The organism is Mycobacterium sp. 852013-51886_SCH5428379 (genome assembly GCF_001665575.1).
Classification (GTDB): Bacteria; Actinomycetota; Actinomycetes; order Mycobacteriales; family Mycobacteriaceae; genus Mycobacterium.
Window position 1 is genome coordinate 1 of record NZ_LZSU01000005.1, and the last position, 55,300, is coordinate 55,300.

The following is a 55,300-nucleotide window of genomic DNA, read 5'->3' on the forward strand; positions in this document are numbered from 1 at the left end:
CAGCGACCCTACGAGCCAGACACCAGGTGATCAGGAATCCAACCACCGCAATACGCGGCACCCCACCCTGACACTGAGGCGATCCTAAACGCACGGCGGCCCTGTGACGTGCAGGAACGCGCCGGTCCGCACCCTGCGACACACCGTGTCGTCGTCAACTCTTGACTAATTCCAGAAAAGGGGGTTTGGTGGAATGCATGCCCACGACAGCCGACTACGCCGATCAGCTGCGTGCAGCTGACCTGCGTGTGACGCGGCCCCGGGTCGCGGTGCTCGAGGCTGTGCACGCCCATCCGCACGCCGATACCGACACCATCTTCGGAGCCGTCCGAACCGCACTGCCCGAAGTCTCCCGGCAGGCCGTCTATGACGTCCTGCACGCTCTGACCGGGGCACGCCTCCTGCGCCGCATCCAGCCGTCCGGTTCCGTGGCCCGATACGAATCACGCGTCGGCGACAACCACCACCACGTGGTGTGCCGCGGCTGCGGCGTCATCGCCGACATCGACTGCGCGGTCGGCGAAGCGCCGTGTCTGATCCCGTCCGACCCGAACGGGTCTCTCGAGGGCTTCGTCCTCGACGAGGCCGAGGTCATCTACTGGGGCCTGTGCCCCGACTGTGCGCCGGCCGACGCCACCCCGGCGCACCCTTGATTTCAGCTCAGCCCAACCACCTATCCGAAAGGAACGCCGCTGTGTCATCCGATACATCCGACGCCCGCCCGCCCCACTCCGACGAGAAGACCTCCAGCCACAGCGAGTCCGAGAACCCGGTCATCGAGTCTCCGCACCCCAAGTCGAGTGCGCCGAAGAAGAACCAGGATTGGTGGCCCGAGCAGGTCGACGTGTCGGTTCTGCACAAGCAGAACGAGAAGGGCAACCCGCTCGGCGAGGACTTCAGCTACGCCGACGCCTTCGCCCAGATCGACGTCGAGGCGTTCAAGCGCGACGTCATCGAGGTCATCCAGACTTCGCAGGACTGGTGGCCCGCCGACTACGGCAACTACGCCGGCCTGTTCATCCGCATGAGCTGGCACGCCGCGGGCACCTACCGCATCTTCGACGGCCGCGGCGGCGCCGGGCAGGGTGCGCAGCGCTTCGCCCCGCTCAACAGCTGGCCGGACAACGCCAACCTCGACAAGGCCCGCCGGCTGCTGTGGCCCATCAAGCAGAAGTACGGCAACAAGATCTCCTGGGCCGACCTGATCGCCTACGCCGGTAACGCCGCGCTCGAGCAGTCGGGGTTCGAGACCGCCGGCTTCGCGTTCGGCCGCGAGGACATCTGGGAGCCCGAGGAGATGCTGTGGGGCCAGGAGGACACCTGGCTGGGCACCGATCAGCGCTACGGCGGCACCAACGACGACAAGCGTGAACTCGCAGAGCCGTTCGGCGCCACCACCATGGGCCTGATCTACGTCAACCCGGAAGGCCCCGAGGGCAAGCCGGATCCGCTGGCCGCCGCGCAGGACATCCGCGAGACGTTCGGCCGGATGGCGATGAACGACGAGGAGACCGCCGCGCTGATCGTCGGCGGCCACACCCTGGGCAAGACCCACGGCGCCGCCGACGCGAACGTCGGACCGGAGCCCGAGGGCGCGCCGATGGAGCAGCAGGGCCTGGGCTGGAAGTGCCCGTTCGGTACCGGCAACGCCAACGACACCGTCACCAGCGGTCTCGAGGTCATCTGGACCGGCACCAACAGCGAGTGGAGCAACAAGTTCCTGGAGAACCTGTACGGCAACGAGTGGGAGCTGACCAAGAGCCCCGCCGGTGCCTGGCAGTTCGAGGCCAAGAACGCCGAGGCCACCACGCCCGACCCGTTCGGCGGCCCGCCGCGCAAGCCCACCATGCTGGTGACCGACGTCGCGCTGCGCGAGGACCCGATCTACGGGAAGATCACGCGTCGCTGGCTCGATCATCCCGAGGAGATGGACGAGGCCTTCCGCAAGGCCTGGTACAAGCTGATGCACCGCGACATGGGGCCGATCAGCCGCTACCTCGGCCCGTGGATCGCCGAGCCGCAGCTGTGGCAGGACCCGGTTCCCGCGGTGGAGGGTGAGCTCATCGGTGAGGCGGAGATCGCCGAGCTGAAGAGCAAGCTGCTCGATTCGGGTCTCTCGCTTCAGCAGCTGATCAAGACGGCCTGGTCGTCGGCGGCCAGCTTCCGCGGCACCGACAAGCGCGGCGGCGCCAACGGGGCGCGAATCCGTCTCGAGCCGCAGAAGAACTGGGAGGCCAACGAGCCGGCCGAGCTGGCCAAGGTGCTGCCGGTTCTCGAGCAGATCCAGCAGGACTTCAACGGTTCGGGCAAGAACGTCTCGCTGGCCGACCTGATCGTGCTGGGCGGCACCGCGGCGGTCGAGAAGGCCGCCAAGGACGCCGGTCACGACATCACGGTGCCCTTCACCCCGGGCCGCACCGACGCCTCGCAGGAGCAGACGGACGTGGAGTCCTTCGAGGTGCTCGAACCGCGGGTCGACGGCTTCCGGAACTACTTCAGCCCCGAGGAGAAGAACCCGCTGGAGCAGCAGCTGATCGAGAAGGCCTACATGCTCGATCTGACCGCTCCGGAGCTGACCGTCCTGGTCGGTGGCCTGCGCGTGCTGAACGTCAATCACGGCGGCAGCAAGCACGGCGTGTTCACCGACAAGCCGGGCGTGCTGACCAACGACTTCTTCACCAACCTGCTCGATATGCGCACGCAGTGGAAGCCGTCGGAGAACAGCGCCAACGTCTTCGACGGCCGCGACCGCGCGTCCGGTGAGGCCAAGTGGACCGCCACCGCCAACGACCTGGTGTTCGGGTCGAACTCGGTGCTGCGCGGTATCGCCGAGGTCTACGCCCAGGAAGACAGCAAGGAGAAGTTCGTCAAGGACTTCGCCAAGGCGTGGGCCAAGGTCATGGACAACGACCGCTTCGACGTGAAGAAGAAGTAGGTCCGACCGATTCCGGGACACCCCGCGAGCCGCATGCCGGCTCGCGGGGTGTCTCGTTTCGAGCTGACATGATCGAACTTCCTTCCGGTGTCCAGGCGATGGCGCACCGTGGCCCCGAGTGGCGGCAGTGGGTCGACGGGTTGGCGGCGCGCGTTCAGACGCAGGTGCGCGAGTGGGGGCTGCAGCTCGACGGCGCCCCGATGCACGGGGCGACTTCGGTTGTCCTGCCCGTACTTTCAGCCCAGGGTCGGCCCGCGGTGCTCAAACTGAGCTTTCCGGACGCCGAATCCGACCACGAACATCTGGCGCTGCGCCGGTGGGGCGGACAGGGTGCGGTGCGCTTGCTGAGCGCGGATCCGCACCGGCGCGCGGTGCTGTTGGAGCGGTTGACCGGCCGTGATCTCACCGCGCTCCCCGACGACGACGCCTGCCGGGTGATCGCCGCGCTCTACCGCCGCATCCACGTGCCCGCGCTCCCCCAGGTGCGCTCGCTGCGCGCCCTGTTGGAGCGGTGGACCGCCGAGCTGGCGAGCCTGCCGCGCGACGCAGCCGTTCCGCACCGACTGGTCGAACAGGCCGTCGCGCACAGTCGGGACCTCCTCGGCGACGGGGCCACCACCGGCACGCTCATCCACACCGATCTGCACTATGCGAACGTCCTCGGCGCCGACCGCGAGCCGTGGCTGGTGATCGATCCGAAACCCCTCGACGGCGACCCGCACTACGAGGTGGCGCCGTTGCTCTGGAACCGCTGGGACGAGTTGGCCGGGGACGTCAGAAGCGGTGTGCAGCGGCGGTTCTGGACGACGGTCGACGCGGCGGAGTTCGACGAGGACCGGGCCCGGGCCTGGGTCGTCATCCGGATGATGCTCAACGCGATGTGGGAGCTGACCGAAACCGCCCGGCCCGATGCGGACTGGCTCACCGTGTGCGTGGCGGTGGCCAAAGCCGTGCAGAATTGAGGCGCTATGGATGCCCCAATCGATGTGGTGAGGACGCCCGACCACTGTTTCGTCGGTCTGCCCGACTACGACTTCGCGCCCAACTATCACCTCGTCCAGACGCGTGGAACGCCGCCGCTGCGAATGCATTTCGTCGATACCGGGCCACGCGACGCGCCGGTGGTCGTGCTGTTGCACGGCCAGCCGACGTGGTCGTATCTGTACCGCCACACGATCAGGGTGCTCGTCGAGGCCGGGCTGCGGGTGATCGCCCCCGACCACATCGGATTCGGCCGCTCGGACAAACCCACCGATCCCACCCAGTACACCTTCGCGCGCCACGTCGCCTGGATGCAGGCACTGGTGGAGGGACTCGAACTGCGGGAGATCACGCTGGTCGCGCAGGACTGGGGTGGGCCGATCGGGCTCAGCGTGTTGGCGCGGCAACCGGATCGGTTCGCCGGCGTGGTGGTCACCAACACCATCCTGCACACCTGCGATCCCGCTCTCGCCGATCGGCTGACCTGGGCGCACCACGGCGTCGGCGACAGCCGTGTCCTGCACGAAGAGACACTGCTCGACTACATCGCGTTCTACCAGCGCTCCCCCGACATCACGCCGAGCATGTTCCTCGACGCGGTCGCCGGCCCGCTGCCCGCACCGGTGCTCGCCGCCTACGACGCCCCGTTCCCCGACCGCACCCACAAGGCCGGGCTGCGCCAGCTCACCGCCCTGGTTCCGCTGACCCGCAACGACCCCGGTGCGGCGATCGGTCGCGCCACCATGGCCGTCCTGGAGGAGTGGGACCGGCCATTCCTCACGGCATACTCCGACAGCGATCCGGCCACCCGCGGTTGGGAGCGGGTGTTCCAGGAGCGGGTGCCCGGCGCCCGGGGGCGCGAACATCCGACGATCGCGGGGGCGGGTCACTTCGTGCAGGAGCAACGTGGCGAGCAGCTCGGAGCGATCGTGGCCGGTTTTGTGCGGGACTTCGCCTGATTCAGACGTGCCGCAGGAGCCGCGCCGCGATCAGCGGGGCGATCTTGTCCGCCATGTAGACGTGGCCCTCGTCGGTCGGGTGCACCCCGTCCGCGCCGATGAGGTGCGGTTGGTCCACGAACCACCGTTCGGCGATCGGGTCGACGAACTCGGCCTTGGCCAGCTTGGCCTGGTAGGCCAGCGTGTCGCGGATACGCAGGATGGGGGGCGGCGGATCGGCCGTCGGCCACGCCGGCCCGATGACGAGGAACCGCGCAGCCGGAGCCATTCGGCGGGCCATCTGGAAGAGGCCGTAGACCATGAACGTCAGCGCCGTGGGTTCGACCCGCTCGTCGTTGCGGGATCCGAAGAACACCACGAGGTCGTCGTCGCGGTTGATCGCGCGGGCCGCCAGATCCTCGAACACGTTCCCGCGGTTGCCGCGGGTGGCGTAGCCGGCGCCGCCTTCGGCCGCGACATCGGCGGCCACCGGGACGCCGTTGCGGGCCAACGTCTGCCAGGCCCGGGTGGTCCAGCCGCGGTCGCCCTCACCGCCCTCGCTGCTGCCGGTGGTGTAGGAGTCGCTGATCACCGCGACGCGACTCACCGAGACCTGCAGGGTGACGGTCTCGTCGGTCCGGGGCCGCGCGGTGTGCCCACCCACGGCGCCGACCACGAGCGCGATCGACAGCAACAGCGTGCACAGGCGACTCACTGCTACCTCCACTGTCGACATTGCCGATGGCACTGAGACGCCGAATCCGCGATGGCCGAAATCTTAGGGCAGTCTCCGCCAACACATATCGTGACGCGCGTATCGGATGTTTCAGCCGACGCGGCCCGCGACGGCCTCGACCCGCTCCCCGCGGGCATCGGCCGGGGTATCGGTGCTGGTTCCCGCCAGGACGGCGTTCGCGTGGGTGTCGATCGCGTTGGCCGGGGTGTCGCGGACGTCGACCATCCGGCGCATCCACAGCCGCGCGGGCTCCTCGACGAGGTGGTACAGCGCGACCGCCGCGAGCAGTGAGCCCGCGAGGAGCCCGCCGACCACCAGCTTCGCCGCCGGGCCGGGCGTCAGGGTGATCTCGAACTGCAGGACGGCCCAGTTCCACACCGTGTGCACGATCTCGTGAATCATGTACAGCCCGAACGAGATGTGCCCGCAGTAGACCATCACGCGGGTCGACAGCAGCTTGGGCAGGCTGCCCGCGCCGATCGCCAGGGTCACCACCAGCGGTACGAACAGCACGTCGACCAGACCGCTCGCGTCGCGGATCGAGGCCGGCGGATGGGCGTCGAGGTAGTAGATGCCGCCGACGATGGCTGCGGCGATCGCCAGCGACAGCAGGCCGGCGTGGTTGCGCGCCCGGTCGGTGAGGCGCAGTTTGCGCACCGCCGCACACGCCAGGGCGCCCGCGGTGAACTGCATGACGATGCGTGGCAGCCAACTCCACGGCGTGTAGAACTCGCCGGTCGCCATCAGCAGCAGGGTCGGCGGGAGCGACGCGGCCACCGCCAGCCAGATCAGCGCCCGCGCCCGCGTCACCCGCGCCACCCGGAACACCACCAGCACCAGCGCCCCGAACAGCAGATAGGCCAGCCATTCGGCGCTGATCGACCAGGCCGGGCCGTCCCAGCTGGTGCCGTCGAAGAACGGCTCGAACCACAGCTGCACCAGCAGGAGCTGCCGCAGGTAGCTGACGGCGGTGAGGTCCTGCGCAGCCTCCGACGGCACGTGCCCGACGTTGAGCGTGAAGATGATCCACACCGCGGCCAGATGCATGGTCACCAGGTACACCGGCCACACCCGCGCCAGGCGCAGCCACAGGAACCGCAGCGTGGTCCGCGTCGACCACCGGTGCCCCATCCGGTCCAGGTAGGTCCACGTCAGCACGAAGCCGCTGAGGATGAAGAAAAGGTCGACACCCTGGGCGCCGCAGTCGAGCACCGGCGACAGGACGTCGGTGAGATCCGGGGCGGCCTGGTGCAACAGCGGCCGGAAGTGGAACAGCACGACCCAGACGGCGGCGACGATACGCAGACCCGACAGGGCCTTGATCTCTCCGCTGCGCACAACGCTCTTTTCGTGAGGGAATCTGCTGTGTGAGTTAGGTCCGGTTCCGTAGTGCCGCTTCGACGACGGAGCGGCGATGGGCAGATTACCAGCGGCGCCCTCATCCGGGCGGTTGCGAAACCCGGGCGCGGGTCCCCGGCAGCGCCGTCAGGGCCGCTCGAAGTGCTGGTAGTCCTTCGGGGTGCGCCAGTCTCCGCCCCAGCGCCAGCCGCGCGAGAGGAAGACCTGAACCGCAGGGTCGCCGGGGTGGAGCATGCCGGGTTCGGTCCGCGACCGGTCGACGTACGGACCGGCGTTCGCCGGCTCGATCCGGCCGGCGCGGTCGATGTAGGGGTTGAGCAACGGGTTGAGGTCGATCGCCCGGCCGAAGGCGTGCTCCGACCAGCTGTCCGATCCGGGGATTCCCCGGCAGTTGAACGCCGAGGTGTTGTTGTCGGCCATCGAGAGTTCGTCCTCGGCGTTCGGATACGCGTCGACCGTGCGCATCGAGGTGAGCGGATACCGCAGGGCGTAGAGCTCCTCGAGGATGTCGACCACCTCGGCCACCAGATCCTTATGCACCACCAGCGCCCCCCGGTGGGGGCGGTCGTCGAAGCCGAGATAGGTGCTCTCGACGCGCCGCAGCTCGTCGGGCCCGACGGGACAGCCGGGCCGCCACGTCGCCCCGAGGTCCGCGGCGGTCACCCAGGTGACCCGGGCGCCGCTGACGGCCGGTTGCGGGGTCTGCGGCGGCGGGACCGGTGCCGGTGTGGTCACCGGCGGGGAGGCTGCCGGCGACGGCGCGGACGGCGGAGACGGCGGGGCCACGGGCGGAGGGGACGGCTGGGCGCATCCTCCGAGGGTCACGGTTGCCACTGCGGCGGCGACGAGGGATGCCGCGCAGCGTCGGATGTGCCCCGGCAGCAGAGGCGGAGAGGACGTCGGCATGGGAACCGGACGCGACCCTACCTGTTTGCGGGCTCGGGCCGCGTACGCACGGCCGCGTTGACGCACCCGACAGGGCGGTTGGGTATTGTCAGGAAACGATCACTGAAGCAGAGGTCAGTCGCGGCCGCGGTGAGGATACGAGAAGGACGTGATTGTCAGTGCTCGCGCCGCATGATTCGGAATTGGGGCAGGTGCCGGTTCCCGGCGTTGCTCCCGGTATGCCGTTGACACCCTTGAGGGTGCTCCTTGTCGAAGATGACCGCGGTGATGCTTTGCTGGTCGAGGAACTCATCGCCGATGGAGTGGCCGATATCCGGCTGGAGTGGGCCGATTCGATGGCCGCCGCGGAGCGCGGAATCCGCCAGGCGCGGCCTGATTGCGTGCTGCTCGACCTGAATTTGCCCGACGCCAACGGGACCGAGGCCGTCGATCGCGTGTGCCGGATGGACGCCACCCTGCCGATCGTGGTGCTCACCGGCCATATCGACGAACAGTACGGCGTGTCCGCGGTCGCGTCCGGCGCGCAGGACTACCTCATCAAGAGCCGCGTCGAACCGGAGATGCTGCGCCGGTCCCTGCTGTACGCCATCGAACGCAAACGGTCCGAATTGACCGCGGTCGATCTGCACGCGAGCCAGCTGCGCGCCCAGGAGAACGCCCGCCTGGAACGGGGTCTGCTGCCGTCACCGCTGCTACTGGACGATCCCGGCGTCGACATCGTGGCCACCTACCGGCCATCCCGGCCCAACGCGCTGCTCGGTGGCGACTTCTTCGACTTCGTCCAGACGCCGGACCGCACGGTGCACGTCATGGTCGGCGACGTGTCCGGCCACGGACCCGACGAGGCCGCCCTCGGTGTCGCCCTGCGCATCGGATGGCGTGCATTGACGTTCGCGGGTCTGCGCGGGCACGAGCGGATGCAGCAGCTCGAGCGGATCCTGCGGGCGGAGCGTCCGGGCAAGCACATCTTCGCCACCGTCCTGAGCCTCGCGTTCTCCCCCCACGACCGCAGCTTCAACGCCGTGCGGGCGGGGCATCCGGGCATGCTGTTGCACGGCCCGGGCGGGGTGGACTGGCTGGAGCCGCCCGCCGGACCCGCACTGGGCCTGGGCGGCACGGCCTGGCCGCTCAACGAGCTCGAGCTGCCGGAGGGGCACGCCGTTCTGCTGCTCACCGACGGTCTCTTCGAAGGGCATTCCGGTGTCGGCAACCAGCGCCTCGGCGAAGAGGGTCTGCTGGCACTCGCCCGGTCCGTGGCCGGCCTCAGCGGTGCGGACTTCGTCGAAACGCTGATCGGCGAGGCCGAGAAGCGGGCGCAGAGCCACGGCGGACTCACCGACGACATCGCCGTGGTGCGCGTGGAGCGCACCACGTGACCACTCCTGTCCGGCGGCGCGGCCAACGGCTGACCGTCCAGGGCTGGCAGAACGTCGTGCTGCTGACCATCGGTCTGTTGGTTCTCGCGGGAGCACTGGCCGGCGCGATGCTCATGAAGCGCACCGATGCGGTGTCCCGGGAGCTGATCGACCAGATCCAGCCCGCGCGTGTCGCGGCCTACCAGCTGCAGGTGGCGCTGCGCGATCAGGAGACCGCGGTGCGCGGCTACGCCATCGCCGCGGATCCGCAGTTCCTCGCGCCCTATTACGACGGACGCGCGGCCGAACAGGATGCGGCGGATCTCATCAGCGAGCTGGTACCCGACAACACGACACTGATGGCCGGTCTCGACGCCATCCAGTTGGCCGCCGACGAATGGCGGGCCAACTTCGCCGAGCCGCTGATCGCCGAGGTCCGCCCCGGTGTGCCCGGACCCGCCGACAGCACGCTGGCCCAGCAGGGCAAGGCCGAATTCGACTCCATCAGGGCACTTTTCGAAGACCAGAACCGAGACTTCACCGCGGCGCGTGCCGAAGGGCTCGATGACCTCAACGAGGTGCGCACCTGGCGTGACCGGGTACTCGCCGCGATGATCGCCACCTTCTTCATCGCGGGTCTGCTGCTGTCACTGGTCATGCGTCGCGCCGTGATCCGGCCCCTGTCCGCCCTGGCGGCATCGTGCCGGCGAATCAGTCAGGGGCACTTCGACGAACGCATCGTCCCGCAGGGACCGCGTGACATCCTCGCCATCACCTACGACGTCAAGGCCATGCGGCGGCGGATCCTCGACGAACTCGAAGCCTCGCAGGCGGCGCAGCGTTCGCTCGACGAGCAGACCGTCGATCTGCGGCGCTCCAACGCCGAACTCGAACAGTTCGCCTACGTGGCCTCCCACGACCTGCAGGAGCCGCTGCGCAAGGTCGCCTCGTTCTGCCAGCTGCTCGAAAAGCGCTACGGCGATCAACTCGACGAGCGCGGGACCGAGTACATCCGGTTCGCCGTCGACGGCGCCAAGCGGATGCAGGTGCTGATCAACGATCTGCTGACGTTCTCGCGGGTGGGCCGGATGGGCGGCGAGGAGAAAGGGGTCGCCCTCGACGCCGTGCTCGACGAGGCAATCGCCAATCTCGCGGTCGCGGTGGAGGATTCGGGCGCCGAGGTGGTGCGGCCCGGCGACCCCCTGCCCACGATCTCCGGCGACCCCACCCTGCTGACCATGCTCTGGCAGAACCTCGTCGGCAACGCCATCAAGTTCCGCCGTCCCGACACCGCGCCCCGGATCGTGATCGAATGCGAGCAGGGCTCCGGCGACCGCGCCGATTTCTGGGTCATCACCCTGTCCGACAACGGAATCGGCATTGCGCCGGAATTCTCCGAGAAGGTGTTCGTGATCTTCCAGCGACTCCACGGCCGCGACGTCTACAGCGGTACGGGCATCGGCCTGGCGCTGTGCAAGAAGATCGTCGAATACCACGGCGGCACCATCTGGATCGACACGTCCTATACCCAAGGCACCCGGTTCCACCTGACCCTGCCGGTCGCCGCGCACGACGAACCTCAAGCCGTTCTGGAAGGAGCGCAACAGTGACCACCCCCAGCCGACCGATCGACGTCCTGCTGATCGAGGACGACCCCGGCGACGAACTGATCACCCGGGAAGCGTTCGAGCACAACAAGATCAGCAACACCCTGCACGTCGCCCACGACGGCGAGGAGGGGCTGGACTTCCTCTACCGCCGCGGACCGTTCGCCGACGCGCCGCGCCCGGATCTGATCCTGCTCGACCTGAACCTGCCCAAGTACGACGGCAGGCAGCTGCTCGAGACGGTGAAGTCCGACCCGGACCTCAACCACATCCCCGTCGTGGTGCTCACCACCTCGTCGGCCGAAGAGGACATTCTGCGCAGCTACAAGCTGCACGCGAACGCCTATGTCACCAAACCGGTCGACCTCGACCAGTTCATGAACGCCGTCCGCCAGATCGACGAGTTCTTCGTCCAGGTGGTCCGGCTGCCCCAGGGCCGTTCCTGATCTTCTCGATTGACCGGCGCCCATCGGGGAACAGCTCGATGATGCAGACCCACGAGTACGCTCCCGGCCGCTCGGCCGATCTGTACGGCGACCCCGGCCGTCCCACCGTGCTGCTATGGCACGGTATGCAGACCGATTCCCGCGCCGCGGTCCGTCCGCTGGCCGAGCGGATTGCCGCACGCGGTCACCGCGTCGTCGCGCCCGATTGGAACTCCCACGCCGACGACCGCGGGCGGTCCGATCTGCTCGCCTCCGCACGGTTCGCCGCCGACCAGGCCGGTGGTGACGGCGCCCTGGTCGTGGTGGGCTGGTCGATGGGCGGCGCCGCCGCGGCCGGCCTGACGCTGGCGGCCGACCGCCACGGTGTCCCTGTGGCGCGTGCGGTCACCCTCGGCGGCGCGTTCATGGCGCAGGATCCGCTGTCCGGCGCCCGCCTCGGGGACGCGCCCCCGTCGGGCGATCCGGTGCCGATGCTGCTGCTGCACGGCAGCGGCGACGACGTCGTACCCGCCTCCTCGAGCAGCGAGTTCGCCGCCGTGCTGCGCGGATACGGATGGCCGGTCGAGTTCGTCGAGCTCGCCGCCGACCACGGCGACATCGCCGGTGCCCGCTACGACGCGGCGGCCGACCGGTACGAACCCGCCGATGATCCCGCCGCGCTGGCCGTCGCCGATGATGTGGCGGCGCGCATCGTCGGGTCGTTTCCGTCCTGACGACCGGGGAACCCCTGTGACGTGAGTCGCACCCTTCCGGCCCTCGCCGCCGCAGCCGCCTCGGCGCTGGCGGCCGCCGCCGCGCGAGATCTCGTCCAGAACAAGCACGCGCTGCTGCGGAACTATCCGCTGGTCGGGCATGCCCGGTACCTGATCGAAGCCGTCGGCCCGGAGTTGCGGCAGTACGTCGTCGCGGCCAACGACGAAGAGCGCCCGTTCACCAGGGATCAGCGCCGTTGGGTGTACGCGTCGGCCAAGAAGCAGAACAACTACTTCGGATTCGGCACCGACAACGACGTCGAGCACACCTCGGGTTACGCCGTCATCAAGCACCGGACCTTCGGCAGTAACGCGCCGGCCTCGTCGGCCGCGGCCGGATACGAGGTGAAGGTGCCGTGCGCGAAGGTGCTCGGCGCGGCGCGGGGACGCGCAGGCGCATTCCGGCCCACGTCGGTGGTCAATATCTCCGCGATGAGTTTCGGATCGCTGTCGGGTAACGCCGTGGAGGCCTTGAATCGCGGTGCTGCACTGGCCGACTGCCTGCACAACACCGGCGAGGGCGGTATCTCCCGGCACCATCGGCACGGCGGTGAGCTCATGTTCCAGATCGGCACCGCCTATTTCGGCTGCCGGGACGACGCGGGCGGCTTCTCCCTGGACAAGTTGAAGGCCGTCATCGCCGACGCGCCGGTCCGGGCCCTGGAGATCAAGCTGAGCCAGGGCGCCAAACCCAGCCTCGGCGGGGTGCTGCCCGCACCCAAGGTGTCCGCGGAGATCGCGGCCGCGCGGGGCGTACCGGAGGGCCGCGACTGCGTGAGCCCGTCCCGGCACACCGAGTTCTGGGACACCGACAGCCTGCTCGACTGGGTGGAGCTACTCGCCGCGGAGACCGGTCTGCCGGTAGGCGTCAAGGCCGCGGTCGGCGACCTCGACTTCTGGGAGGAGCTCGCCGATCAGATGCGGGAAACCGACCGCGGCGTCGATTTCGTGACCATCGACGGCGGCGAGGGCGGTACGGGCGCGGCGCCGCTGATCTTCACCGACAGCGTCTCACTGCCGTTCCAGCTGGGATTCGCCCAGGTGTACCGGATCTTCGCCGAGCGTGGACTGCACGAGGACGTCGTGTTCATCGGCGGCGGGAAGTTGGGGCTGCCGGTCAATGCGGTCGTCGGTTTCGCGCTGGGATGCGACATGGTCAGCGTCGCGCGCGAGGCGATGCTGGCGATCGGCTGCATCCAGGCGCAGAAGTGCCACACCGACATGTGCCCCACGGGCGTCGCCACGCAGAACAAGTGGTTGGCCCGCGGTCTGGTGCCGGATGTCAAAGCGGTGCGCGCGGCGAACTACGTCAAGACCCTGCGGCGTGATCTGATCAAGGTCGCCGAGGCCTGCGGGGTCGAACACCCCGGCCTCATCAGCACCGAATCCGTGGACATCCTCGACGGCCGCATGACCGCCACGCCGCTGCACGAGGTGTACGGCTACGTCCCCGGCATGGGCCTGCCGTCGGCGGCCGACCGGGACGAGATCGTCCGGCTGATGACGACGACCGCGCCGGACCTCACCCCTGCTCCAGGCCCGTCTTGAGCGTCGAGAGTTTGTATGGCCACCCCGCCGAGATCAGCGGCCGCACAACGCCGCCCGGATCGAATCCGTCGTGGGTGAGGGTGAGCCTGACCTGTCCATCCACCTGCTCGATGTCGAGCGTCACTCGGGAGCGTTGTTCGACGGCGGCCTGCGCGAGCGTCTGGGCGTCCACCTCGGCGATCGAGGCGATCTCCGGGACGAAGGTGTGGAAGGTGTAGGCGAGCCGGGCGTAGGGATCGGATTCCAGCACGATCTGATCCGGGTGGGCGATCTCGAGTCCGTTGTCGACCCACGTGTAGGCGGCGCCCTTCTCCCAACTCGAGTGCATCGCGTGGCCCAGGTAGCGAGCGGAGTAGGCCGGGTCGGTGACGGCCTGCCACAGGCGCTCCGGCGTGGTGCGGATGTAGCTGGTGTAGACGAACGGTTCACTGCCGTGCGTCGGAGGAGTTTCCAGAGCCGTCTCGAGGTCGGCCAAGACCTGGATCCGGGCACGGTCGTACTGGTTGATCCAACGGTCGGACACAGCGTTGATCGGCTCCACGTTCAGGTAGTGCAGCTTCTCGCGGCCGCGGCGCACGGTGGTGACCAGATCCGCTGATTCGAGGACCGCGAGGTGCTTGCTGACCGATTGCCGGCTCGTCTGCAGCCCTGCGCACAGGTCGCGCAGGGTCTGACCGTTGCGCCAGTTGAGTTTGTCGAGGAGACGCCGACGGCTCGGGTCCGCGAGTGCCTTGAACACCTTGTCCATGAAAGCCCTTCGATGTGCAACCATGCGGCTGCCTCAGTGACCATATGCACCCGCTCGGTTGCTGGTCAAACCCGGCCATCGGCGCGGCCATGGGCGCCTCAATGCTGCGGCGTCGGTGCCGGCGACGGGCTCGCCGGAGCGAACCGACCTTTGCCGAATGTGACTGTTGACGGGGAATTCGCCGCGCCCCCGCGAATCTGTAAGCTGATCGAGCAAAACCGGGACGGCGGACGGCAACACGCCGCTGACGTGCTCCATTCGGTGTGACTGTGCTCACTGAATCAGTCAAACATGAAGGCGCTCACGCCGTTTGGCATGGTTTTCGACCGCTGTTAATGTCCGGCCGCATGTTTGCTCTTGCATCACTGTTGACACTTGTCAGCTCGGTATCGGGCACGCCGTACATCAGTGGCGGTGACTCGCCTGCCGGCACGGACTGCTCCGGGCTGGCATCCTGGGTCAGTAACGCCGCCACCGGCCGACCGGTCTACGGCGACCGCTTCACGACCGCGAACATGGAAAACGCTCTCGCCAGCCGCGGCTTCCAGCACGGCTCCGAGCCGGGCGCGCTGGTGATCGGCTGGAACAGCGGCCACGCGGCGGTCACGCTGCCCGACGGCACCCCGGTGTCCTCCGGCGAGGGTGGCGGCGTGCAGATCGGTGGCGGCGGCGCCTTCCAGCCGCAGTTCACCAACCAGATGTATCTGCCGATCCCCGAGGCGCCGCCCCCGCCGCCTCCGGGCGCACCGCTGCCGCCCCCGCCGATGGCGGCCTGACGCGACCCGTCATGTGACAGGCTTCGCGGATGGAGTTGCCCCGTCCGCGAACTGAGCTCCCCCACCTCGCCGACGTCGTGCCCTCGATGCTCGCCGCGATGAACGTGCCGGGCTTCGACCGGCGCATCGACCTCGCCGTCGACGTACGGGCGGCCTGCGTACTGCTCATCGACGGCCTCGGCGCCGACCTGCTGAGCCGGCACGCCGCCGACGCGCCCGTGCTGAGCGCTCTACGCGGCCAGAGCCTGCAGGTCGGCTTCCCGTCGACCACGGTCGCCAGCCTCGCCGCGGTCGGCACCGGTTGTCGGTCCGGGGCGCACGGCATGGTCGGCTACACGTTCCGGTTGCCCGACGCGGGTGTGATCAATCCGCTGCGTTGGCGCACCCATCCCGGCGGCGCCGATCTCCTCGGCGACGCCCCGCCGGAGGACGTGCAGGCGATGCCGACTGTCTTCGAGCGGGCCGCCGCGACGGGGATGGCCGTCAGCGTGGTGTCCAACGCCGAATTCGCCGGATCGGGGCTGACACGCGCGGTGCTGCGGGGCGGCCGGTTCCTCGGCGTCCACGGCCTCGGCGACCTGGCCGCGTCGGTGCGCGCCGTCCTCGCCGAGGGCGGGTTCTGCTATGGGTACCACGGCGATCTCGATCTCCTCGGGCATCTGTACGGGCCGGGTTCGACCGCGTGGCGGATGCAGCTGCGGCAGGTCGACCGGCTCGTCGAGTCGGTGGTCGCCGGGCTGCCCTCGGGCGGGCTGCTCGCCGTCGTCGCCGATCACGGCATGGTCGAGGTCGACCCGGACGCCGTTGTCGACCTCGACGCCACCCCTGAGCTGCACGACGGCGTCGTCACGATCGCGGGCGAGGCCCGTGCCCGGTACGTCTACGTCGCCGACGGCGCCGGCGCCTCGGTGGCGGCCGCCTGGCGCGAGACCCTCGGTGAGCGGGCGTGGGTGGCCACCCGCGACGAAGCGATCGCGGCGGGCTGGTTCGGCGATCGCATCGCCGACGACGCACGGCGCCGGATCGGCGACATCGTCGTCGCGGCAAGGGATTCCGCAGCCCTGGTGCGGCGGTCGACCGAACCTCTCGAATCGTCGCTGCGCGGTCACCACGGTTCGCTCACCGACGCCGAACAGCGCGTACCCCTGTTGCTCGCGTCCGCCTGAGCGGTGTGGGCCCCCGCGGGCGCGGGTACGCCGTGATCGATGCAGACCTTTCTGCCCTACGCCGGCTTCGACGACAGCGCCGCGGTACTCGACCTGCGCAGACTCGGCAAGCAGCGGGTCGAGACGATCCAGGTGCTGCGGGCCCTGACCGTGCCCGGGTACGGATGGCGGCATCACCCAGCCGCGGCGATGTGGGCGGGCTACGAGGAAGCGCTGGTCCGGTACGGATTACAGATCTGCGACCAGTGGTGCCGCAACGACCGCGCCGACACCTGCGCCACCACGCTGGTGACCGACCTCGCCGCGACTGTCGGCATCAGCGCCGTCCGCACCCAGGAGGCGCTCGCGGCCGACGGCGACCTGCCGCCGTGGCTGGGCGATGACGCCGTGCACCGCAGTCACCGCTCGGCGTTGGTCCGCAAGGATCCCGACCACTACCGCCGCGTCTTCGGCGACGTCCCGGACGACCTGCCCTACGTATGGCCGGCGTCGGATCGGCAGCGGCGGATTCCGGTCTGACGAGTTGTTCGAGAAACCGGCCCGCTACCCTCGTCGCCGTGCTCGTGCTGCTGCCGCCCTCGGAGACCAAACGTGTGGGCGGGGACGGGCCGCCCCTGCGCATCGACGGGCTCACCTCGCCGGAACTGGAACCAGTGCGCACGGCGCTGGTCGACGAGCTGATCGCGCTGGCCGCGGACCCGGAGGCCAGCAGGCGTGCACTCGGCCTGTCGGCCAGTCAGAACGCCGAGATCGACCGCAACGCCGCGCTGCGCACCTCCCCCACCCTGCCGGCCATCGAGCGCTACACCGGCGTCCTCTACGACGCCCTCGACTTCGGCTCGCTGAGCGCCGCTGCGGCCGCGCGCGCCCGCAGCCGGCTGGCCGTCGGATCAGCGCTGTTCGGTCTGTTGCGCGCCGACGACGCCGTACCGGCCTATCGGCTGTCGGCGTCGTCGAAGCTGCCCGGCCGCCCGACACTCGCCGCGCGCTGGCGGTCGGAACTCGAACCGGTGCTCGCGCGCATCGCGGAACAGGAACTCGTCGTCGACCTGCGGTCCGGGTCCTACGCCGCGCTGGCGAAGATCCCCTCGGCGGTCGACGTCGACGTCGTCGCCGAACACGCCGACGGCCGGCGAACCGTCGTCAGTCATTTCAACAAGGCCCACAAAGGCCGGCTTGCACGGGTGCTGGCCACCACGCGCGCCGAACCGGCCGACGCGGCGGCCGTGGCGGCCATCGCCCGCCGCGCCGGGATGCGGGTGGAGCGCGTCCAGCGGCAGCTGACCGTCGTCGTCGCCGGCTGAGCGGTCACGGCGTGAGCGGCCGGGTGAGCAGCACCGGCCCCTGAGCCATGAAACGCGGTGTGCTGCCCCGGTGTTCGTCAGCGGCATGCACGGTCAGCGGATGCAGCAGATACACGTCGCCCGCCGTGCCGGTGGCCGGAATGACGGCGCAGTCGGCACTGGCGCGTTCGGCGATCGCACCGGCCGCCACGGCGTCGAGCGCCCGGTCGCCCAGCGCCGCGGCGACCGCACGATGGGATCCGATCCGGATGCGGGTCGGCGCGTCACGGGGTCCGACGTCGGAGAGCAGGGTCAGCACCAGCATCGTGTGCGGCCGCGCGCTGACCAGCCAGGAGCCATCGGGCTGCGGGGTGTTGAGGTCGACGTGCCAGCCGCGGTCGTCGTCGCCGGGCCGGACGGGGAACCGGACCGGGATGTTGCCGAGCGCGCCCCGCGGCTGCCACACGCCCGGCCCGCAGACCCGGTCCAACGCGTCGGCCAACCGGGGGCTGCGCGCCAGCTCCCCGAACGGACCATCGCCCGTCATGTCCGCGGTCCACACCACCGGTTTGGTCCACGCCGTTGAGTCGTCTGGGGTGAGCCCGATCTGGCGCCACAGCCGGGCGCGCGCGGCGTCGGCCGCGGTCCGCAACTCCGGTTGTTCGATCTTCAGCACACCCTGCTGCGACCAGGCCTCGACGTCCACCACAGGGTCGACGGTGCCTCATCTGCGGGCGTCGGCCAACCGATTTACGGCAGGTTCTGCGCGATCGCGGCCACCGTGACGGGGTCGGTGACGCAGGTGAAGTGGTTGCTGTCGGGCGCATCGACCACGCGGACGGCCGGGTTGACCGTATGCAGAGCGTGGACGGCGTCGTCGGCGATCAGCGCGACGCCGTTGAGCGGTTTGGCGGCGCGCACCGCCACGGTCGGCATCCGCAGGGCCCGCCAGTAGTCCGACCAGTCCCGCGGCCAGCGCTGGAAGAGGTCTTCCTCGGCCGCCGCCCGCGACGACGTCGGCTGCCACATCCCGTCGGGCAGTTCGGCCAGTTCGTAGGTGTAGTGCTCATCCCAGAACGACGTCCAGTGGTCGATGACACCGGCGGCGCGGACCGAGTCGAGGTACTCGGCGGGTGAGCCGACCGCCGCCTCCAGCCGCGCGAACCCCTCGCGCACCGGCGCCAACGCGGCAGCCTGGGCGGGGCCGATGTGGTCGATCAGCGCGACGCTGCGCAGCCGCGCGCCGTCGTCGACCGCCGCCTGCATGGCGATCAGCGCGCCGAGCGACCACCCGGCGACGTCGAAGGTGTCGGCGCCCAGCGCGGTGGCCACGTCGAACACGTCGCGGGTGTGGGCGTCGAGCCCGTAGCTGCCCGCCAGGGTGACCTCGCTGCGGCCCCGACCACGAAGATCGAACGCGGCCACCCGCCGCCGGGGGCCGGCAAGCTGCTCGGCCAGGTGAGTGAACGCGGTCAGATTCGCCGAGATGCCGTGCACGCAGAGCAGCAGCGGCGCCTCGTCGGCACCCCAGGTCCGCACCCGGACCCGTCCGGACGGCAGGGCGAGGTCGAGGTCCGTCGGGTCGGCAGTCATCGGGCGGACTCTACGCAAGCACGCGACTCAGGCCTCGTCTTACGTCCTGGCGAGCTGTTTCTCCTCGTACAGCCGCCGCCACTCGGCCCGCGACCGGATCGACACGTCGACGTCGGCGCCCTTCGCCCGCAGCGCCCGCACCGTCGTCTCCTCCTTGGGGGTGAGCTTGAACGGATCCCAGCCGAAGAACCGGCAGGAGTTCTCCCAGGTGATCTTGTTGATGTCCGAATCGGACGCGCCCGCGGCGTTGAGTTCGGCCAGCACCTGCTCGGGAGCGTCGGGCCAGAAGCAGTCCGAGTGCGGGTAGTCGCATTCCCAGGCGATGATGTCGATGCCGATCTCGTGGCGCAGCTTCAGCGACGTCTTGTCGGTGACGTAGCAGGCGAGCGAATGCTCACGGAACACGTCCGACGGCAGCTTGTCGCCGAAGTCGCGGCGCAGCCACTTCTGGTTGGTGTAGTGCCGGTCGCTGCGATCGAGATAGAACGGGATCCAGCCGATCCCGCCCTCGGAGAACGCGAACTTCAGATCGGGATAGTTGCGCATCGCCGGGCCCCACAGCAGATCCTGTGCGCACATCGCCGAGACCTGCGTGGCCAGGATGATCAGGTTGTCGATCGGGGCGTTGGGCGCCATGCTGATCGCGCCGAACCCGGTGCCGATGTGCAGGCACATCACCACGTTCTCCTCCGACAGCGTCCGGAAGACCGGACCCCAGTAGTCCTCGTCGTGGTAGCTCGGAAGCCCTTCCAGGTGCGGCAGTTCGGGCATGGTCACGGCGCGGCAGCCCTTGGCGGCGACGCGGCGGATCTCCTTGCACATCGCCTCGGGGTTCCACGTCGGCAGGACGGCGATGGGGATGAACCGGTCGGGGTAGGAGCCGGCCCATTCGTCGATGTGCCAGTCGTTGTAGGCCGACACCATGACGAGGGTGACCTCTTCGCGGTGCATGTTCAGATGCCGCGCGGAGAATCCGGTGAAGGTCGGGAAGCACATCGAGGCGAGGATGCCGTTCCGGTTCATGTCCCGCACGCGCTCGTGCACGTCGTAGACGCCGGGTCGCATCTCGGCGAACCCGGCCGGGTCACGGCCCCATTCCTCGGCCGGCCACGACACGACGGCGTTGAGCCCGCTGACGCCCTGCGGCCGCCCCTGGTACATCCACTGGTCGACGCCCTTGTCGTCGGTCACGACGATCGGCGCGTCGGCCTTGTACTTCTCGGGGACGTGGTTGAGGAACATGTCGGGTGGCTCCACGACGTGGTCATCGATACTCACCAGGATCAGGTCGTCGACATTCATATCCCAGTAGTACCGTGGAAAACCGTGACCGTCTCTGCGTCTTCGGACAGATTATTGTCCGAACCGGCCAATCTCGGCCCACGCCGCCGGATCATCGAATTGCGCCGCGGTGGGCGTGCGCTCGGAGGCAGCTATCTCTACGAGGGCGACGCCCTCATCACCGGATGGCATTCGCACGAGGTCCACCAGATCGAGTACGCGCTGCACGGCGTCGTCGAAGTCGAAACCGATTCCGCGCATTACCTGTTGCCGCCCCAGCAGGCCGCCTGGATCCCCGCCGGCCTCGAGCACCAGGCCGTGATGAACCCCGACGTGAAGACCGTCGCGGTGATGTTCGACCGCGCGCTGATCGCCGATGGCGACGACCGCGCGCGAATCCTGGCGGTGTCGCCGCTGATCCGCGAGATGATGATCTACGCGTTGCGCTGGCCGATCAACAGGCCGGACGGTGACGAGGTGTCGGACGGGTTCTTCCGGACGCTGGCCGCGCTGGTGGCCGAGGCGCTCGACCACGAGGCGCCGCTGAGCCTGCCGACGTCGGACCACCCGATCGTCTCCGCCGCGATGTCCTACACCAAACAGCATCTCGGCACCGTCACCTGCGAGCAGGTCAGCCGTGCGGTGTCGGTGTCGGAGCGCACCCTGCGCAGGCACTTCCAGGAGGAACTCGGATTGCCCTGGCGCACCTATCTGTTGCACGCGCGGATGCTGCGCGCCATGGCGCTGCTGGCCGCACCGGGGGCGTCGGTCCAGGAGACCTCTCACGCGGTCGGCTTCGACAGCCTGAGCTCGTTCACCCGGGCCTTCGCCCAGTTCTGCGGGGAGACGCCGTCGGCGTACCGGCGTCGCGCCGGTGAGGCGTCCGGCTAGAACGGATAACCCAGCTCGGCGGTGACGTCGGTGGCGAACGCGGCATCGAGGCGGCTGACGAGCCCGGAGTCGTTGCAGCGCAGTCGATTCCCCACGGCGAACGACGACGCCCGGTGGGCGCCGAGGTACAGCGACCCGAGCACGTCCACGTCGAGTTCCACGTCTGCGACCGCGTCGGTTGCCGCGCAGTGCGCGTGACCGTCCGTGACACGCAGCGCGAACGTGCCGCCGCCGCCGCGGAAGCCGTCGGTCACCCGTAGCACGACCGCGAGGTCGGCGGCGTACGCGCGGGCCTGGAGCGCGGCGGGAATGTCGTTGAGCCGCAACCACAGCGCGTCGCCGGCGGCGGTGGTGCGCACGGCGCGGGCGTCGGTCAGCAGATACGGCAGCGGATCGGCCGGATGCGTCTCGATCTCGATACGCTCCATCAGATCCATACCGCACAGCGTGCGCCACAGCGCGACATCGGCCTCCGCGGTGACCGCGACCTTCTCCACCACCCGGACGTACCTGGCGCCCTCACCGTGGGCGCGGTAGAGCACGTACCCGTCGGGGTGCAGGAACGCGAACAACGGGCTGCCGCCGCCACGTTCGCCGTCGCGGTCGGCCATCAGGTCGTCCCACAGGGCACGCGGGCGAATCAGGCCGCCGGGGGTGACGGCCCGCCATCGGTCGTAGCGTTCGACGAGGTCGTCGACGCGCTCAGCAGGCGTGACGATCCGGACGCCGCCGGGATCCGGTGCGTCGGGACGGAACTGCGCGCGACGCCGGTCCACCGACCAGCTCTGCTCGATGGTCGCGGGACCGAAGCCGAAGCGGCCGTAGATCCCGCCCTCGCTGGCGGTCAACGCGGTGAGCGGATAGCCGGCCGCGGCGATCCGGTCGTGCAGTTCGGTCAGCATCGAACGCAGCAGACCCCTTCGGCGATGGGTCGGGGCGACGGCCACCCAGCTGATCCCCGCCACCGGCAGCCGGCCGCCGCCCGGCACGGTCAGCTCCATGTCGAGATACAGGGCCTGACCGACGATGTCGCCGTCGTCCTCGACGACCACCGCACCGCCCGCGGGGATCATCGACCGCCACGCCGCCATCGCCGCCGGATCGACGACGTGGCCGAAGCTGGTGGCGTCGAGCCGCAGCATCCGCGACCAGTCGTCGTCGGCCGCCGGGCGGGGGGTCACGTCGGTGTGCACAGGGTCCGACAGTGCCACAGCCGAATCATGCGTCGCACCCCGTTTTCCGCCGACCGCGGCCGATAGGCTCGATGGCCAGATGACCACACCAGATCGCACGGCCGGCCTGCATGCCGCCGTCCATCACGCACAGACGTTCCTGGCCGGACTCGACGAGCGGCCGGTGGGCAGCCGCGTCGCCGCCCCCGACCTCCACCCCGCCCTCGGCGGACCGCTGCCCGAGCACGGTCAGGACGCCGACGCCGTGATCGACGCGCTGGCCGAGGGCGCGGACCCCGGCCTGGTCGCCAGCGCCGGACCGCGGCACTTCGGTTTCGTGGTCGGCGGGGCGCTACCGGCGGCGCTGGCCGCCGACTGGCTGGTCTCGGCCTGGGATCAGAGCGCGGCGTTCCACGCCCTGTCCCCCGCCGGCGCGGCCATCGAGGAGATCACCGCCGGCTGGCTGCTCGAGCTGCTCGGCCTACCCGCCACGGCCGGCGTCGGATTCGTCACCGGCGGCCAGGGCGCCAACACCACCTGTCTGGCCGCGGCCCGCCACACGGTCCTGGCGCGGGCCGGGTGGGACGTCGAGCGCGACGGCCTGATCGGCGCCCCGCGACTGCGGGTGCTCTGCGGCGAACAGGCCCACGCCACCATCCACACCGCGCTGCGCCTCCTGGGGCTGGGTGCCGCCACCGCGCAACGCATCCCGGTCGACGCACAGGGCCGGATGGACCCCGACGCGTTGGCGGAGGCACTGTCGGCAGGCGACGGACCCGCGATCGTGTGCGCACAGGCCGGCAACGTCGCCACCGGCGCATTCGACCCGTTCGACGCCGTGGCCGACGTCTGCGCCGCGCACGATGCGTGGCTGCACGTCGACGGCGCGTTCGGGCTGTGGGCCGCCGCCGCGCCGTCGACCCGCCACCTGACCGACGGCGTGCACCGCGCCGACTCCTGGGCGGTCGACGCGCACAAGTGGCTCAACGTGCCGTACGACTGTGCCACCGCGATCGTCCGGAACGCCGAAGCGCAGCGTGCGGCGATGGGTCTGTCGGGGCCCTATCTGGTGAAGGATCCGGGGCAGCGCGACAACACCGACTACGTGCCCGAGAGCTCCCGGCGGGCCCGCGCGGTACCGGTGTACGCCGCGATCCGGGCGCTGGGCCGTACCGGGATCGCACAGCTGGTCGACCGCAACTGCGCTCAGGCCCGGCGGATGGCCGACCGGCTCGCCGCGATCCCCGGCGCCGACGTGCTCAACGACGTGGTGCTCAATCAGGTGCTGGTGCGGCTGCCCGGCGGTGACGACGCCAACCGCGCCGCAGTGGCGGCGGTGCAGCAGGACGGCACCTGCTGGCTCGGTGGCACGACCTGGCGGGGCGATTACGTGCTGCGGATCTCGGTGTCGAACTGGGCGACCACCGACGCCGACATCGACCGCAGTGCCGCGGCGATCGCGGCCGCCGTCCGTTGACGCGTCAGACCTTGGCGATGAGGTCGCTGGAGTAGAACTCCGCCGGCCCCTGCGCACCCGGCTGCGGCAGGTCGACGGCAACCCAGGCACCCGTCGCCCCCGACATCAGCGGTGCGGACAGCGTCACCGCGCCGGCGCCCGCCCCGTCGGTGCGCAGGTCCAGCACGGCGGTGCCCTGGCCGCCCGCATGGCAGCCCTCCCACGATTCGCGCGGCATCTGGATCAACCGCACCTGATAGGTGGCGTTCGGCTTGGCGAGGACCATCTGCACGTCCGCGGTGACCTGACCGCCCGAGGAGCGCACGGTGGCGGTGGGCCGGCCGGTGCCCACGGCGTCGTAGTAGTCCATCGTGCTGAAGTCGCAGCGCCGCAGCACCGTGTTGAGCGGCAGGAACTGCCCGCTGTTCTCCGCCATCGCCATGCTGACGGCGAAGCTCGCCGCGGGGGTGGTCGCCATGGCCGTCGCGACGGTGGCCAGTGCCCAACGAGTCAGTGTGCGCATGGTCGTCCTTCTCTCTCTCCGCGTCGCCTCGGCACCGCCCGCGCGGTGTCGCCGGGGGTATTTCCACTGCCGGCCTCAGCCAACCACGACACCGGCCGAAAAGTGCCCGCACCCGGCGAATATCCTCAGAGCCGGAACACGGCGACAATCGTCTTCAAAGGAGTGGACAGCACCGATGGCCAATCAACAGCAGACCGACAAGCTGGCGGCGGGCAAGGGCTTCATCGCCGCGCTCGACCAGAGCGGCGGGTCGACCCCGAAGGCCTTGCGGCTGTACGGCGTCGAGGAGAACGAGTACTCGTCCGAGGACGAGATGTTCGACCTGATCCACAAGATGCGCTCGCGCATCATCACCTCGCCGGTGTTCACCGGCGACCGGGTGCTCGGGGCGATCCTGTTCGAGCAGACGATGGACCGTCACATCGAAGGAAAGCCGTCGGCGGCGTTCCTGTGGGAGGACAAGGGCGTCGTACCGTTCCTCAAGATCGACAAGGGGCTGGCCGACGCCTCCGACGACGTACAGCTGATGAAGCCGATGCCCCAGCTCGACGAGCTGCTCAAGCGCGGCGTCGACAACGGCATCTTCGGCACCAAGGAGCGTTCGGTGATCGGCGGTGCGAACGCCAAGGGCATCGCCGCGGTGGTGGCCCAGCAGTTCGAGGTCGCCCACCAGGTGCTGTCGCACGGTCTGGTACCGATCATCGAGCCCGAGGTCACCATCTCGATCGACGACAAGGCCGCAGCCGAGGACATCCTGCTCGAGGAGATCGCCAAGAACCTCGACTCCGTCCCGGCCGACCAGCAGGTGATGCTCAAGCTGACGCTGCCGTCGACGGCCAACCACTACCGGCCGCTGGTGGAGCACGACCGGGTGCTGCGGGTGGTGGCGCTGTCGGGCGGATACTCCCGCGAGGACGCCAACGCCAAGCTCGCCGAGAACACCGGCGTCATCGCCAGCTTCAGCCGGGCGCTCACCGAGGGGCTGTCGGCGCAGCAGTCCGACGAGGACTTCAACGCCACCCTCGACGCGACGATCCAGGCCATCTACGACGCCTCCGTCGCGGGCTGACGATTCCCTGCGGTGCGCCGGGTTGCCAGTCGGCCCGGCGCATTGCAGGATCGCCGGGCATCGGAGGAGATATGGACACTGACTCGGCATTCGAACTCGCGACCGTCGACGCCATCGGGCAGGCGGCGCTCGCCGCCGCCGGGGAGGTGTCGGCGGTAGAGCTGCTCGACGCAGCCCTGATCCGCCTCGAGGCGGGCACGGCACTCAACGCGGTCGTGCACGAACTGTTCGACCGGGGCCGCGCCCAGGCCGAGGCGCTCGACGCGTCCGGCCGCTTGCGCGGCGGTGGTGCGGGACCGCTGGCCGGGGTGCCGTTCCTGCTCAAAGACCTCGGTGCGTCGCTGGGCGGCGCGCCGGAATCGATGGGATCGCGGGCGCTGCGCAACCGGTTCGCGCCGCAGAACGCGTGGATCGTCGACCGCTATCTCGCCGCCGGACTCGTGGTGTTCGGCAAGACCAACACCCCCGAGTGGGGCAACCACTGCACCACCGAGCCGTCGCTGTCCGGCGCCACCGTCAACCCCTGGGCGCCCGACGTGACGCCGGGCGGGTCCAGCGGCGGGTCGGCGGCCGCGGTCGCCGCCGGGGTGGTGCCCGCGGCCTCCGGCGGTGACGGCACCGGTTCCATCCGGGTGCCGGCGTCGTGCTGCGGTCTGGTCGGGCTCAAACCGCGCCGGGCCCGCACGTCGTTCGGTCCGGCCGCCGGGCACCTGCTCGAGGGGCTGGCCGTCGAGCACGCCCTGACCCGGACCGTCCGCGACAGCGCCGCCCTGCTCGACGCAGTGGCCGGCGGCGATCCCGGCGACCCCTACAACGCCGCGCCGCCACCGGCGCCGTACCTGGCCGCCATCGAGAATCCGCCGGTCGGCGTCCGCGTCCTGATGGCGACGCAGCCACCGTTCCCGGCGCCGCCGACCGATCCGGACGTCACCGCGGCGGTCGAGTCCACCGCCCGGTTGCTGGGCGAACTCGGGCACCACGTCGGCACCGGTGCCCCGACGGTCGACGCCGACGCCATCGCCGACGCGATCGCCGTCCTGCACAACGTGAGCAACGCCGGCCTGCACGCCCTGGCGACCGCGCATCTGGGCCGGCCGCCGCAGGAGGACGAATTCGAGGCCAGCACCTGGGTGATGGTGCGCGAGGGGTTCACCACGACGGGTGTGCAGTACGCCGCGGCGATCGAGACCGTGCACGCCGAGACCCGCCGCTTCGTGGCCGCGATGGCCGGCCACGACGTCCTGCTGGCGCCGACCCTGCTGACCGGGCCGCCGCCGTACCGGATGCTCGATCAGCCCCGCGGCACCACCAGGGCGTTCTTCGACGTCGAGTTCGCCACCACGGGGTGGACGGCGCTCGCCAATGTCACCGGGTGGGCGGCGATCTCGCTGCCGCTCGGGGTGACGTCGGCCGGCCTGCCGGTCGGCGTGCAACTGATGGCGCCCGAGGAGACGGTCCTGCTGCAACTCGCGGCGCAACTGGAGAAGGTGGCGCCGTGGGCGCAGCGGCGTCCGCTGGGCTGGGTGGGCACCTAGGCACTCCAGGCCCGAGCCGGGGTGTCCCGGTGGCGTGCGACACTTCAGATCATGGTCCCGCCTATCGCCCGCCCGAAGCTGGAGGGCAACATCGCGGTCGACGACGACCGCCGTATCGGATTCGCCGAATTCGGGGATCCCCGTGGCCGCGCGGTGTTCTGGTTGCACGGCACGCCGGGTGCGCGCAGGCAGATCCCCGCCGAGGCCCGTGCCATCGCCGAGGAGGAGAACCTCCGGCTGATCGGCATCGACCGACCGGGGATCGGCTCGTCCACCCCGCACCAGTATCCGAACGTGCTGGCGTTCGCCGACGACCTGCGCATCATCGCCGACACCCTCGGCATCGATCGGATGGCGGTCATCGGGCTCTCCGGTGGCGGTCCGTACGCACTGGCCTGCGCGGCGGCCATGCCCGAGCGGGTGATCGGCGCAGGCATCATCGGGGGCGTCGCGCCGACCATCGGCCCGGATGCCATCGGGGGCGGGCTGATGAAGCTCGGCTCGCGCGTGGCGCCGTTCCTCGAGGTCGCAAGCACCCCCATCCGGTTGACCGCGGGCACGCTGATCCGGCTGATCCGGCCGGTCGCCGATCCCGCGCTGTACATCTACGCGGCGGTGTCCCCGGAACCCGACCGCCGGATGCTGGTGCGGCCCGAGTTCCGGGCGATGTTCCTCGACGACCTGCTCAACGGCAGCCGCAAACAGCTCGCTGCGCCGTTCGCCGACGTGGTGGCGTTCGCCAGGGACTGGGGGTTCCGCCTCGAGGACGTGAAGGTCACCGTGCGCTGGTGGCACGGCGACGTCGACCACATCATCCCGTTCGCCCACGGCCAGCACTGTGTGGCACGCCTGCCCGACGCCGAGCTCCACCCTGTGTCGGGCGAGAGCCATCTGGGCGGGCTCGGTCAGGCCAGGGCGATCCTGATGTCGATGAAGGACATCTGGGACCGCGCCGACCGCACCTGAGTCAGGATGCCAGCAGCCGTCGCAGCATGTGCATCGCGACGGTGGTCGACCGTTCGCGGACGTCGGCGCGGTCGCCGGGCAGCCGCAGGGTCCGGGTCTCGCCGCGGCCGTCGGCGGTACGGACCGAAAAGCACACCGTGCCGACCGGTTTCTCCTCACTGCCTCCGCCCGGACCGGCGATGCCGGTGATGCCCACCCCGACGTCGGCGCCGAAGCGTCGCAGCGCGCCGTCGGCCATCGCCTCGGCCACCGGTTCGGAGACCGCGCCGAGTCGGTCGATGAGTTCCGAGGGGACGCCGAGCAATTCGATCTTCGCGGCGTTCGAATAGCTGACCACACCGCCTGCGACGTAGGCCGACGACCCCGCGCGGTCGGTGAGCCGGGCCGCGAGCAGACCCGCAGTGCACGATTCGGCAGTCGCGATCATCCGGCCGGCCAGCAGCGCGGCGACCTGATCGTCGACCAGCGACCCGTCCTCGGAGAACAGTGCGGCGGAGTGCCGGTCGCGCAGCACGGCCAGCAGCGCACGGTAGGTGTCGGCGGCGGCGGGCTCGTAGCGGGTGACGATCTCCAGCTCGCCGCGGCGCAGGCAGGTGGTGATCTCCAGGGCGTCGAAGCCGGGGATGTCGTGTTCGGCGGCGCGCAGGGTCTCGGCCAGCCCCGACTCAGGTAGGCCGAACATCCGCACGGTCTGCTGCTCGTACTCGGTTCGCCCTGCGATGGCCTGCCAGACGGCGTCGGTCTGCACTGCCGCCCGCCACATCGGCTGCAGTTCGCGCGGCGGGCCGGGCAGCACCAGGACGGTCGGCGTACCCGGTACGACGACGCCGGGTGCGGTGCCCACGGGGTCGAGCACCGTCGCTCCGACCGGCACCATGGCCTGCTTCCGGTTGGCCGCCAAGACGGCGTCGAAGTCGACGTCGGCCCGGTTGCCCATGAGGGTGCGCAGGATGCCGGCGATGCGCTCCTCGAGCACGGGATCGAGCACGAGGTCGACGCCGCAGAATTTCGCGACGGTGGCGACGGTGAGGTCGTCAGCGGTCGGGCCCAGGCCCCCGCTGGTGATGATGAGGTCGACGCCTTCACCGGCGAGGAACCGCAGCTGCGCCTCGATGTCGCCGGGCCGGTCGCCGCACAGCGTGATGTGCGCCAGCTCGACGCCCAGTTCGAGCAGCCGGTCGGCCAGAAACGGCCCGTTGCGGTCCTGGACCCGGCCCGTCAATACCTCGGTGCCGGTGACGACGATGCCTGCGCGTGCGCTCACTCGTTCAACCTAGGCCGCGGCGGGATCAGCGCTTGAGCCAGCTGGTCGCGGTCGGCAGATCACGGGTGTAGGTCATCATGACGTCGTCCTGGGTGAGGGTGGCGCCGCTGATGGCGTCACTGCCACGCCACACCACCCGGACCCGGGTGTCGCCGCGCAGATAGAGGTCGACCCGGCCGAGGTCGTTGCGCCGCCAACCGGCCTCCTCGGCGACCTGTTGCAGATCCTGGCGCTGATCGCCTTCGGGCATGCGGGGTTCCTCCTGTGGGCCGACTCGACCCGACGAGCCTACGGAACTGTCCGAACCGAGCCTGCAATGGCCCGCCCGCACGCCGAGATCGACGAAACGGCGAGATCTACTCGCACTTTCCCGCCCGTTTGTTCGTTTGGGCCAATCAGAGCTTGTGGGGGACGTCGTTGACCAGGCCGCCGTCCATCACGAATTCGGCGCCGGTCGCATACCGGGACTCGTCGCTGGCCAGGAACACCACGAACGTTGACACCTCGTCGGACTGACCCGGCCTGCCCAGCGGGATGGTCAGCATGTCGTCGGGGAAGAACTTGGTCATGGGCGTGCGGATGAAGCCGGGGTGGATCGAGTTGACGCGGATCTGATGCGGCCCCAGTTCCAGCGCCGCGGATTTGCTCAGGCCGCGCACCGCCCACTTCGAGGCCACGTACGGATGCACCATGACCGCGCCGCGCATGCCCTCGATGGACGAGACATTGATGATCGATCCGCCGCCTGCGGCCTTCATGGCCTCGACGCTGGCCTGCATGCCGAGGAAGGTGCCGGTCAGGTTCACGTCGATGACGTTCTGCCACTTCGCCATGTCGAACGCACCGATCTTGCCGAGCGCCACGATGCCGGCGTTGTTCACCAGGACGTTGAGCAGGCCGAACTCGTTCACCGCCATGGCCACCGCGGCGTCCCACTCCTCGGCCGAGGTGACGTCGAGGTGCACGTAGCGGGCCGACGCACCGATCTCCTCGGCCAGGGCCTTGCCCTCGTCGTCGAGGATGTCGCCGATCACCACTTTGGCGCCCTCGGCGACCAGTGCCCGTGCGTGCTCGGCACCCATCCCCCGGGCTCCGCCGCTGATGAGTGCAACTTTTCCGTCAACCCGTCCCATGCCGCGAAAGGTTACCCTAGGCTTCCGCGGGAACTAGAACTTGTTCCAGTTTTTTCGTCGCACCGAAGCGAAGGAGAATCCATGGCGATCCGGGTGGCCCACGTCGGCACGGGAAACGTCGGGCGACTGGCGCTGTCCGCGGTGCTGGGCAACCCGCAGTACGAGCTCGTCGCGCTGTCTGTGTCGTCGGACGAGAAGGTCGGCCGGGATGCCGGAGAACTTGCCGGGCTGGACATCTCGACGGGCATCGTCGCCACCAAGGGACTCGACGAGGCCTTGGCGACCCGGCCGGACTGTGTCGTGTACTGCGCCATGGGTGACACCCGGTTGCCCGAGGCGATGGCCGACTGCAGGCGCATCCTCGAAGCCGGCATCAACGTCGTCGGCTCGGCGCCCGGCGTGTTGCAGTACCCGTGGGGTGTCATCCCCGACAAGTACATCGACCGTGTCGAAACCGCTGCGCAGCAGGGCAATTCGAGCATCTTCATCAACGGTGTCGATCCGGGTTTCGCCAACGACCTCATCCCGTTCGCCTTCGCCAGCACCTGTAGCCATCTCGAACAGGTGCGCTGCATGGAGATCGCCGATTACGCCACCTACGACGGCGCCGAGGTCATGTTCGACGTGATGGGGTTCGGCAACGAGATCGGCGATCTGCCGATCCTGTTCCAGCCCGGCGTTCTGGGCATCGCGTGGGGTACCGCGATCCGCCAGCTCGCCGCAGGGTTCGGCCTCGAGGTGACCGAGATCCGGGATTCGGTCGAACAGGAGCCCGCCCCGGAGGACATCGAGGTGGCGGTCGGACGGATCGCGAAGGGCACCGTCGCGGCGGTGCGGTTCCAGATCGAGGGCATCGTGAACGACGGCGGCGGCGACAAGCCGGCCATCGTCATCGAACACATCACCCGCCTGCGGGAGGATCTGCGCCCGGACTGGGCCCAGCCCGCCCAACCCGGCGGCTCGTATCGCGTGGAGATCGTCGGGGAACCCAACTACGCGGTGGACATCTGCCCCACCAGCGCCCGGGGCGACCACAACCACGCCGCCATCGTCGCGGCCGCCGGCCGTATCGTGAACGCGATCCCGGCCGTCATCGCCGCTCCGCCGGGTATCCGCACACCGCTGGATCTGCCGTTCATCACGGGTAAGGGCTTGTTCGCCGCAGGGCCCCGCGCCTAGCGCTTTCGCGGCGGCGGGGTCAGCCGGCGACGGTGGCTGGAGGGGCGGTGATACCCGTCCACTGCAGCTGCACGCGGGTGCCGCCGGACGTCGTGTCGATCGCGGCCCGGTCGGTCAGCGCCTCCATCAGCGGGATGCCCCGCCCGCGCGCCCGATCGGCCATCTCCGGGGTCTTCTCGCGCCAGGTGCCACGGTCGACGATGGTGACGGTGAGGGTGCCTGTAGTCGGATCGAACAGGGCGTCGAGGTCCATGGTCCCTGGGACGGCCGCCTCCCAGTAGGCGAATTCGGCGGCGTTGGCCAGCGCTTCGTTCGTCGCCAGCAGCAGATCGCTGGAGCGGACGGGATCGAGCTCGAAGTGCATCTCCAGCCAGCGCGCGAACTCCTCGCGCAGGCGCGCGGCCGCCTCTCCGTCGGCGGCCACGCCGACCCGCGCGAAACGTTCGGCGCTGAATGTATCTGCCGCAGAAACGGAATCGATCATGGCTGTCGTTCTATACCCGTCCCGTCGGACCCCTAAGCGTTGAGTGCGGCGATCGCCTCGTCCACCGTCGCATAGAGCGGGATGATGTCGGCGATGCCCAGCAGCTTGAGCGGCCTGCTGGTCGCCGGGCCTTCGGCAACGACGCAGAACTTCACGTCGGGAGCCACTTCGTCATGTACCGCGACGAGGATGCCCATGCCCGCTGAGGCAAGGAACTCCACGGCGGAGAAATCGACCACCACACCCGCGGGCTTCTGAGCCAGACCGGCCCGGATGGCTGATTCCAGCTGCGGCGCCGTCAGCATGTCGACTACCCCGGACACCGAGACGACGACGTTGCGGTCGATCCAGCTCTCGCTGGTCTCACAGTTCGTCGCGTCCGCTGCCGAGGTCGCCCCGGTCGCGGCTTCGCGCTGTTCCTCCAATGGTCTACCTCCCGCGGTGCTCGCTTCCGTGCTGGAGCGTGCACGCCAGTCATGCTCGCAGGCTGTGGACTGAACCTGGCAAGACATCCCAGCGGCGCCGTATCCGGCGCCGGGCGCGCCCGCTATCCAGCTTGCGCAACCGTGTCAGATTAAACCAGGTACCGGTTACTCACGGGTCAGCGGTCAGTGCCAGCAGGGCGATATCGTCGTCCGGCCGCAGCGTGAGCACCAGTTCGGCGAGATCGTCCACCAGCCGGGTGGCGGTGAGTCCGAGCTGCGCGGTGACGTGGCGGATCAGATCCTCCTCGCCGAATCGCCCGCCCTCGGCGCGCCTGGCCTCGGTGATGCCGTCGGTGTACAGCAACAGGGTCTGGCCCGGAAGCAGCGTCACCGCACATTCGTCGAAGGTGGCGTCGGGTACCGCGCCGACGAACATGCCGCCGACGGGGCGCACCTGGCGCACGCTGCCCGCTGCGGGATCGAGCAGGAGGGCGGGCAGGTGTCCGCCGGTGGCCAGCCGGACGTGGTAGCCGCCGCCGTGCCGGGGTAGCACCGTGCCGAACAGCACGGTGCAGAATCTGCGCTCGTTCGGATCGCTGACCAGCACCGAGTTGAGTTCGGCGAGGACGTCGGTCGGAATGTCGTGGTGCAGCGCGGCGGCGCGGAGCGTGTAGCGGACCAGGGACGTCACCGCAGCGGCGGCGGGGCCGTGGCCCTCCACGTCACCGAGGAAGAAGGCCCAGCGGGTGCCGTCGAGGGCGAAGACGTCGTAGAAGTCGCCGCCGACCCACGCCGCCGCCGCGGGGTGGTAGTGCGCGGCGAGGGACAACCCGGCGACGGTCGGCAACGAGGGCGGCAGCAGAGAGCGTTGCAGCGCGGCGGCGTAGTCGGCCACCGTGAGGCTGTCCTCGGCGTCACCGTTCCACGGCGTACCGCCGACGCGGGCGGCACCGAGCGCGGACAGCCGCAGGTCCAGCTGGTCCATCGCCAGTGCCGCGAGGTCGGCGAGGGTCTCGAGTTGGGCGGCGGCCGGTTCGCCTGGCCTGGTGTCCAGGACGTTGACCGAGCCGATGCGGTAGCCGTCGGAGGTGGTGATCGGCGCGCCGACGTAGGACCGCACGCCCCACTGGCCGCTGACGAACGGGTTGCCCGACGTCGCCGGATCCAGGCGGGTGTCGGAAATGACAGTGGGTCCGTCGGCGCGGATCGCCAGCTCGGAGAAACTGCCGCGGCGCTCCACCTCGGCCAGCGGACCCACCCCGTGCGCGGACTTGAACCAGACCCGGTCGCGGTCGACGATCGCGATGGTCGCCATGGGTGCCCCGAACGTGCGGGCGGCGACCCTGGCGATCCGGTCGAAGGCGTCGTCGGCGGGACTGTCGAGGATCGCGTAGCGGGCGACGGCGCGTAGACGTGCCGCTTCGACCTCGTCGGCCGACTGCGCGGACGCCTGCGTGATGCTCACTGCCCGCTACCCCACCGTCAGGGTTTCGCCGCGCCGCTCATGGTCGCCGGGCCCCGACCGAGCGTCCGCCGAGGAACGCCGACCCGACGAGGACGAGCGCACCGATCACCGCCACCGGGATCGTCCAGGTGCGCCGGCTGCTGACCGCCGAATCGCACAGCGCGACGAAGTCGGTGTGCGGCACGAGCTCGTTGAGGATCGGCACGTTGGCGACACCGTCATTGTTGGCGGCCTGCGCAGCCGACTTGTCGGCGACGAGCGCGTTGCCGCAGCTGACGCTGCGTTCGCCATCGGAGGCCGAGACCGGTACGAGCAGACCGATCACACCGACCAGGAGGATGATCGCTCCCACCACCATGGCCAACCGTCGTGCCGTCACCTGCGCTCCCCTCATATTGCTGCCTGAACAGCGCGAGGCTACCCAACCGGACTGATCTTCAAACGGCGGCGAATCCTGTTGTGACGCAGCAGCTCTGAACTATGCATTGCGGCGCAACCGGGCCAGTCGCAGCACCGGCCAGTTCCGCCGGGCCGCCGTGGCCGCCAATCCGGGGCGGGGATTGACCGGCCGCGGGTGGCCTACCAGGGCCATCAGCGCGGCGTCCTCGTCGCCGTCGGCGTAGAACCAGCTCGCGGCCAGGTCGACGTCGCGTTCCGCGCAGTACCGCTCGACCGTGCTGGCCTTCTGCGGACCCCAGATGACCGGCCGCACCACGTCGCCGGTCAGTCGTCCCCCGGCGTCGACGGCGAAGTGGTTGCACAGCACCTCGTCGACGCCGAGAAACCGGGCGACCGGTTCGGCGTGGATCGTCAGCGCCGAACTGCTCAGCACGACGGTGTGGCCGCGGCGTTGGTGGGCCGCGACGATCTCGCGCATGTGCGGGTAGACCCGCGCCGCCACCCGGTCGACGAACAAGCGCTCTCCGAGCACGTCGAGCTCGGCCAGCGATTCGCCGCGCAAGTAACCCGCCGCGCGCACGACCAGCCGCTCGAACTGCATGCGGCCGAACCGGTAGCGAAGCGAGGCCTCCATGACGCCGAGCACCTCGCCGATGCTGGCCTGCCGCCTGCGGATGCGGTCGCCTGCGTGGGCGGTCGCGGTGAATCCGTCGACCAGGGTCCCGTCGAGGTCGAAGAATGCGCCGATGCGCGGGCCGCCGGGTCCGCCGCCGATCTCGGCCACGGACTCGGGCAGGGTCATCAGCCGGGACACCGCACCATCATCACGTGCCGCGCCGGTGTCGGCGAACCCGCCGGTCGCAACACCCCGAATCCGTACTAAACTAGAACACGTTCCAATTCGCCGACCGCTTTCTAGGAGTGCGCATGCACACGCCCATCTGCGACGAGCTCGGCATCGAGTTCCCGATCTTCGCCTTCACCCACTGCCGCGACGTCGTGGTGGCCGTCAGCAAGGCCGGCGGCTTCGGCGTGCTCGGCGCGGTGGGCTTCTCGCCGGAGCAGCTCGAGATCGAACTCAACTGGATCGACGAGCACATCGGCGACCACCCCTACGGCGTCGACATCGTCGTGCCCAACAAGTACGAGGGTATGGACTCCAACCTGTCCGCCGACGAGCTGGGCAAGATGCTCGCCGACATGGTCCCGCAGGAGCATCTGGACTTCGCCAAGAAAGTCCTGACCGATCACGGGGTCCCCCTGACCGACGAGGACAACGAGAGCACCCTGCGCCTGCTCGGCTGGACCGAGGCCACCGCCACCCCGCAGGTCGAGATCGCCCTGAAGCATCCGAAGATGACGCTGATCGCCAACGCGCTCGGCACCCCGCCCGCCGACATGATCGAGCACATCCACGCCGCCGGCCGCAAGGTCGCGGCGCTGTGCGGGTCGCCCAGCCAGGCACGCAAGCACGCCGACGCGGGTGTGGACATCATCATCGCCCAGGGCGGCGAGGCCGGTGGGCACAGCGGCGAGGTCGGCTCGATCGTGCTGTGGCCGCAGGTGGTCAAGGAGGTGGCCCCGGTGCCGGTGCTGGCCGCCGGCGGAATCGGCAGTGGCCAGCAGATCGCCGCCGCGCTGGCTCTCGGCGCACAGGGCGCGTGGACCGGCTCCCAGTGGCTGATGGTCGAGGAGGCCGAGAACACCCCGGTGCAGCAGCAGGCCTACGTCAAGGCGGGTAGCCGGGACACCGTCCGGAGCCGCTCCTTCACCGGTAAGCCCGCCCGCATGCTGCGCAACGACTGGACCGACGCGTGGGAGAATCCGGAGAACCCCAAGCCGCTCGGAATGCCGTTGCAGTTCATGGTGTCCGGGCTCGCGGTCGCCGCGACCCACAAGTACCCGAACGAGACTGTGGACGTCGCGTTCAACCCGGTCGGTCAGGTGGTCGGGCAGTTCACCAAGGTCGAGAAGACCTCCACGGTCATCGAGCGCTGGGTGCAGGAGTACCTCGATGCGACGACGACGTTGAACACCCTCAACGAGGCCGCAGGCGTCTGATCCGCCCTGACCCGCACGGCCGCGCCTCCGATGTCCGCGCCGCCGTGCGGGTTACCCTGCCCGCATGCCCGCGCAACCGCACACCCGTCGGACCGTCCGTGCCCGGACCGCGGTCGGATTCCTCGGCGCGGCAGGCGCTCTGGCGATCGCATCGCCGGCCGCCGCCCAGCCGAACATCGCCACCGATCACAACGGCTACGTCGGCACCGCCGCGTACTGCCAGGGGTCGGCCGCGGCGGTCGCCTTCGGCCGCACCACGGAGGCGCTGGTCGCTATCTGCAAGGCGCCCGATGGCGAACTGCAGTATCGCGGAGTACGCCTGAGCGACGAGTCGGCGCTGATGCTGACCGCCACCGCGGACGACTCCGGCGGCTTCACCGCCGCCAACGGCGACGTGGTCTACGACGTGTCCTCGGCGGAGCTCCTCGTGGCCGAGGGCGGTAAGACGCTGCACCGGCAGCCGATGCTGCAGTACTACGCACCGAACAACGACTGGTCGTCGGACTAGCCACCCGCTCTGGGCATGGCGGCGACCAGGGGCGTGTCGACCCCGATCCGCCCGAGCGCCGAGGCGCCGCCCGGATTGCCCAGCGGTGCCTGGCGCCCCGACAGAATCTGGGAGAAGAACGCCGCGTCGTCGGTCAGGTGCTGCTTCTGGTCCTCCGGCAGGTCGCCCTCCCAGTAGATCGCGTCGACCTCGCACTGCAGTTTGCAGGCGCCGCAGTCCACACACTCGTCCGGGTTGATGTAGAGCTTGCGGTCACCTTCGTACATGCAGTCGACGGGACAGTCCTCGAGACAGGATTTCTCGACGACATCGACACAGGCACTACCGATCACGTAGGTCATGACCGCAGCGTAGGCAGCGTCGGCCGGGTCGCGCTGGGGCCGAAAGTCCTCTCTTGCCGGTGACGTTCGACCGATCCCGCTACGGCAGCGGCAGCGGCGCCGCGGCCGACGCCACCGGTGCGGCGGGCGGCGCGGGCGGCGCGGGCGGCTGAGGCCCGGCGGGCAGCCCCGGCGGCGGGGCGGCGTTCGCATCGAGTGGGCGCTGGGTCAGCAGCAAGAGCGCGTCGCCGCCGCTGACCTCCTGGGTCTGTACGGCGTGCCACAGATCCCGGAGGTAGGACAGCCCGCGGCTACCCGACGGCTCCACCGGCGTCGTCGATGTCCCCGGCGGCGGGTTCTCCGGGCTGAGCAGGTGGGGCACCTCGGCGGGGCCGGCGGGGGTTGCGGCGAGCGCAACGGTGTCGCCGGGTGCGGGGGCCGGTGCCGGTGCCGGTGCCGGTGCCGGTGCCGGGATTTCGGGTGAGGCCACCGGTTCGGCCGCTGCGGTGGGTGCCGACAGCACGGCGGCGACGCCGAGCCCGATACCCATCACCGCGTACGCGGCCGCTGACGACACCACCCGTCGAAGATCTCTCGCCACCGCAGGTCTCCCTTTCATGTCAGCCGCTTGACTACGGGGTTCTTCTTCAACCGCTCTGATTTTGTTACAGCTGTGGCTCCAGTGCCACCCGAAGCGCGACCCGTTTTCCGCGAACCGCCGCCCTGCCCGGCTCGCCGGTGGTGTACTCGAAAGCCGACGGCACGAGGACCATCTTGAGGAGATGCCCATGGTCGTGAGCGGCAGCGGCTTGAGCACCAGCGGCGTCCAGCGCCCGGACCTTCCACCGGGCTTCGACTTCACCGATCCCGACATCTACGCCGAGCGCCTACCGGTCGACGAGCTGGCCGAGATGCGCCGGGTGGCGCCGATCTGGTGGAACGAACAGACCTCGGGGAACGAGCCGTTCGACGACGACGGCTACTGGGTGGTGACCAAACACAAAGACGTCAAGGAGATCTCGCGGCGCAGCGACGTGTTCTCCAGCAATGTGAAGACGGCGTTGCCGCGCTACCGCGAGGGCGCTGAGCCGGCATCGATCGAGGGTGGGAAAGCCGTCCTGTTGAACCAGGATGCGCCGCACCACACCCATTTGCGCAAGATAGTCTCGCGTGCCTTCACCCCGCGGGCCGTCGAGTCACTGCGCGCCGAGTTGCGTGAGCGCGCGCACCGCATCGTGGAGACCGCCAAGGCGGCCGGCTCCGGGGATTTCGTCGAGCAGGTCTCTTGTGAGCTGCCCCTGCAGGCGATCGCGGGGTTGATGGGGGTGCCGCAGCAAGACCGGATGAAGCTCTTCGACTGGTCCAATCAGATGGTGGGCGACCAGGATCCGGAATACGCCCGCAACGACGCGATGGGCGCCTCGGTCGAGCTGATCATGTACGGCATGCAAATGGCCGCCGACCGGGCTGCGAATCCGGGCGACGATCTGGTCACCAAGCTCGTTGAGGCCGATGTGGAAGGACACAAGCTCTCCGACGACGAATTCGGCTTCTTCGTCATCCTCCTGGCCGTTGCGGGCAACGAGACCACGCGCAACTCGATCACCCAGGGAATGATGGCGTTCACCGAGTTCCCCGATCAGTGGGAGCTGTTCAAACGGGAGCGTCCGGCGACCGCGGCAGACGAGATCGTCCGGTGGGCGACGCCGGTCACCTCCTTCCAGCGCACCGCGCTCCAGGACACCGAGCTGTCCGGTGTGCCGATCAAGAAGGGTCAGCGGGTGGTGATGTTCTACCGCTCGGCGAACTTCGACGAGGACGTGTTCACCGATCCGTACCGGTTCGACATCCTGCGCGATCCCAATCCCCATGTCGGCTTCGGCGGCACCGGCGCGCATTACTGCATCGGCGCCAATCTGGCGCGGATGACCATTGACCTGATCTTCAACGCAATCGCCGACGAGATGCCCGACATCACCCCGCTGGGCCAACCCGAGCGGCTGCGCTCGGGCTGGCTCAACGGCATCAAACACTGGCAGGTCGACTACACCGGCGCGTCGAAGACGACTGCGGCGCACCGGTAGTCACCGGGTAGTCGATGAGCGTCCGCCAGTAGTCCTCCGGGATCTCGGTCTCCGACCGCAGCACCATGGCCAGGCCCACCGCCATCGCGATGCCGAGCACCCCCAGCCACAGGCCCGCGAGCGCGATCACCACCCACAGCGCCGTCGTGACCGTCGGCCACGGCGACACGACCGCCAACACCGGCGCGAAGAAGAATCCGGTACCGATGTACCAGGCCGAGCCGGTGCGGTCGCACGCCATCACCAACCGCAACCAACGCGGAATCGGCTGCTCGTTCCCACTCGTCTGCATGAGCCACTCCTTCGTCGGTGACATCACCACCGTCTCCCACCACCGGTAATGGCCGCAATTACCTGCGAAGTAATGGCCGCGCCGCCCATCGCCGGTCAGACTGACCCGGTGAGCGTCTCAGCGTCGTCCGATCCCGCGATCGCGCCGTTCGGCCGGGCCCTGCGCGTCTGGCGGGAACGGCGCCGGCTGAGCCAGCTCGAGCTGGCGCTCGCGGCCGACGTGTCCGCCCGGCACATCAGCTTCGTCGAGACGGGCCGGTCCACACCGAGCCGGGTGATGGTGCTGCGGTTGGCCGAGACCCTCGACGTTCCGCCGCGCGAGCGCAACGAGCTGCTGATCGCGGCCGGGCTGGCGCCGATGTATCCCGAACGCCCGCTGGATCATCCGGATCTCGCAGTGGTGCGGGCCGGTCTCGCCCGCGTCCTGGCCGCCCACGAACCGTTTCCCTGTGTCGCGGTCGACCGGCAGTGGAACGTCGTCTCGACCAACGACGCCGCGGGCGTTCTCCTCGACGGGGTGTCGCCCGCACTTCTCGAGCGACCCAACGCCCTACGCATCGCCCTGCATCCCGACGGGCTGGCACGGCGGATCGTCAACCTCGGCGAATGGCGCCACCACCTGCTGAGCCGGTTACGCCGCGAAGTGCGGGCCTGTGCGTCGGCCGAGCTTCGGGAGCTGCTGACCGAACTGGAGTCTTATCCCGGGCCGATAGCACCGCCCTCGGACACCGGCGCGGTGGCCGTCCGACTCGAGATGTCCACGGCCGGAGGCGATCCGCTCAGCTTCCTCAGCACGGTGACGACGTTCGGAACGGCCTTGGATCCGACCGCCGCCGAACTCAGTGTGGAAACATTTCTGCCGGCCGACGATGCCACGGCCGCTGCTCTGGTTTGCTTGGCGAAAGCGCAGGGAAGGTCACCCGAAAATTGAGGGGGCCGAAGTGATCGAACGGAACAGGGGTGGCTTCGTGGACAACCGGATCATCGCGGTACTCGCCGCCTCGGCGGTCGGCCTGCTGGGCGCCTGCAGCAGCCCGGAGCCCGCACTGGGCGCCAGAACCGCCGAGGTGACCGTCAACGGCGAGGGCAGCGGCAGCAAGTATCCCGTCGAGTGCAGCCAGGCCGGGTGGACGTGGCTGATCTCGACGTTCGACGAGGCCAAACCCGGCTTCAGCGCGTCCATCCAGACGGGCGAGGGGGTGGACGCCCACTCGGTGCAGATTCGCGACCTCGAAGGCTTCACCGGCTCGTTCTGGCAGGGCACCGTCGGCGAGGGCAAGGCCACCATCGCGAACGACAAGATCACCATCACCGGCCAGGCCGAAGGGTCGTTCGCAGACGATCCCACCGGCGAGGCGAATGCGACCTTCCGGATCGAGACCCGCTGCTAGTGGTCTGACCACTTGACCTCTTGACCGGTGCGGTGCCATGGTGGAGCCGTGGCTCTGCAACCGGTGAATCGACGTTCCGTTCCCGAGGACGTGTTCGACCAGATCATCTCCGAGGTGCTCAGCGGCGACCTGCGGCCCGGCGAGGCCCTACCCAGCGAGCGCAGGCTCGCCGAGGTGCTCGGGGTGTCTCGGCCTGCGGTGCGCGAAGCGCTCAAACGCCTGTCGTCCGCGGGGCTGATCGACGTCCGCCAGGGCGACGCCACCACGGTGCGCGACTACCGCCGGACCGCCGGGCTGGATCTCCTCCCCCGGTTGCTGATGCACGGCGGCGCACCCGATCTCGCCGTCGTCCGCAGCATCCTCGAGACCCGGCTGCACAACGGGCCCAAGGTCGCCGAACTCGCCGCACAGCGCCGTCCCGAGGACCTCCCGGACCGGCTCCGGACCGTGGTGACCGAGCTGGCCGACGAGCCCGACGCCGTCGTCGCCCAGCGGCACGCCCTCGACTTCTGGGATCTGGTCGTCGACGGCGCCGATTCGATCGCATTCCGGCTGATGTACAACACGCTGCGCGCGACCTACGAACCCGCCTTGCCCGCCCTGGCCACGATGATGGCCGCAGAGGTGGGCCGACCGGACGCATACCGCACGATCGTCGATGCGATCGCCGCCGGCGATCCCGCGGCGGCGCGGCACGCGGCCGAACGCCTGCTCGAACCCGCCACCACCGCGTTGCTGACCGCACTGCAGAGCCTGGAGGACCAGTGAACCGGACCGCCTTCACCCTGACCGACGCGCTGCGGGAGTTCCGGCGTCATCCGAGCCCGTGGGTGATCGGCGCCGTCCTGCTCGGCGCGTCCGTCGCCCGTGTCCGTCTGGCGGACTGGCAGATCACCGACGCGCTGGTTCCGCTCGCGATGCTGGCGGCCTTCCCGTTCGTCGAGTGGCTGGTGCACGTATGCGTTTTGCATTGGCGGCCGCGCCGGATCGGGCCGCTGCGGCTGGATCCGCTGGTGGCGCGCAAACACCGTGCGCACCACGTCGACCCCCGGGACGTGCCGCTGGTGCTCATCCCGTGGCAGACGCTGCTGTGGTTGCTGGCCGCCGCGGTGGCGGTCGCCCTGCTGGCATTCCCGCGGCCGGCCCTCGGGCTGACGTTCCTCGTCGCGCTGGCGCTGATCGGGCTCGCCTACGAGTGGTGCCACTTTCTGATCCACAGCGATTACAAGCCGAAATCGGCGGCGTACCGCGCGGTGTGGCGCAACCATCGACTGCACCACTTCAAAAACGAGCACTACTGGTTCACGGTGACAACTTCGGGGACTGCGGACCGGGTGCTGGGCACGTGTCCCGACGCCGGATCGGCCGCCACCTCACCGACCGCGAAGAACCTCTACGGCGAGCAGGGTCCGATCACGACCGCACGATGACCGGATCGCCCATCCGCACGGTGTTGAAGTACCAGTCGGCGTTGTCGGGGCTGAGGTTGATGCACCCGTGGCTGACGTTGGCGTAGCCCTGCGATCCGGTCGACCACGGCGCGCCGTGCACGTAGACGCCGCCCCAGGTGATGCGCACCGCGTCGTACACCGTGAGCTTGTAACCCTCGGGGTCGTCGAGCGGGATGCCGATGGTCCGCGAATCCATCACCACGACGGATTCCTTGCCGAGGACCCGGAAGCTGCCGACCGGCGTCGCGAACCCCGGTTTGCCCATCGACGCGGGCATCTCGCGGACCACTTCGTCGTCGATGCTGACGGTGAAGGTGTGGGCGTCGATATCGGCGACGCCGAGCACGGTGGCGCCGGTCTGGAAGCTCAACGGCGCGGCACCGCCCGCACGCACCGAGATCGTGGAGTGGGCGGGCCAGAAGCCGCTCGGGGTCCACTCGACGGTGTCGTCGCTCAACCAGCTGAAGTCCCCGTCGGGGGTGGCGGGTGAGTCGAAGGTGATGCTGCGCTCGGCGGCGGCGCGATCGCCGACCGGGCCGGCGAAGCGCACGGTGACCGGCGCCGCGACGCCGACGACCTGACCGGCGGCGGGCTGAACCGAGGCCACCGCGAGCGGTGTGCTCACTGCGGCCGATCCCGTCGCCGCAGGTCCGGCCAGCGCACCGGAGAACAACACGGCGAGGCTCCCGACGATCGCGGCGGCCGACCGCCCTACCGTGCGCACCATGGCGCCAGTGTAGGTCGGTGCGGCGGCGGGGTCCGTCGGACGGAGTTCACGCATTCCCATGCCTGTTCATCGTCCGAACAGGCCCCGAACGTTTCACGTCGGATCCGGCTGCGCGCGCTTACCGACCGCGGCCGCGGTGCGGCCGACCGCCATCAGCGCGTAGCCGAGGCCGACGAAGATCGCCCCGAGCAGACCGATGTTGACCGCCACCGCTGCGGTGCCCACGGTCTGCGGATCGAGGAAGTAGTAGGGCGCGCGGCGCCCGGCGCGGTTCAGCACGGCCAGCGCCACGGCGACGTAGGCGGCCGGATAGACCAACCACGCCCACGGGTGCCACCACCGCAGCGACGACTGCGTGCCGACGGCCAGCGCCCACTCCGCGACGGCGAGGACGGGCACGACGACGTGCAGCAGGAAATTCGCCGGCGTGTAACCCATGCTGTAGTCGGTCAGGAACAGGTTCCAGACCAGTCCGGCGACCACGACGTAGACCACGACCGCTCCGCGCAGCACCGCCCGCGCATCCACGCGCGGCGAGAGCAGCGTCGCCACGTAGAACGCCGCGGCGAGCACGTTCGCCTGGTAGGTGAAGGTGATCAGCCGCCACAGCACACCCGAGCGTGACGAGAGCTCGACGATCACCACCGCGGTCACCACCGCAGCCACGATGGCCAGGCGCAGCAGCACCCGCAGCGGCCGGCTGCCCGGCGTCATCCGGATGCGCCGGCCAGGATCTCGCGCAGCAGCGCCGTCTCGATGTTGCCCCCGGACAGCACCACCGCGGTCCGACCGCCCGGCGTGAGGTGGCGGTATCCGGCCAGGGCCACCGCCCCGCTGGGCTCACTGACCAGATGGGAGTGCACGGCCAGATCCCGTACCGCGCCGCGGATCTCGTCTTCACTGACGGTGACGACGTCGTCGAGCACCTGCTGCAGATGGGCGAACGTCAGCTCCGACGGCTGCGACCGCAGCCCGTCGGCGATCGTGCGGTTGCGGTCCTCGATCGACCAGTCGACCCGCCTCCCCGTGCGCAGCGCCTCGGCGGTGTCGCCGGCGAGTTCGGGTTCCACCCCGAAGACCTTCGCCGTCGGGCACAGCGCCTTGATCGCCGTACCCACACCGGAGGCGAGGCCACCGCCGCTGACCGGGATGAACACGTTCTCCACCTCGGGCAGATCCTCGGCGATCTCGAGTCCGAGCGTGCCCTGCCCCGCGATGATGTCGACGTGGTCGAACGGCGGGACCAGCACGCCGCCGGTGCGCTGCACCACCTCGGCCGCCACCGCCTCACGCTGCCCGGCCGCGCACAGCACCACCTCCGCACCGTGTCTGCGGGTGGCGGCCACCTTGACGTTGGGGGTCTCCTCGGGCATCACGATGTGGGCGGGCACCCCGTGGCGCGCCGCCGCGTATGCGACCGCCTGCGCGTGGTTGCCACTCGAATAGGCGACCACCCCGCGGGCGCGTACCGCGGGGTCCAGCCGGCCGATCGCGTTGAACGCGCCGCGAACCTTGAACGCGCCGATGGCCTGCAGGCTCTCCGCCTTCACCCAGACCGGCCCGGCCCACGCCGCGGGGATCAGCGGGGTGCGGAACACGTCGCCGCGGATGCGCTCGGCAGCGGCGCGGATGTCGTCGAGGGTGATCAGCTGCACGGTGTTCAGTCTGCCGGACGGCGGCGTCGCGCTACCGTGAGCCGGTGCCGTTCACCATGCCGATCGTGCCGCGATACGCCGAGATCGACCAGCAGGGCGTGGTTTTCAACGGGCACTACCTCACCTGGTTCGACGAGGCGTGCACGGCGTTCCTCGACGACATCGGCATCTCCTACCCCGCGCTGATCGCCGAGGGCGTCGACTTCCAGGTCGTCCACACCGAGATCGACTACGCGGCCCCGGTCCGCTGGCGCGACGACGTGTCCGTCGAGGTCCGGTGCGAGCGGGTCGGCACGACGAGCTTCACGATCGCGTTCACGGTGCTGCGCTCTGGTTCCCCCGCCGTCACCGGCCGCACCGTCTACGTGGTGGTCTCGGCCGCGGACTGGACCAAACACGCGGTGCCCGACACGATGCGCGCGGCGTTGTCGGCGGCTCGCTGATCGGCACGCGAACCGCTTCGGCGGGCGGTAGCTTCAGCGCATGGGCCACCACCATGACGAGCCGGCACGTGAACTTCCGCCCGGGATGGCCGAACAACTCGACCTGCCCTATGCGGGGCTCGCGTCGTTCGGGCACCGGCCGTTCCTGACCGAGACCGCGCAACTCGACGCCTGGCGGCCGGACGTCGCGATCGTCGGCGCCCCGTTCGACATCGCCACCACGAACCGGCCCGGCGCCCGCTTCGGACCCCGTGCCATCCGGGCCACCGCCTACGAACCGGGCACCTACCACATGGATCTCGGGCTGGAGATCTTCGACTGGCTCGAGGTGGTGGACTTCGGTGACGCCTGGTGCCCGCACGGGCAGACGGAGGTGTCGCACAACAATATTCGCGAACGGGTGAACGCCGTGGCGTCCCGGGGAATCGTGCCGGTGATCCTCGGCGGCGACCATTCGATCACCTGGCCCGCGGCCACCGCGGTCGCCGACGCGCACGGCTACGGCAACGTGGGCATCGTCCACTTCGACGCACACGCCGACACCGCCGACATCATCGACGGCAACCTGGCCAGCCACGGCACGCCGATGCGCCGGCTGATCGAGTCGGGCGCCGTGCCCGGCACGCATTTCGTCCAGGTGGGGTTGCGCGGCTACTGGCCGCCGCAGGACACCTTCGAGTGGATGCTCGAACAGGGCATGACCTGGCACACCATGCAGGAGATCTGGGAGCGCGGCTTCAAGGAAGTCATGCGCGACGCGGTGGCCGAGGCGCTGGCCAAGGCCGACAAGCTCTACGTCTCCGTCGACATCGACGTGCTCGACCCCGCCCACGCGCCCGGCACGGGTACCCCGGAGCCGGGCGGTATCACCAGTGCGGATCTGCTCCGCATGGTGCGCCAGCTCTGCTACGAGCACGACGTCGCCGGGGTAGACGTCGTGGAGGTCGCGCCGGCCTACGACCACGCCGAACTCACCGTCAACGCCGCGCACCGGGTGGTGTTCGAGGCGCTGGCCGGGATGGCGGCCCGGCGCCGCGACGCCGCCGGGAGCAAGCCCGGGCCGCCGGCCCGCTAGCGGGCCGCGATCAGCCCTTGACGCAGGTGAACTGGCAGACGTCGATGTAGCCGTCGCGGAACAGGTCCGCGCAGCCGGTCAGGTACTTCATGTACCGCTCGTAGACCTCTTCGGACTGGATGGCGATGGCCTCGTCCTTGCGCGATTCCAGGGCCGTCGACCAGTGGTCGAGGGTGCGCGCGTAGTGCAGGCGCAGCGGCTGGACGAGCGTGACCTCGAAGCCCGCCTTGGTGGCGTGCTCCTTGACCAGATCCACCGAGGGCAGCCGACCGCCCGGGAAGATCTCGTCCATGATGAATTTGAAGAACTTGAGGTGCTTCATGGTGATCGGGAGGCCGCGCTCGTCGACCTCTTCCTTGCTGGCCTGCACGATCGTGTGCAGCATCATCACGCCGTCGGCGGGCAGCGCGTTGTAGGCCATCGCGAAGAAGTCGTCGTAGCGGTCGAATCCGAAGTGCTCGAACGCGCCGATCGAGACGATGCGGTCGACCTTCTGGTCGAACTGCTCCCAGCCCTGCAGTCGCGCCTCGCGTGACCGCTCGGTCTCCAGCGCGTCGAACGACTTCTGCACGTGGGCCTGCTGGTTCTTGCTCAGGGTCAGCCCGATGGCGTTGACGTCGTAGCGGTCGATCGCCCGGCGCAGGGTGGCGCCCCAGCCGCAACCGACGTCGAGCAGCGTCATCCCGGGCTGCAGCCCGAGCTTGCCCAGCGACAGGTCGATCTTGGCGAGCTGCGCCTCTTCCAGCGTCATGTCCTCGCGCTCGAAGTACGCACAGCTGTACGTCTGCGTCGGGTCGAGGAACAGCCGGAAGAAGTCGTCCGACAGGTCGTAGTGCGACTGGACGTCCTCGAAGTGAGGAGTCATGTCCTTCTGGTCGCTCGTGGTATTGGACACAGCTAAGCCTTCTGACGTGTTGTTCTTGATTTCTGCCCGGCGCCCCGCGTCTCGAGAACCGCCCCCGGTCACTGGGCTGCACAGTACCCGACCGGGCTGTCTGCCAGACAAAACGCTGCGTGGACAGCCGTCCTCAGCCGCGCGGTCCCCGCGTCGATATCGTGGAGAGACCTGTCCAGACCGGCAGTGCAAGCCAGGAGGAAGACCGGAGATGACCACCCCGCATGACCCCGCGTTCGGCTACGAAGCAACCGAAGCCGACATTGCCGAACAGCTGATTCCCGTCGACGTCGACGACGAGGAGGGCGGTCTCGATCCCGACCGCGTCGCCCTGTCCCGCACCTACGACGCCGACGAGGCCGACCTGATCGAACAGTCCATCGCCGTACCGCTCACCGACGACGAACCGGATCTCGACCGTTGATCCGGCTGCCACGGTGGCGTCATGCGCTGGCGGCGCTGGCCACCGGAATCGCCGCGGGTGGTGCCGTCCTCGCCGGCGCGGCACCGGCCGCCGCCCAGCCGAGTCCGCTGGAGCCGCTGGTCGACGCGGCCGCAGAACGCCTCGAGGTGGCAGAGCCTGTCGCTGCGAACAAGTGGGTGACCAGGGGTTCGATCGAGGACCCGGCCCGCGTCGACCAGGTCCTGGCCGCCGTCGAGGCCGACGCGGCGGCGCGCGGGATCGACGGTTCACACGTGCGCCGGGTGTTCGCCGACCAGATCGCCGCCACCGAGGGGATCGAGTACGTGCGGTTCGGCCAGTGGAAGCTCGACCCCGCCGCGGTGCCCACCTCGGCGCCCGATCTGGCGGCCTCCCGCGGGGTGATCGACGGGTTGAACGCGACGATGGTGGAGCAGATGGCGCAGCACTGGCCGGTGCTGCACGCACCGGACTGCACGGCCAGGGTGGCCGACGCGGTGGGTGCGGTGTCCACCGCGCGGGCGCTGGACCCGCTGTACCGGCAGGCGCTGACGTTCGTCACCCGCAACTACTGCGCGCCCTGACCCGATGACGACGAAGTCGATCTTCATCACCGGCGCCGGCAGCGGGATGGGGCGTGCGGGCGCACAGCTGTTCCACGACCGGGGGTGGCGAGTGGCCGCCGTCGACCGCAACGCACCGGGGCTGACCGCACTGTCCGACGAGTTGGGGCCGCGGCGGTTGTGGACCCGGCAGGTCGACGTCACCGACAAGGCGGCGCTCGACGCCGCGCTGGCCGATTTCTGCGCCGACAATCCCGGCGGCGGGTTGGACATGATGTGGAACAACGCCGGCATCGGTGAGTCCGGCTGGTTCGAGGACATCCCCTACGAGGCGGCGATGCGCGTGGTCGACGTCAACCTCAAGGCGGTGCTGACCGGCGCCTATGGCGCGCTGCCCTACCTGAAGAAGCGTCCGGGCAGCCTGATGTTCTCCACGTCCTCGTCGTCAGCCACGTACGGCATGCCGCAGATCGCGGTCTACTCGGCGACCAAACACGCGGTCAAAGGCCTGACCGAAGCGCTGAGCGTGGAATGGCACCGTCACGGCGTCCGGGTCGCCGACGTGCTGCCCGGGCTGATCGACACGGCGATCCTGACCGACACCCCCAACCACTCCCGGGTCGCCACCGGCCCGGCCACGGACGTCACGGCCTCGGCGCCGAAACGTGGCCCGCTGCGCCTCATGCCCGCCTCGAGTGTCGCCGAGACGGCCTGGGCCGCCTACCGTCATCCACGCCGCCTGCACTGGTACGTACCGGACAGCATCGCGTGGCTGGACCGGCTTCAGGGCCTGTGCCCCGAGTTCTTCCGCGCGCAGATCCGGCGGGCGCTGCCCCGGCTCAGCGACCGCTGAGTCCGTTCGGCGCCCGGGCCGCGGGATAGCGCTCAGTTCTGCCGCGGGAGCAGTTCCTCGGCGAACCGGTCGACGAACGCGTCCAGGTCGGCTCCCCCGGCCGGCCGGATGACGAATTTGCTGAGCCCGGCGGCGATGTAGCCGTCGAGCAGGCGGTGCAGCGCAGGCCAGTCCGCGGCGATCAACTCCGCGGGGTCGACGTCGGGCCGACGCCGGCGCACTACCGCGGCGGCGTCGTCGGGGATCTCGCCGTCGCACACCGCGACGCTGATCCCGAAGTGGTCGGCTTCGATCTCCCGGCGCGCCGCGTCGGCGGCCGCCCGGATCTGTTGGGTCGCACCGCGCGCCTCGTCGGCGGTGATGAAACTGCCCAGCCAGCCGTCGGCCAGCCGGCCGATCCGCCGGAACGCGGCAGGCGCCGACCCACCCACCCAGATGTCCAGCGGCGGTGAGGGGCGCGGCGCCACCGCGATGCCGCGCAGCGAGTAGTGCTCACCGGCGAAATCCGCGTCCTCCTGCTCCAGCGCGGCGCGCAGCAGCGCGAGTGCCTCGTCGAACACCTCGGCCCGTTTTCCGTCCGGCACGGTGAACAGCTCCCGCTCGGCGGGGATCGCGGAAGTGAGGCCGAAGACGGGCAGCACCCGCTTCGGTGCCACGGCCGCCAACGACGCCAGCTGTTTGGCCACCAACACCGGATGGCGCCCGGGCAGGATCGCCACCGATGTCCCGACCTTGAGCCGGCGGGTGCGGCCCAGCGCGAAGGCCATCCCGACGAAGGGGTCGACCGCCGGGGTGTAGACGAGTTCGGAGAACCACAGCGAGTCGATCCCGACGGACTCCAGCGTGTCGACCAGCCCGGCCAGCCGATCGGGCGCGGTATCGGCGCCGATTCCCACGCCGAAGCGGATCTTCACGTCAGTGTTGTCACTCACAGGGCCAGTCAACGCGATTCGGGTGTGCTTCGCACCGGCGCAGGCGAGGATCATCGGCGTGCCTCTACTTCGACTGATCTGCCTGATCGCCACTGTGCTCGCTGTCGCGGGGCCGACAGCAACCGCGAGCGCCGCCCCCGGGCTGGACGATGAGCTGGCCCGCCGCCTCGACGCAGCGATCGATCGGACGCTCGAGGATGCCGCAATACCGGGCGCCATCGTGGGGGTGTTCGGTCCCGACGGCGATTATGTGCGCGCGGTCGGCGTCGCCGACAAAACCACCGGCGCCCCGATGGAGCCCGCGTTCTTCCATCGAATCGGCAGCCTGACCAAGACGTTCACCGTGACCGCGGTCCTGCAGCTCGCCGGTGACGGCAGGCTGTCGCTGGACGATCCGATCGACCGGTACGTCCCGGGCGTCCCGTCAGGCGCGGACATCACTCTCCGGCAGCTGGCCCGCATGCAGAGCGGCCTGCCCAACTACACGGCGAACGAAGAGTTCGTGCAGGCGCTGATGGCCGACCCGCTCCGCCCCTGGTCTCCGCCGGAACTCCTGGCCTACGCCTTCGCGCAACCGCCGACGTTCCCGCCCGGCGAGGGCTTCGAATACAGCAACACCAACACCGTGCTGCTCGGCCTGGTCGTCGAGAAGATCAGCGGTCGGCCCCTGCACGACGTCATCCGGGACCGCATCACCGCACCGCTGCAGATGACCGACACCGCCTTCCCGACCGGCAACGAGTTCCCGCAGCCGCACGCCCAGGGATACACCGTCCAGACCGCCGACGGACGCGAAGCCGTTGCCACCGAGTGGAATCCATCCTGGGGCTGGGCAGCCGGCGCGATGACCTCGACGCTGGCCGACCTACGGATCTGGGCGCCCGCACTGGCCAACGGAACTCTTGTGGAACCGCACCTGCAGCAGGAACGACTGCAGGGCGTCGACACGTCCGGTCGGCCCACCGAACACGGTTACGGACTCGGGCTGTTCAACGCCGGTGGCTGGATCGGACACAACGGCAGCCTGCCCGGCTACCAGACCGTCGCGGTGTACCTGCCCGGACGCGACCTCACCCTCATCGTCGCCGTCAACACCGATGAGAGCGTCGACGGCACCGACCCCGGCACCGCCATGGCTGTCGCCGTCACGCAGATCTTGACCCCCGACGCCGTCTACCGGCTGGGCTGACCCCCACCGAAGAAAGGACCACCATGCACGCCGAGGTCACCGTGACCATGAACGCGCCCGCCGAGCGGATCTGGGATCTGATCGCCGACGTGCGCAACACCGGGAAGTTCTCCCCGGAGGTGATGGAGGCCGAATGGCTCGACGGCGCGACCGGCCCCTCGCTCGGCGCGCGGTTCCGCGGTCACGTGAAACGCAACGAGATCGGCCCCGTGTACTGGACGACGTGCCGCGTCACCGCCTGTGAACCCGGCCGTGAGTTCGGGTTCGCCGTGCTCATCGGCGACCGTGCGGTCAACAACTGGCACTACCGGCTCGACCCGACCGGCAGCGGCACCGCGGTCACCGAATCGTTCCATCTGACCGAGGGCCTGCTGTCGACCGTGTTCGGTATTTTCGGCGGGCAGTTGCGCACCCGACGCAACAAACGCGATATGCGCAAGACCCTGGAGCGGATCAAGGCGGTCGTGGAGAGCGGCGAGGCGGCGCGCGGCTGACGTCACCGTCGTGTCATTGCGGCGGTGTTTCTCGCCTGTGCCGAGGGGTAGTTGTTCGGTGTGACCGCCAACGACGACCGGCCCGCTGACTACGACCGGAAGATCTCCGACGACATCTCCGACGACACCGTCGAAGCCGCGGGCAAGGTGTCGGAGGCGCTCGAGTGGGTGGAGCGCGCCCGCGGGCATCTGTACAGCTTCCATCAGTTGATGGGCCGCGCCGACCTGCTGCTCGGCGAGGCCTGCGACAAACTGCGCGAAGCCGGTCACGGCGAGGCCGCCGACCGGTTGGCCACCGAGATGGTCGGCCGCAATGTGCTCTACGGCCGCTGGACTTTTCAGATCGTCGAGGATTTCGACGACAATTACTGGTCGGTGCTGCGCGACCACGAACGGCAACTGCGCGACGAACTCACCGAAGGCCACCGGCACGTCTTCGAGGCGCGGATGAAAGAGGATCGCCGCACGCACGGCCGCCCCGGCCACGAAGGCAGGCCCGAAGGCTAGGCTCGGCACCGTGGGCATCGAAGCTCGGGTGAACGGTGTTGCTCCCTCGCACGTTCCGCTCGCCGACATCAATCTGGCGTCGTGGGACTTCTGGGCGCTGGACGACGACATCCGCGACGGCGCGTTCGCCACGCTACGGCGGGAGGCGCCGGTGTCGCACTATCCGGAGTTCCTTCAGAACGGGTTCGCCGCCGGCCGCGGTCACTGGGCGCTGACCCGCTACGACGACGTCTTCTACGCCAGCAGGCACCCGGAGATCTTCAGCTCGGCGAGCGGTATCACCATCGGCGACCAGACACCGGAACTCAACGAGTACTTCGGCTCGATGATCGCGATGGACGACCCCCGCCACAGCCGGCTGCGCAACATCGTGCGCAGCGCCTTCACGCCGCGGGTACTGACGCTGATCGAGGATTCGGTACGCGAGCGGGCGGGTCGGCTGATCGGCGACATGATCGCCAACCATCCCGACGGCTCCGCCGATCTGGTATCCGAGTTCGCGGGCCCGCTGCCGCTGCAGATCATCTGCGACATGATGGGCATCCCGGAAGACGACCATCAGCGGATCTTCCACTGGACCAACGTCATCCTCGGCTTCGGCGATCCGGACATTGCCACCGACTTCGACGAATTTCTCACTGTTGCAATGGATATCGGCGCGTACGCCTCCGCGATGGCGGAGGACCGGCGGGCCCGCCCCGGCGACGATCTGACGACCAGCCTGGTGCAGGCCGAACTGGACGGCGAGCGCCTGACGTCCAGCGAGGTGGCGTCGTTCTTCATCCTGCTGGTGGTCGCCGGCAACGAGACGACGCGCAACGCGATCAGCCACGGAGTGCTCGCGCTGAGTCGTTACCCCGAGCAGCGCGACGACTGGTTCTCCGCCTACCAGGAGGTGGCCCCGACGGCGGTGGAGGAGATCGTGCGCTGGGCCTCGCCGGTGGCGTACATGCGCCGCACGCTGACCCGCGACGCGGAGTTGTCCGGTGTGCAGCTGCGTGAGGGCGACAAGGTCACGCTGTGGTACGGATCGGCCAACCGGGACGAGACCAAGTTCGACCGGCCGTGGATGTTCGACGTGCGTAGGCACCCCAATCCGCATGTCGGATTCGGCGGCGGCGGCGCCCACTTCTGCCTGGGCGCCAACCTGGCCCGACGCGAGATCACTGTCGCCTTCGAGGAGATCCACCGGAAGATCCCCGACCTCGTCGTCACCGAGGAACCCGACCGGTTGCAGTCGGCGTTCATCCACGGAATCAAGCGGTTGCCAGTGGCCTGGACCGCACCCCGCTAGCCCGTCGCGGCGTTTGTCCGGCGGGTGTGCGGGCACCCCAAGGGGTGTCCACGCAACAGTCGAAGACGGGAAACTCCATGCAATCCGAACGCTTCCGTACGCTCGCGGAGTCGAAAGGGCCGTTCGCCTCGGTCTACTTCGACGATTCGCACGACACCGAGGACGCGGCGGCGCAGCGGGACCTGAAGTGGCGGGCCATCCGCGACGAGCTCGACGGTCAGGGCGCGACAACCGAGGTGATCGAGACCCTGGAGCGCGTCATCACCCGCACCGTCCCCGCGGTCGGACGCAGCGGCCGCGGCATCGTCGCCGGCCCGGACGGCGTCCTGCTCAACGAACACCTGATCCGCCCCATCGAGACGCCGGTGGTGCGGATGTCCACACTGCCCTACCTGGTTCCGGTGGTCGAACACGGCGCGCAACACGCGACCTACGTGATCGTGTCGGTCGACCACGCCGGCGCCGACATCGAACTGCATCGCGACGACGCGGTGGTGTCGGACACGGTCGACGCCGGTGGGTATCCGATCCATAAGGCCAGCAGTGCCGAGACGCCCGGATACGGGGATCCGCAGCGTCGCACGATGGAGGCCGGACGGAAGAACCTGCGCGCAGTCGCCGACGAACTCGCGAAGCTGGTCGACGAGGCGTCTCCCGAGGTCATCTTCGTCGTCGGCGAGGTGCAGTCCCGGTCCGACCTGATGCCGACGCTCGTCGAGCGAGTCTCCGAACGCGTGGTGGAACTCGACCTCGGGGCTCGCAACAGCGGCATCGACGAGGCGGACCTCCGACACGAGGTCGACCAGGAGTTCCTCCGCCACCGGCTGGCGGCGATCGACCATGCGGCCCAACAGTTCTCGCAGGCGATCGGTCAGGGGTCCGGGCTGGCCGCGGAAGGTCTGCACGGTGTCTGCGCGGCGCTGCGGGCGGGCGCGGTGGAGACGCTGATCATCGGCGACATCGGCGACGCGACCGTGGTCGCCGACGACGGACTCAGTGCCGTGGCGCCGAACGAGAACGTGCTGTCCGAACAGGGGGCCGCGGCGACGCAGACCCTGCGGGCCGACGAGGCGCTGCCGTTGTTCGCGATCCAGACCGGCGCGGCGCTGATCCGCACCGACGAGCGGATCAGCCCCGACGACGGCGTGGCGGCGGTGCTGCGGTACCCGCTGCCGTGAGCGAGGTCAGGTCAGCTTGGCGATCGCGCTGTCGTTGATGTGTGTGCGGAGGTCTTCGGCGTTCTCGTAGACCTCCGCCGCACCGGCCTCGGTGAGTTCGCCCCGGGAGTTCCCGCCGCTGAGCAGCCCGATCGATACGACGCCGGCGCGCTGACACGCCTCGATGTCCCACACCGCGTCCCCGACGAACACCGCGCGGTCGGCGTCCACCCCGGCCCGCTCGAGCGCAATCTGGACGATGTCCGGTTTGGGTTTCGCGGTCTCGACATCGCCGCCGGACGTCAGCGTGGACAGGACGTCCTCACTGTCGAGCACCTCGCGCAGGACCTCGAGTTCGTCTTCGGGCGCGGAAGTGGCGAGCACCACCTGCAGGCCGCGTTGCTCGACTGTTTCGAGTAGCGCCCTGGCACCGGGCAGCAGTCGCAGCAACCCCTTGCTGTCCAGGTAGTAGCGCGAGTGCGCGTCGCTGAGCCGGCTGCGGGTTTCGTCGTCGGCGTCGGGCACCAGGGCGTCCTGCAGCGCGGATCCGTCCATCCCGATGCAGCGGTGGACGCGCCAGGATTCGACGGTCAGCCCCTCGTCGGCGAACGCCCGATG

General features: G+C 69.6%; 62 protein-coding genes (1 of these 62 cut by a window edge). 36 read left to right on the top strand and 26 right to left on the bottom strand.

What is annotated here, in order from left to right; genetic code table 11:
- The first annotated feature begins 197 nt into the window (after positions 1–197).
- From A5757_RS00765 to A5757_RS00780, 4 genes are all read left to right on the top strand, one after another.
- Complete coding sequence (locus A5757_RS00765; RefSeq protein WP_066828063.1) at positions 198–653, top strand: Fur family transcriptional regulator; 456 nt, start codon at positions 198–200, stop codon at positions 651–653.
- Between the two features lie 41 nt (positions 654–694).
- A complete protein-coding gene (gene katG, locus A5757_RS00770; RefSeq protein WP_066828064.1) occupies positions 695–2,935 on the top strand; it encodes a catalase/peroxidase HPI in 2,241 nt (746 codons plus the stop codon).
- A 68-nt stretch (positions 2,936–3,003) separates the two neighbouring features.
- Positions 3,004–3,897 (top strand): aminoglycoside phosphotransferase family protein, encoded by an 894-nt coding sequence (locus A5757_RS00775; protein WP_066828065.1) that lies wholly within the window; start codon positions 3,004–3,006, stop codon positions 3,895–3,897.
- A gap of 27 nt (positions 3,898–3,924) precedes the next feature.
- On the top strand, positions 3,925–4,875 hold the full coding sequence (locus A5757_RS00780) for a haloalkane dehalogenase (protein WP_231983845.1): 951 nt from the start codon (positions 3,925–3,927) through the stop codon (positions 4,873–4,875).
- Position 4,876: 1 nt separating this feature from the next.
- Here the strand turns inward: A5757_RS00780 and A5757_RS00785 are convergent, their stop codons facing one another.
- The 3 genes from A5757_RS00785 to A5757_RS00795 all read right to left on the bottom strand — a co-directional run bounded on the left by A5757_RS00785 (position 4,877) and on the right by A5757_RS00795 (position 7,855).
- Entirely contained in the window at positions 4,877–5,569 is a 693-nt protein-coding gene (locus tag A5757_RS00785) for a GDSL lipase (protein ID WP_066828066.1), read from the bottom strand.
- 111 nt (positions 5,570–5,680) lie between these two features.
- Positions 5,681–6,928 (bottom strand): acyltransferase, encoded by a 1,248-nt coding sequence (locus A5757_RS00790; protein WP_082929244.1) that lies wholly within the window; start codon positions 6,926–6,928, stop codon positions 5,681–5,683.
- A 147-nt stretch (positions 6,929–7,075) separates the two neighbouring features.
- Positions 7,076–7,855 (bottom strand): M15 family metallopeptidase, encoded by a 780-nt coding sequence (locus A5757_RS00795; RefSeq protein ID WP_066828067.1) that lies wholly within the window; start codon positions 7,853–7,855, stop codon positions 7,076–7,078.
- A gap of 218 nt (positions 7,856–8,073) precedes the next feature.
- On the opposite strand from A5757_RS00795, the gene A5757_RS00800 reads away from it, so the two are divergent.
- The 5 genes from A5757_RS00800 to A5757_RS00820 are packed head-to-tail and all read left to right on the top strand — an operon-like array spanning position 8,074 to position 13,563.
- On the top strand, positions 8,074–9,231 hold the full coding sequence (locus tag A5757_RS00800; protein ID WP_197497220.1) for a PP2C family protein-serine/threonine phosphatase: 1,158 nt from the start codon (positions 8,074–8,076) through the stop codon (positions 9,229–9,231).
- Complete coding sequence (locus A5757_RS00805; protein ID WP_066828069.1) at positions 9,228–10,820, top strand: CHASE3 domain-containing protein; 1,593 nt, start codon at positions 9,228–9,230, stop codon at positions 10,818–10,820. The genes A5757_RS00800 and A5757_RS00805 overlap by 4 nt, the downstream gene beginning before the upstream one ends.
- Positions 10,817–11,263: a response regulator gene (locus tag A5757_RS00810; RefSeq protein ID WP_066828070.1), complete on the top strand. Its 447-nt coding sequence runs from the start codon at positions 10,817–10,819 to the stop codon at positions 11,261–11,263. Before A5757_RS00805 ends, A5757_RS00810 begins: the two co-directional genes overlap by 4 nt.
- A 41-nt stretch (positions 11,264–11,304) precedes the next feature.
- Complete coding sequence (locus tag A5757_RS00815) at positions 11,305–11,976, top strand: dienelactone hydrolase family protein (protein ID WP_066828120.1); 672 nt, start codon at positions 11,305–11,307, stop codon at positions 11,974–11,976.
- Between the two features lie 21 nt (positions 11,977–11,997).
- The gene (locus A5757_RS00820; protein ID WP_066828071.1) at positions 11,998–13,563 is read left to right on the top strand and encodes an FMN-binding glutamate synthase family protein; all 1,566 of its coding nucleotides are present in this window, start codon (positions 11,998–12,000) and stop codon (positions 13,561–13,563) included.
- Here A5757_RS00820 and A5757_RS00825 read toward each other — a convergent pair.
- Positions 13,538–14,311, bottom strand: coding sequence for a metalloregulator ArsR/SmtB family transcription factor (locus A5757_RS00825; RefSeq protein WP_066828072.1), 774 nt, complete (start codon positions 14,309–14,311; stop codon positions 13,538–13,540). The genes A5757_RS00820 and A5757_RS00825 overlap by 26 nt on opposite strands.
- A gap of 347 nt (positions 14,312–14,658) precedes the next feature.
- Here A5757_RS00825 and A5757_RS00830 point away from each other — a divergent pair, with 347 nt between their 5' ends.
- From A5757_RS00830 to yaaA, 4 genes are read left to right on the top strand one after another with little or no spacing between them, the layout of a single operon-like run.
- Positions 14,659–15,087, top strand: a complete 429-nt coding sequence (locus A5757_RS00830; protein WP_156618084.1) for a peptidoglycan endopeptidase — start codon at positions 14,659–14,661, stop codon at positions 15,085–15,087.
- Positions 15,088–15,116: 29 nt separating this feature from the next.
- Positions 15,117–16,253 carry an alkaline phosphatase family protein gene (locus A5757_RS00835; protein WP_066828073.1) on the top strand — a complete coding sequence of 379 codons (1,137 nt, stop codon included), beginning with the start codon at positions 15,117–15,119 and terminating at the stop codon, positions 16,251–16,253.
- Positions 16,254–16,292: 39 nt separating this feature from the next.
- Entirely contained in the window at positions 16,293–16,772 is a 480-nt protein-coding gene (locus A5757_RS00840; protein WP_066828074.1) for an MSMEG_6728 family protein, read from the top strand.
- Between the two features lie 38 nt (positions 16,773–16,810).
- A complete protein-coding gene (gene yaaA / locus A5757_RS00845) occupies positions 16,811–17,557 on the top strand; it encodes a peroxide stress protein YaaA (RefSeq protein ID WP_066828075.1) in 747 nt (248 codons plus the stop codon).
- A gap of 4 nt (positions 17,558–17,561) precedes the next feature.
- Here yaaA and A5757_RS00850 read toward each other — a convergent pair whose 3' ends face one another.
- From A5757_RS00850 to A5757_RS00860, 3 genes are read right to left on the bottom strand one after another with little or no spacing between them, the layout of a single operon-like run.
- Positions 17,562–18,245, bottom strand: coding sequence for a phytanoyl-CoA dioxygenase family protein (locus A5757_RS00850; protein WP_066828076.1), 684 nt, complete (start codon positions 18,243–18,245; stop codon positions 17,562–17,564).
- Between the two features lie 41 nt (positions 18,246–18,286).
- Entirely contained in the window at positions 18,287–19,129 is an 843-nt protein-coding gene (locus A5757_RS00855) for an alpha/beta fold hydrolase (protein ID WP_066828077.1), read from the bottom strand.
- A 39-nt stretch (positions 19,130–19,168) separates the two neighbouring features.
- On the bottom strand, positions 19,169–20,431 hold the full coding sequence (locus A5757_RS00860; RefSeq protein ID WP_066828078.1) for an amidohydrolase family protein: 1,263 nt from the start codon (positions 20,429–20,431) through the stop codon (positions 19,169–19,171).
- 24 nt (positions 20,432–20,455) lie between these two features.
- Between A5757_RS00860 and A5757_RS00865 the strand changes: the two genes are divergently transcribed.
- On the top strand, positions 20,456–21,301 hold the full coding sequence (locus tag A5757_RS00865; RefSeq protein WP_082929245.1) for a helix-turn-helix transcriptional regulator: 846 nt from the start codon (positions 20,456–20,458) through the stop codon (positions 21,299–21,301).
- Here A5757_RS00865 and A5757_RS00870 read toward each other — a convergent pair.
- On the bottom strand, positions 21,298–22,512 hold the full coding sequence (locus A5757_RS00870) for an enhanced intracellular survival protein Eis (protein WP_082929246.1): 1,215 nt from the start codon (positions 22,510–22,512) through the stop codon (positions 21,298–21,300). The genes A5757_RS00865 and A5757_RS00870 overlap by 4 nt on opposite strands.
- Before the next feature lie 61 nt (positions 22,513–22,573).
- Between A5757_RS00870 and A5757_RS00875 the strand changes: the two genes are divergently transcribed.
- Complete coding sequence (locus tag A5757_RS00875; protein WP_066828080.1) at positions 22,574–23,950, top strand: aminotransferase class V-fold PLP-dependent enzyme; 1,377 nt, start codon at positions 22,574–22,576, stop codon at positions 23,948–23,950.
- 4 nt (positions 23,951–23,954) lie between these two features.
- On the opposite strand, the gene A5757_RS00880 is transcribed toward A5757_RS00875, so the two are convergent.
- Positions 23,955–24,452: a hypothetical protein gene (locus A5757_RS00880; protein WP_066828081.1), complete on the bottom strand. Its 498-nt coding sequence runs from the start codon at positions 24,450–24,452 to the stop codon at positions 23,955–23,957.
- 175 nt (positions 24,453–24,627) lie between these two features.
- On the opposite strand from A5757_RS00880, the gene A5757_RS00885 reads away from it, so the two are divergent.
- The 3 genes from A5757_RS00885 to A5757_RS00895 all read left to right on the top strand — a co-directional run bounded on the left by A5757_RS00885 (position 24,628) and on the right by A5757_RS00895 (position 28,022).
- Positions 24,628–25,521 carry a fructose bisphosphate aldolase gene (locus A5757_RS00885; RefSeq protein WP_066828082.1) on the top strand — a complete coding sequence of 298 codons (894 nt, stop codon included), beginning with the start codon at positions 24,628–24,630 and terminating at the stop codon, positions 25,519–25,521.
- A gap of 71 nt (positions 25,522–25,592) precedes the next feature.
- Complete coding sequence (locus A5757_RS00890) at positions 25,593–27,056, top strand: amidase (RefSeq protein ID WP_066828083.1); 1,464 nt, start codon at positions 25,593–25,595, stop codon at positions 27,054–27,056.
- A 51-nt stretch (positions 27,057–27,107) separates the two neighbouring features.
- Positions 27,108–28,022, top strand: coding sequence for an alpha/beta fold hydrolase (locus A5757_RS00895; RefSeq protein WP_066828084.1), 915 nt, complete (start codon positions 27,108–27,110; stop codon positions 28,020–28,022).
- A 1-nt stretch (position 28,023) separates the two neighbouring features.
- On the opposite strand, the gene A5757_RS00900 is transcribed toward A5757_RS00895, so the two are convergent.
- The 3 genes from A5757_RS00900 to A5757_RS00910 all read right to left on the bottom strand — a co-directional run bounded on the left by A5757_RS00900 (position 28,024) and on the right by A5757_RS00910 (position 30,419).
- Complete coding sequence (locus A5757_RS00900) at positions 28,024–29,286, bottom strand: competence/damage-inducible protein A (RefSeq protein WP_066828085.1); 1,263 nt, start codon at positions 29,284–29,286, stop codon at positions 28,024–28,026.
- 25 nt (positions 29,287–29,311) lie between these two features.
- Positions 29,312–29,536, bottom strand: a complete 225-nt coding sequence (locus A5757_RS00905) for a hypothetical protein (protein ID WP_066828086.1) — start codon at positions 29,534–29,536, stop codon at positions 29,312–29,314.
- 145 nt (positions 29,537–29,681) lie between these two features.
- Positions 29,682–30,419: a glucose 1-dehydrogenase gene (locus A5757_RS00910; RefSeq protein WP_066828087.1), complete on the bottom strand. Its 738-nt coding sequence runs from the start codon at positions 30,417–30,419 to the stop codon at positions 29,682–29,684.
- An 81-nt stretch (positions 30,420–30,500) separates the two neighbouring features.
- Between A5757_RS00910 and A5757_RS00915 the strand changes: the two genes are divergently transcribed.
- Complete coding sequence (locus A5757_RS00915) at positions 30,501–31,598, top strand: diacylglycerol kinase (RefSeq protein WP_066828088.1); 1,098 nt, start codon at positions 30,501–30,503, stop codon at positions 31,596–31,598.
- A 19-nt stretch (positions 31,599–31,617) separates the two neighbouring features.
- On the opposite strand, the gene A5757_RS00920 is transcribed toward A5757_RS00915, so the two are convergent.
- The 5 genes from A5757_RS00920 to A5757_RS00940 all read right to left on the bottom strand — a co-directional run bounded on the left by A5757_RS00920 (position 31,618) and on the right by A5757_RS00940 (position 35,173).
- Positions 31,618–32,082, bottom strand: a complete 465-nt coding sequence (locus A5757_RS00920) for an ATP-binding protein (RefSeq protein WP_066828089.1) — start codon at positions 32,080–32,082, stop codon at positions 31,618–31,620.
- Between the two features lie 32 nt (positions 32,083–32,114).
- Positions 32,115–32,507 (bottom strand): STAS domain-containing protein, encoded by a 393-nt coding sequence (locus tag A5757_RS00925; protein WP_231983846.1) that lies wholly within the window; start codon positions 32,505–32,507, stop codon positions 32,115–32,117.
- 169 nt (positions 32,508–32,676) lie between these two features.
- Entirely contained in the window at positions 32,677–33,972 is a 1,296-nt protein-coding gene (locus A5757_RS00930; protein ID WP_066828090.1) for a PP2C family protein-serine/threonine phosphatase, read from the bottom strand.
- Positions 33,973–34,009: 37 nt separating this feature from the next.
- Positions 34,010–34,351 (bottom strand): aminopeptidase, encoded by a 342-nt coding sequence (locus A5757_RS00935; RefSeq protein ID WP_066828091.1) that lies wholly within the window; start codon positions 34,349–34,351, stop codon positions 34,010–34,012.
- Between the two features lie 99 nt (positions 34,352–34,450).
- Positions 34,451–35,173: an HAD family phosphatase gene (locus tag A5757_RS00940; protein ID WP_066828124.1), complete on the bottom strand. Its 723-nt coding sequence runs from the start codon at positions 35,171–35,173 to the stop codon at positions 34,451–34,453.
- A 125-nt stretch (positions 35,174–35,298) separates the two neighbouring features.
- Between A5757_RS00940 and A5757_RS00945 the strand changes: the two genes are divergently transcribed.
- Both A5757_RS00945 and A5757_RS00950 read left to right on the top strand, forming a co-directional pair.
- The gene (locus tag A5757_RS00945) at positions 35,299–36,432 is read left to right on the top strand and encodes a nitronate monooxygenase (RefSeq protein ID WP_066828092.1); all 1,134 of its coding nucleotides are present in this window, start codon (positions 35,299–35,301) and stop codon (positions 36,430–36,432) included.
- 64 nt (positions 36,433–36,496) lie between these two features.
- Complete coding sequence (locus A5757_RS00950; RefSeq protein WP_066828093.1) at positions 36,497–36,940, top strand: hypothetical protein; 444 nt, start codon at positions 36,497–36,499, stop codon at positions 36,938–36,940.
- Here A5757_RS00950 and fdxA read toward each other — a convergent pair.
- Both fdxA and A5757_RS00960 read right to left on the bottom strand, forming a co-directional pair.
- Positions 36,937–37,281 (bottom strand): ferredoxin, encoded by a 345-nt coding sequence (gene fdxA, locus A5757_RS00955; RefSeq protein WP_066828094.1) that lies wholly within the window; start codon positions 37,279–37,281, stop codon positions 36,937–36,939. The two genes, A5757_RS00950 and fdxA, sit on opposite strands and share 4 nt — an antisense overlap.
- A 79-nt stretch (positions 37,282–37,360) precedes the next feature.
- On the bottom strand, positions 37,361–37,861 hold the full coding sequence (locus tag A5757_RS00960; RefSeq protein ID WP_066828095.1) for a hypothetical protein: 501 nt from the start codon (positions 37,859–37,861) through the stop codon (positions 37,361–37,363).
- A 187-nt stretch (positions 37,862–38,048) separates the two neighbouring features.
- Here A5757_RS00960 and A5757_RS00965 point away from each other — a divergent pair, with 187 nt between their 5' ends.
- On the top strand, positions 38,049–39,344 hold the full coding sequence (locus A5757_RS00965; protein ID WP_066828125.1) for a cytochrome P450: 1,296 nt from the start codon (positions 38,049–38,051) through the stop codon (positions 39,342–39,344).
- Here the strand turns inward: A5757_RS00965 and A5757_RS22625 are convergent.
- The gene (locus A5757_RS22625; RefSeq protein ID WP_156618086.1) at positions 39,286–39,636 is read right to left on the bottom strand and encodes a hypothetical protein; all 351 of its coding nucleotides are present in this window, start codon (positions 39,634–39,636) and stop codon (positions 39,286–39,288) included. The two genes, A5757_RS00965 and A5757_RS22625, sit on opposite strands and share 59 nt — an antisense overlap.
- 72 nt (positions 39,637–39,708) lie before the next feature.
- Between A5757_RS22625 and A5757_RS00975 the strand changes: the two genes are divergently transcribed.
- From A5757_RS00975 to A5757_RS00990, 4 genes are read left to right on the top strand one after another with little or no spacing between them, the layout of a single operon-like run.
- Positions 39,709–40,566, top strand: coding sequence for a helix-turn-helix transcriptional regulator (locus A5757_RS00975; RefSeq protein ID WP_066828097.1), 858 nt, complete (start codon positions 39,709–39,711; stop codon positions 40,564–40,566).
- Positions 40,567–40,603: 37 nt separating this feature from the next.
- Entirely contained in the window at positions 40,604–41,026 is a 423-nt protein-coding gene (locus A5757_RS00980; protein WP_066828126.1) for a lipoprotein LpqH, read from the top strand.
- 48 nt (positions 41,027–41,074) lie between these two features.
- Positions 41,075–41,794 (top strand): FadR/GntR family transcriptional regulator, encoded by a 720-nt coding sequence (locus tag A5757_RS00985; RefSeq protein ID WP_066828098.1) that lies wholly within the window; start codon positions 41,075–41,077, stop codon positions 41,792–41,794.
- Positions 41,791–42,456, top strand: coding sequence for a sterol desaturase family protein (locus A5757_RS00990; protein ID WP_066828099.1), 666 nt, complete (start codon positions 41,791–41,793; stop codon positions 42,454–42,456). The genes A5757_RS00985 and A5757_RS00990 overlap by 4 nt, the downstream gene beginning before the upstream one ends.
- Here A5757_RS00990 and A5757_RS00995 read toward each other — a convergent pair.
- The 3 genes from A5757_RS00995 to A5757_RS01005 all read right to left on the bottom strand — a co-directional run bounded on the left by A5757_RS00995 (position 42,440) and on the right by A5757_RS01005 (position 44,859).
- Complete coding sequence (locus tag A5757_RS00995; protein ID WP_066828127.1) at positions 42,440–43,204, bottom strand: L,D-transpeptidase family protein; 765 nt, start codon at positions 43,202–43,204, stop codon at positions 42,440–42,442. The two genes, A5757_RS00990 and A5757_RS00995, sit on opposite strands and share 17 nt — an antisense overlap.
- Positions 43,205–43,297: 93 nt before the next feature.
- Positions 43,298–43,918: a Pr6Pr family membrane protein gene (locus A5757_RS01000; protein WP_066828100.1), complete on the bottom strand. Its 621-nt coding sequence runs from the start codon at positions 43,916–43,918 to the stop codon at positions 43,298–43,300.
- Positions 43,915–44,859, bottom strand: a complete 945-nt coding sequence (locus A5757_RS01005) for a threonine/serine dehydratase (protein ID WP_066828101.1) — start codon at positions 44,857–44,859, stop codon at positions 43,915–43,917. Before A5757_RS01005 ends, A5757_RS01000 begins: the two co-directional genes overlap by 4 nt.
- A gap of 56 nt (positions 44,860–44,915) precedes the next feature.
- On the opposite strand from A5757_RS01005, the gene A5757_RS01010 reads away from it, so the two are divergent.
- A complete protein-coding gene (locus A5757_RS01010; protein ID WP_066828128.1) occupies positions 44,916–45,302 on the top strand; it encodes a thioesterase family protein in 387 nt (128 codons plus the stop codon).
- Positions 45,303–45,342: 40 nt separating this feature from the next.
- Positions 45,343–46,377, top strand: coding sequence for an agmatinase (gene speB / locus A5757_RS01015; RefSeq protein WP_066828102.1), 1,035 nt, complete (start codon positions 45,343–45,345; stop codon positions 46,375–46,377).
- Between the two features lie 10 nt (positions 46,378–46,387).
- On the opposite strand, the gene A5757_RS01020 is transcribed toward speB, so the two are convergent.
- A complete protein-coding gene (locus tag A5757_RS01020) occupies positions 46,388–47,242 on the bottom strand; it encodes a cyclopropane mycolic acid synthase family methyltransferase (RefSeq protein WP_066828103.1) in 855 nt (284 codons plus the stop codon).
- Positions 47,243–47,483: 241 nt separating this feature from the next.
- Here A5757_RS01020 and A5757_RS01025 point away from each other — a divergent pair, with 241 nt between their 5' ends.
- The 3 genes from A5757_RS01025 to A5757_RS01035 are packed head-to-tail and all read left to right on the top strand — an operon-like array spanning position 47,484 to position 49,109.
- Positions 47,484–47,696 carry a hypothetical protein gene (locus A5757_RS01025; protein WP_066828104.1) on the top strand — a complete coding sequence of 71 codons (213 nt, stop codon included), beginning with the start codon at positions 47,484–47,486 and terminating at the stop codon, positions 47,694–47,696.
- A complete protein-coding gene (locus tag A5757_RS01030) occupies positions 47,696–48,277 on the top strand; it encodes a chorismate mutase (RefSeq protein WP_082929250.1) in 582 nt (193 codons plus the stop codon). Before A5757_RS01025 ends, A5757_RS01030 begins: the two co-directional genes overlap by 1 nt.
- A 4-nt stretch (positions 48,278–48,281) precedes the next feature.
- A complete protein-coding gene (locus A5757_RS01035) occupies positions 48,282–49,109 on the top strand; it encodes an SDR family oxidoreductase (RefSeq protein WP_066828105.1) in 828 nt (275 codons plus the stop codon).
- Between the two features lie 32 nt (positions 49,110–49,141).
- On the opposite strand, the gene A5757_RS01040 is transcribed toward A5757_RS01035, so the two are convergent.
- Positions 49,142–50,023, bottom strand: a complete 882-nt coding sequence (locus A5757_RS01040) for a TIGR03854 family LLM class F420-dependent oxidoreductase (protein ID WP_066828130.1) — start codon at positions 50,021–50,023, stop codon at positions 49,142–49,144.
- Between the two features lie 76 nt (positions 50,024–50,099).
- Between A5757_RS01040 and A5757_RS01045 the strand changes: the two genes are divergently transcribed.
- The 5 genes from A5757_RS01045 to A5757_RS01065 all read left to right on the top strand — a co-directional run bounded on the left by A5757_RS01045 (position 50,100) and on the right by A5757_RS01065 (position 54,703).
- Positions 50,100–51,230, top strand: a complete 1,131-nt coding sequence (locus A5757_RS01045; RefSeq protein WP_369815899.1) for a serine hydrolase domain-containing protein — start codon at positions 50,100–50,102, stop codon at positions 51,228–51,230.
- A gap of 23 nt (positions 51,231–51,253) precedes the next feature.
- Positions 51,254–51,724 (top strand): SRPBCC family protein, encoded by a 471-nt coding sequence (locus A5757_RS01050; RefSeq protein ID WP_066828107.1) that lies wholly within the window; start codon positions 51,254–51,256, stop codon positions 51,722–51,724.
- A 60-nt stretch (positions 51,725–51,784) separates the two neighbouring features.
- Positions 51,785–52,231: a hypothetical protein gene (locus A5757_RS01055; protein ID WP_066828108.1), complete on the top strand. Its 447-nt coding sequence runs from the start codon at positions 51,785–51,787 to the stop codon at positions 52,229–52,231.
- 10 nt (positions 52,232–52,241) lie between these two features.
- Positions 52,242–53,525, top strand: coding sequence for a cytochrome P450 (locus tag A5757_RS01060; protein WP_066828109.1), 1,284 nt, complete (start codon positions 52,242–52,244; stop codon positions 53,523–53,525).
- 77 nt (positions 53,526–53,602) lie between these two features.
- Positions 53,603–54,703 carry a hypothetical protein gene (locus A5757_RS01065; RefSeq protein ID WP_066828110.1) on the top strand — a complete coding sequence of 367 codons (1,101 nt, stop codon included), beginning with the start codon at positions 53,603–53,605 and terminating at the stop codon, positions 54,701–54,703.
- 6 nt (positions 54,704–54,709) lie between these two features.
- Here the strand turns inward: A5757_RS01065 and A5757_RS01070 are convergent, their stop codons facing one another.
- A protein-coding gene (locus tag A5757_RS01070) for an HAD family hydrolase (RefSeq protein WP_066828111.1) crosses the window boundary here: on the bottom strand, positions 54,710–55,300 show its 3' portion. The gene runs 84 nt beyond the window's last position; only the last 591 of its 675 coding nucleotides appear in the window; its start codon lies beyond the right edge, outside the window — the gene reads right to left on this strand; it ends in the stop codon at positions 54,710–54,712.

What these genes read in the sequence shown, in the direction of transcription:
- A5757_RS00765 (WP_066828063.1), top strand. Translation starts at nt 198, where the DNA reads ATGCCCACGACAGCCGACTACGCCGATCAGCTGCGTGCAGCTGACCTG.
- A5757_RS00775 (WP_066828065.1), top strand. Translation starts at nt 3,004, where the DNA reads ATGATCGAACTTCCTTCCGGTGTCCAGGCGATGGCGCACCGTGGCCCC.
- A5757_RS00795 (WP_066828067.1), bottom strand. Translation starts at nt 7,855, where the DNA reads ATGCCGACGTCCTCTCCGCCTCTGCTGCCGGGGCACATCCGACGCTGC.
- A5757_RS00800 (WP_197497220.1), top strand. Translation starts at nt 8,074, where the DNA reads ATGCCGTTGACACCCTTGAGGGTGCTCCTTGTCGAAGATGACCGCGGT.
- A5757_RS00815 (WP_066828120.1), top strand. Translation starts at nt 11,305, where the DNA reads ATGCAGACCCACGAGTACGCTCCCGGCCGCTCGGCCGATCTGTACGGC.
- A5757_RS00825 (WP_066828072.1), bottom strand. Translation starts at nt 14,311, where the DNA reads ATGGACAAGGTGTTCAAGGCACTCGCGGACCCGAGCCGTCGGCGTCTC.
- A5757_RS00830 (WP_156618084.1), top strand. Translation starts at nt 14,659, where the DNA reads ATGTTTGCTCTTGCATCACTGTTGACACTTGTCAGCTCGGTATCGGGC.
- A5757_RS00835 (WP_066828073.1), top strand. Translation starts at nt 15,117, where the DNA reads ATGGAGTTGCCCCGTCCGCGAACTGAGCTCCCCCACCTCGCCGACGTC.
- A5757_RS00840 (WP_066828074.1), top strand. Translation starts at nt 16,293, where the DNA reads ATGCAGACCTTTCTGCCCTACGCCGGCTTCGACGACAGCGCCGCGGTA.
- A5757_RS00855 (WP_066828077.1), bottom strand. Translation starts at nt 19,129, where the DNA reads ATGACTGCCGACCCGACGGACCTCGACCTCGCCCTGCCGTCCGGACGG.
- A5757_RS00860 (WP_066828078.1), bottom strand. Translation starts at nt 20,431, where the DNA reads ATGAATGTCGACGACCTGATCCTGGTGAGTATCGATGACCACGTCGTG.
- A5757_RS00875 (WP_066828080.1), top strand. Translation starts at nt 22,574, where the DNA reads ATGACCACACCAGATCGCACGGCCGGCCTGCATGCCGCCGTCCATCAC.
- A5757_RS00880 (WP_066828081.1), bottom strand. Translation starts at nt 24,452, where the DNA reads ATGCGCACACTGACTCGTTGGGCACTGGCCACCGTCGCGACGGCCATG.
- A5757_RS00885 (WP_066828082.1), top strand. Translation starts at nt 24,628, where the DNA reads ATGGCCAATCAACAGCAGACCGACAAGCTGGCGGCGGGCAAGGGCTTC.
- A5757_RS00890 (WP_066828083.1), top strand. Translation starts at nt 25,593, where the DNA reads ATGGACACTGACTCGGCATTCGAACTCGCGACCGTCGACGCCATCGGG.
- A5757_RS00895 (WP_066828084.1), top strand. Translation starts at nt 27,108, where the DNA reads ATGGTCCCGCCTATCGCCCGCCCGAAGCTGGAGGGCAACATCGCGGTC.
- A5757_RS00905 (WP_066828086.1), bottom strand. Translation starts at nt 29,536, where the DNA reads ATGCCCGAAGGCGATCAGCGCCAGGATCTGCAACAGGTCGCCGAGGAG.
- A5757_RS00910 (WP_066828087.1), bottom strand. Translation starts at nt 30,419, where the DNA reads ATGGGACGGGTTGACGGAAAAGTTGCACTCATCAGCGGCGGAGCCCGG.
- A5757_RS00915 (WP_066828088.1), top strand. Translation starts at nt 30,501, where the DNA reads ATGGCGATCCGGGTGGCCCACGTCGGCACGGGAAACGTCGGGCGACTG.
- A5757_RS00920 (WP_066828089.1), bottom strand. Translation starts at nt 32,082, where the DNA reads ATGATCGATTCCGTTTCTGCGGCAGATACATTCAGCGCCGAACGTTTC.
- A5757_RS00940 (WP_066828124.1), bottom strand. Translation starts at nt 35,173, where the DNA reads ATGACCCTGCCCGAGTCCGTGGCCGAGATCGGCGGCGGACCCGGCGGC.
- A5757_RS00945 (WP_066828092.1), top strand. Translation starts at nt 35,299, where the DNA reads ATGCACACGCCCATCTGCGACGAGCTCGGCATCGAGTTCCCGATCTTC.
- A5757_RS00950 (WP_066828093.1), top strand. Translation starts at nt 36,497, where the DNA reads ATGCCCGCGCAACCGCACACCCGTCGGACCGTCCGTGCCCGGACCGCG.
- fdxA (WP_066828094.1), bottom strand. Translation starts at nt 37,281, where the DNA reads ATGACCTACGTGATCGGTAGTGCCTGTGTCGATGTCGTCGAGAAATCC.
- A5757_RS00965 (WP_066828125.1), top strand. Translation starts at nt 38,049, where the DNA reads ATGGTCGTGAGCGGCAGCGGCTTGAGCACCAGCGGCGTCCAGCGCCCG.
- A5757_RS22625 (WP_156618086.1), bottom strand. Translation starts at nt 39,636, where the DNA reads ATGCAGACGAGTGGGAACGAGCAGCCGATTCCGCGTTGGTTGCGGTTG.
- A5757_RS00975 (WP_066828097.1), top strand. Translation starts at nt 39,709, where the DNA reads ATGGCCGCGCCGCCCATCGCCGGTCAGACTGACCCGGTGAGCGTCTCA.
- A5757_RS00995 (WP_066828127.1), bottom strand. Translation starts at nt 43,204, where the DNA reads ATGGTGCGCACGGTAGGGCGGTCGGCCGCCGCGATCGTCGGGAGCCTC.
- A5757_RS01000 (WP_066828100.1), bottom strand. Translation starts at nt 43,918, where the DNA reads ATGACGCCGGGCAGCCGGCCGCTGCGGGTGCTGCTGCGCCTGGCCATC.
- A5757_RS01010 (WP_066828128.1), top strand. Translation starts at nt 44,916, where the DNA reads ATGCCGATCGTGCCGCGATACGCCGAGATCGACCAGCAGGGCGTGGTT.
- speB (WP_066828102.1), top strand. Translation starts at nt 45,343, where the DNA reads ATGGGCCACCACCATGACGAGCCGGCACGTGAACTTCCGCCCGGGATG.
- A5757_RS01020 (WP_066828103.1), bottom strand. Translation starts at nt 47,242, where the DNA reads ATGACTCCTCACTTCGAGGACGTCCAGTCGCACTACGACCTGTCGGAC.
- A5757_RS01025 (WP_066828104.1), top strand. Translation starts at nt 47,484, where the DNA reads ATGACCACCCCGCATGACCCCGCGTTCGGCTACGAAGCAACCGAAGCC.
- A5757_RS01035 (WP_066828105.1), top strand. Translation starts at nt 48,282, where the DNA reads ATGACGACGAAGTCGATCTTCATCACCGGCGCCGGCAGCGGGATGGGG.
- A5757_RS01050 (WP_066828107.1), top strand. Translation starts at nt 51,254, where the DNA reads ATGCACGCCGAGGTCACCGTGACCATGAACGCGCCCGCCGAGCGGATC.
- A5757_RS01065 (WP_066828110.1), top strand. Translation starts at nt 53,603, where the DNA reads ATGCAATCCGAACGCTTCCGTACGCTCGCGGAGTCGAAAGGGCCGTTC.